Raw genomic sequence first — 56,533 nt, forward strand, 5'->3', positions numbered from 1 at the left:
TTTCGCGGTGTCGAAAGGCTATTACTTCGATCTCGATCCGGTCCGCATCCCGTACGACGCCGATACGAAGAAAGCGCGCTCGCGCAAGCTGTTCGAAGGCAGCAAGTGGCTGGAGATGGGCTACAACCCGAAGGACGTCTGGTCCGTGTCGCGCCTGCACCGCCAGCATGCGGAGCGGGTCGACCATCCGACCCAGAAGCCGCTCGAGATCGTCGAGCGGATGGTGCTCGCGAGTTGCCCGCCTGGCGGCCGCGTGCTCGATCCGTTCATGGGCAGCGGCACGACCGCGGTGGCCTGCGCGCGGCAGCGGCGCGACTTCGTCGGCTACGAGATCAACGAAAGCTATTGCGCGATCGCGCGAGAGCGCGTGACGGCGCTGGTGGCGCCGACCGGCGCTTGAGTAGCGCGGCGTGCGCGATAGCGAACGTTGTGTTGCATGGGACCGGAGTAAGCGCTGAAGCGCTCACTCCGGATCGACAGCTTTGCATGGGACCGGAGTAAGCGCTAAAGCGCTCACTCCGGATCGACAGCTTTGCATGGGACCGGAGTAAGCGCTAAAGCGCTAACTCCGGATCGACAGCTTTGCATGGGACCGGAGTAAGCGCTAAAGCGCTAACTCCGGATCGACATAGGAAACAGTCATGTCCCGTATTCAGAATACGTTTGCCGCACTCGCCGCCCAAGGGCGCAAAGGGCTCGTCCCATTCATCACCGCGGGCGATCCCGATCCGGCGAGGACAGTCGAGCTGATGCACGCGCTCGCCGAAGGCGGCGCAGACGTCATCGAGCTCGGCGTGCCGTTCTCCGATCCGATGGCGGACGGTCCCGTGATCCAGCGCTCGTCCGAGCGCGCGCTCGAGAAGGGCGTGACGCTCCATAGCGTGCTCGACGACGTGAAGCGCTTCCGCGAGCGCGACGCGAAGACGCCCGTCGTGCTGATGGGCTACGCGAACCCGATCGAGCGGATGGGCGAGGATGCGTTCGCGGCAGCCGCGCGCGACGCGGGCGTCGACGGCGTGCTCGTCGTCGACTACCCGCCCGAGGAAGCGCACGATTTTGCCGCGAAGATGCGCGCGGCGGGCATCGATCCGATCTTCCTGCTCGCGCCGACGTCGACCGACGACCGGATCGCCGCAGTCGCCCACGTGGCGAGCGGCTACGTCTACTATGTGTCGCTCAAGGGCGTGACCGGCGCGGGAAATCTGGATGTTTCGAGCATTGCGGGTAAAATCCCCGCCATCAAGGCGCGTGTGCCGCTCCCCGTCGGGGTCGGTTTCGGCATCCGCGACGCCGCGACGGCGCGCGCGGTGGCCGAGGTGGCGGACGCCGTCGTGATCGGCAGCCGCCTCGTGCAATTGCTCGAGCAGGCCGCGCCGGAAAGCGCCGCCGCCGAGCTCAAGGGGTTCGTCGCCGAGCTGCGCGCCGCGATCGACGGCGCACGCAAGCCGGCCGCGTAAGCGACGCGCGAGAAGTCAACACATAGCTGACGGCGGGCCCGGGTGCAGACTGCCCGGCCCGCCACCGAACAGGAAACCATACGATGAGCTGGCTCGACAAACTGTTGCCGCCGAAGATCAAGCAGACCGATCCGAAAAGCCGCAAGGGGATTCCCGAGGGCCTGTGGGTCAAGTGCCCGTCGTGCGAAGCGGTGCTGTACCGCAACGACGTCGACGCGAATCAGCACGTGTGCCCGAAGTGCGATCACCACATGCGGATCGGCGCGCGCGAGCGCCTCGACGCGCTGCTCGATTCGGAAGGCCGCTACGAGATCGGACAGGAGATCGTCCCGGTCGATTCGCTGAAGTTCAAGGACAGCCGCAAGTATCCGGATCGTCTGAAGGAAGCGATGGAGGAGACGGGCGAGACCGACGCGATGGTCGTGATGGGCGGCGCGATCCGCACGCTGCCCGTCGTCGCCGCGTGCTTCGAGTTCTCGTTCATGGGCGGCTCGATGGGCTCGGTCGTCGGCGAGCGCTTCGCGCGCGGCGCGCAGAACGCGCTCGAGCAGCAGGTGCCGTTCATCTGCTTCACCGCCTCGGGCGGCGCGCGGATGCAGGAAAGCCTGCTGTCGCTGATGCAGATGGCGAAGACCACCGCGATGCTGACGAAGCTCTCCGAGGCGAAGCTGCCGTTCATCTCGGTGCTGACCGATCCGACGATGGGCGGCGTGTCGGCGAGCTTCGCGTTCCTCGGCGACGTCGTGATCGCCGAGCCGAAGGCGCTGATCGGCTTCGCCGGCCCGCGCGTGATCGAGCAGACGGTCCGCGAGAAGCTGCCGGAAGGCTTCCAGCGCGCCGAGTTCCTGCTGACGACGGGCGCGATCGACATGATCGTCGACCGCCGCAAGATGCGCGACGAGATCGCGCAGCTGCTCGCGCTGCTGCAGCGCCAGCCGGCCGACGCGCTGGCTTGACGGCCACGCGGGTGATTGCACGACCGCGCGTCGCTCGGCTTGCGCCGAGCGGCGCGTTTGTTTTTTCGGCGTATTCGCTTTGATTCGCTTTGAATTCGATGAGCACTTTTCCCACTCTCGACGCGTGGCTCTCGCACCTCGAAAGCGCGCATCCCGTCGGCATCGACATGGGCCTGACCCGCATCGGCAAGGTGAAGAACGCGCTGAAGCTCCAGTTCGCGTGCCCGGTGATCACGGTCGGCGGCACGAACGGCAAGGGCTCGACCTGCGCGTTCCTCGAGACGATTCTCGTGCGCGCGGGCTATAAGGTCGGCTGCCACACGTCGCCGCACCTGCTGCGCTTCAACGAGCGTGCGCGCGTCGATGGGCGGATCGTCGAAGACGACGAGCTGCTGCCGCACTTCGAGGCGGTCGAGGCGGCGCGCACGAGCCTGCCGGAACCGGTGTCGCTCACGTACTTCGAGTTCACGACGCTCGCGATCATGCACCTGTTCGCGTCGCGCGGGCTCGACGCGGTGATCCTCGAAGTGGGGCTCGGCGGCCGGCTCGACGCGGTCAACGTGATCGATACCGATTGCGCGATCGTGACGAGCATCGACGTCGACCACATCGAATATCTCGGCGACACCCGCGAGAAGATCGCGTTCGAGAAGGCGGGCATCTTCCGTCCGGGCAAGCCCGCGATCTGCGGCGACCCGACGCCGCCGCAGACACTCATCGATCACGCGGCTGCGATCGGCGCGGATCTGTGGCTCGTCGGGCGCGACTTCCGCTTCGCGACGCAGCCGGGCAGCGAGCGCCAGCAGTGGGCCTACGTCGGCCGCGACAAGCGCTATCCGGCGCTCGCGTATCCGGCGCTGCGCGGCGCGAACCAGTTGCTCAACGCGTCGGCCGCGCTCGCCGCACTCGAGGCGCTGCGCGAGAAGCTGCCCGTGTCCGCGCAGGACATCCGGCTCGGGCTTGCGAACGTCGAACTGCCGGGGCGCTTCCAGGTGCTGCCCGGCAAGCCGCTCGTGCTGCTCGACGTCGCGCACAACCCGCACGCGGCCGCGGTGCTCGCACAGAATCTCGACGGCATGGGCTACTACCCGTACACGTACGCGGTGTTCGGCGCGATGGCCGACAAGGATCTCGCCGGGATCGTCGAGCGGCTGAAGGGCTCGATCGACCACTGGCATCTGACCGATCTGCCGCTGCCGCGCGCGGCGTCGGCCGAGGTGCTCGAGCGCGTGCTGCGCGGCGCGGGCGTCGAAAATGGCGCGCAACATAGCGTCGCGCGTCACGCGACGCCGGCCGATGCGTTCCTCGATGCGCTAAAAAGCGCATCCGACAATGATAGAATCGTGGTTTTCGGTAGCTTCTACACGGTAGCGGGCGTGATGCCCGTCGTGGACCGCCGCCATGACCACTGACTGACGAGTAGCTTCGGGTTCAGCCATACATGGGAATTTTTTCGTTCGGCAAGAAAGATGACGACGCGCCGCAAAGGCGCGGGTCGCGGTCCGGCGCCCGGACCGTGCGCACCGAACGCGTGGAGCGCCGGTCGCGCCGCACCGAGCGGCCCGACACCGACGCACTGCTGCTCGATCCGACCCTTCCTGAAAAACAACGCGCGCGTCGGCGCCTCGTCGGCGCGATCGCGCTCGTCGTCGCCGCGGTGATCGTGCTGCCGATGGTGCTCGATTCGCATCCGAAGCCCGTCACCGACGACGTCGCGATCGACATCCCGAGCCGTCCGTCGCACCAGGCGGCCGCCGCGAACGACGAAGACGCATCGGACGTCCAGGCGGGCGTCGCGCACGACGAGCCGCCCGCGTCCGGGGCTGTCGCGGCGGCGAGCGTCGCGCCGGCGCCCGCTGCGGCCGCGAAGTCGGGCGTTCAGGAAGCCAGGAAGACCCAAACCGCCGCCGCGAAGGCGCCGAGCGCCGCGCAGAAGCCGGCCGCGATGCCGCCGCAGGACACTGCCGCGGCTCCTCGCACGCCGGCCGCGACGGCATCGGCCGACGGCGATGCATCGTCGCCCGCATCGCCGCCCGGTGCGCGCTTTGCGCTGCAGCTCGGCTCGTTCCGCGACGACTCGACCGCCCGCACCTGGGCGACGAAGTTGAAAGCGGCGGGGGTGCCCGCCTATGTCGAGCATCGCAAGCAGGCCGACGGCAGTACGGCTACACTGTTGCGCGCGGGGCCGTTCGCCGATCGCGCGGCCGCGTCCGCCGCGATCGCGAAGGTGCGCGAAGCGGGCCTCGCGCAGTAACGGGCGATGCTGACCGCTTTCGACTACGCCGTCCTGCTGGTGATCGGTCTGTCGGCGTTGCGCGGCGCGTGGCGCGGCTTCGTCGGCGAGATCTTCGGCCTGATCGGCTGGATCGCCGCATTTTTGATCGCGTGCCGTTTCGTCGGCGTCGTGCTGCCTTACATTCCGGCGACCTGGCCGGGCGGCGCGCTGACCCAATGGGTGATCGCGTTTGCGTTGATCGTCATCGGCGTCGTGCTCGTCGCGGGCGTCGCGAACGCGCTGTTGTCGCGGATCGCGCAGGCGACGGGCCTGGGCGGCGTCGACCGGTCGCTCGGCATGATGTTCGGCCTCGTGCGCGGCGTGCTGCTCGTGGTGCTGCTCGTCGCTGCGGCCGGCTTGACCGAGCTGCCGAAACAGGATTTCTGGCGCGACGCGTTGCTGCGTCCGTTCGCCGAACAGGGCGTGCGCGAGCTGAAGCCGCTCTTGCCCGACGGGCTCGCCGCGTACATTCACGTCTGATCGCGCGAGCGCACCGACCGAACCGTTTTTTGTATCGTTGAAGGACATGCCATGTGCGGCATCGTAGGCGTTATCTCCCAGTCTCCGGTCAACCAGCTCGTCTATGACAGCTTGCTGCTGCTGCAGCATCGCGGTCAGGATGCAGCGGGCATCGCGACGGCGGACGGCAGCAATTTCCACATGTACAAGGCGAACGGCATGGTGCGCGACGTGTTCCGCACGCGCAACATGCGCAGCCTGCCCGGCACGTCCGGGATCGGCCAGGTCCGCTACCCGACGGCGGGCTCCGCGTCGAGCGAAGCCGAAGCGCAACCGTTCTACGTGAACGCGCCGTTCGGCATCATCCTCGCGCACAACGGCAACCTGACGAACTGGCAGCAGTTGAAGGACGAGATGTTCCGGATCGACCGCCGCCACATCAACACGAACTCCGACAGCGAAGTGCTGCTGAACGTGCTTGCGCACGAGCTGCAGTTGTCGACGACGGGCCTCGAGCTCGATCCGGATTCGCTGTTCAGGGCGGTCGCGGGCGTGCATCGCCGCGCGCACGGCTCGTACGCGATCGTGTCGCTGATCGCGGGCCACGGCCTCCTCGCGTTCCGCGATCCGTTCGGCATCCGCCCGCTTTGCCTCGGCAAGCTCGAAACCGATCACGGCACCGAATGGATGGTCGCGTCGGAGTCGGTCGCGGTCGAAGGCATCGGCTTCGAGTTCGTCCGCGACGTGCAGCCGGGCGAGGCGATCTTCATCGACGTCGACGGCAAGTTCCACAGCCGCCAGTGCGCGGACAAGCCGAGCCTGAATCCGTGCATGTTCGAGTACGTGTACCTCGCGCGTCCGGATTCGTGCCTCGACGGCGTGCCCGTCTACAACGTCCGTCTGCGGATGGGCGATTACCTCGCCGAGAAGATCAAGCGCGAGCTGCCGAACGTGCCGATCGACGTCGTGATGCCGATTCCCGATTCGTCGCGTCCGGCTGCGATGCAGGTCGCGGCGAAGCTCGGCGTCGAGTATCGCGAAGGCTTCTTCAAGAACCGCTACGTCGGCCGCACGTTCATCATGCCGGGCCAGGCGGTGCGCAAGAAGTCGGTGCGCCAGAAGCTCAACGCGATGAGCATCGAGTTCAAGGACAAGCACGTGCTGATCGTCGACGATTCGATCGTGCGCGGTACGACGTCGCACGAAATCGTGCAGATGGCGCGCGACGCGGGCGCGAAGTCGGTGATCTTCGCGTCGGCGGCGCCGCCCGTGAAATTCCCGAACGTCTACGGGATCGACATGCCGACGCGCGGCGAGCTCGTCGCGCACGGCCGCACCGACGAGGAAGTCGCGAAGATCATCGGCGCCGATTACCTGATCTATCAGGATGTCGACGATCTGCGCCGCGCGGTGCGCGACATCAACCCGTCGCTCGAGCGCTTCGAGGCGTCGTGCTTCGACGGCGACTATATTACGGGCGACGTCACGCCCGAGTATCTCGACGCGATCGAGCGCGCGCGTCTCGCGCCCGCGTCGCAGGCGGATCGCGATCCGAGCGGCGAAGGCGCCGCGCGCTCGCAGATGAACCTGCAGCTATCGGTCGAGTGAGCGCCGCGCGCACGCGACCGAAAAGGCGTGATACGATGGCGCCTTGCGTCGATTTGATTTCAGCTTGCGGACGCGGGGCAACCCGAAACAGCTAAAGCGAAGGCCGGCGAGGAGCGCCACGCCGGCCCGAGTCGATAGCTGTTCGTACCGCACACTAAGCCCGCTGATGCCGACGCATGAGCGGGCTTTTTGTTGGTCTGCGCATTCGCCGCGCGGCGCGCATGGCGGCGATGCGCTTGAAAACGGATGAACGGAACATGGACGACTCTCTCAACTTCGACACGCTCGCCGTCCGCTCGGGCACGCTGCGCAGCGAATTCAACGAGCATTCGGAAGCGATCTTCCTGACGTCGAGCTTCTGCTATGCGAGCGCGGCCGAGGCGGCCGAGCGCTTCAAGCATTCGGAAGACTATTACACATACTCGCGCTTCACGAACCCGACCGTCACGATGTTTCAGGATCGCCTCGCGGCGCTCGAAGGCGGCGAGGCGTGCATCGCGACCGCGTCCGGGATGGCGGCGATCATGTCGGTCGTGATGGCCGCGCTGCAGGCGGGCGACCACCTCGTCAGCTCGCGCAGCCTGTTCGGCTCGACGCTCGGCATGTTCGGGCAGATCTTCGCGAAGTTCGGCATCACGACGACGTTCGTCGATCCGGCCGATCTCGACGCGTGGCGCGCCGCCGTGCGTCCCGAGACGAAGATGTTCTTCCTCGAGACGCCGTCGAATCCGATGACCGAGCTCGCCGACATCGAGGCGATCGGCAAGATCGCGAAGGAAGCGAACGCGCTCTTTGTCGTCGACAACTGTTTCTGCAGCCCGGTGCTGCAGCAGCCGCTCAAGCTCGGCGCGGACGTCGTGATGCACTCGGCGACCAAGTTCCTCGACGGCCAGGGCCGCGTGCTGGGCGGCGCGCTCGTTGGCTCGAAGGCGTTCATCATGGAGAAGGTGTTCCCGTTCGTGCGCACTGCGGGGCCGACGCTTTCCGCGTTCAACGCATGGGTGCTGCTGAAAGGGATGGAGACGCTGTCGTTGCGCGTGAACCGGCAGTCGGAGAACGCGCTCGAGATCGCCCGCTGGCTCGAAGCGCATCCGGCCGTCAAGCGCGTGTTCTATCCGGGGCTCGAATCGCATCCGCAATACGCGCTCGCGAAGCGTCAGCAGAAGTCGGGCGGCTCGGTCGTGTCGTTCGAGTTGACGGGCGACACGCCGGAACAGCAGCGCGCGAACGCATGGCGCGTGATCGACGGCACGAAGATCGTGTCGATCACCGCGAACCTCGGCGACACGCGCACGACGATCACGCATCCGGCGACGACGACGCACAGCCGGATCGCGCCGGAAGCGCGCGAGGCGGCGGGAATCACCGAAGGGCTGATCCGGCTCGCCGTCGGGCTCGAGGATCCGGCGGACATCCGCGGCGATCTCGCGCGCGGCCTCGCCGGCTGACGCGGCCGGTTTCGACGCGGCTCGACTCGGCGCATCGTGCTTGATGCGCATCGTGCCGAGCCGCGCGGCACCGCGCCGAGCGGAGCCACCCCGAGCCACCCCGAGCCACCCCGAGCCACCCCGAGCCACCCCGAGCCGCGACAGGCCGGCTTCGGCGCATTCGCGCGGTTGCTGCTAAGCTGGCCGCTCGAATGCATCGACAACGAGCGTCCCCATGTTCCAGGCAGGCACCGGCATCAACTTCGAAGCGGCGTTGCGCGACGTGACCGAATACTGGTCGCCGCGTGTCGTCGGACGCGTGAACGACCAGTACGTGAAGGTCGCGAAGCTGAAGGGCGAATTCACGTGGCACAAGCATGCCGACGAGGACGAAATGTTCTACGTCGTCTACGGCAGCTTGCGGATCCAGTTCGAGGATCGCGACGTCGTGCTGAACGCCGGCGATTTCTGCATCGTGCCGAAGAACACGATGCACAACCCGGTCGCCGAAGACGAGTGCGGGATCGCACTGATCGAGACCGTCACGACGCTGCACACGGGCGACACGCCGTCGCCGTTCGCGAAGAGCATCGACGCTCAGCTCGCCGGCTGACCTTCACGTGCGACGAACGCCGCGCGCATGGCGTCGTACATCCAGCGCAGCGTCTCGTCGAGCGGCGTGCTGCGCACGTCGCCGATCACGCCGCGCAGCTTCTGCCGCGAGCCGACCAGCTTCTTCACTTCGTTCGCGCGCACGAAGCGCGGATCGATGCTGACGTCGATCACGTAGCCCGCGATTCGCGCGAGCATCGCCAGCACTTCCTTCAATGCATGGCCGCGCTCCGCGCACACGTTGAACGTCTCGCCCGCCGGCGCGGCGTCGACGAGCCGCACGTAGGCGTCGGCGACGTCGCGCACGTCGGAGAAATCGCGGCTCACGTCGAGATTGCCGAGCGAGATCCGCGGTTCGCCGCGCGCGTAGTGTGCGACGAGCTTCGGCAACAGGTACGCTTCGCTCTGGCCGACGCCCGTGTAGTTGAACGGCCGCGCGATCACGATCGGCAAGCGGTCGAGCCAGAGCTTCGCCATGTATTCCATCGCGAGCTTGCTGACCGCGTAGTCGTTCGCCGGCTGCGGCGGCGTCGTTTCGTCGAGCACTTCGCTCGGCGCGTTGCCGTAGACGTTCGCGCTGCTCGCAAGCAGCACCGCAGCCGGGCGCGCGTCGAGGCCCGCGAGCGACGCGAGCAGGTTGCGCGTGCCGACCACGTTGACGAGGTAGGTGTCCTGCGGATTGCCGTGCGCGACGTGCGCGCGCGCCGCGAGGTGTACGACCGTGTGCGGGCGCGCGTCGGCGACCGCCGCGTGCAGCGAGTCGACGTCGAGCAAATCCGCCTTCACGCATTGCCAGCGCCGCAGCAGCGGATCGCCGGATATGTCGGTGTCGGACACGTCGATGTCGGGCGCGACCGTGCCCCACACGTCGTAGCCCGCCGCCTCGAGACGCTCGGCGAGGTGGCGTCCGGTGAAGCCCGCGATGCCGGTGACGAGCGCGCGCCGCGCGCCGGATTCAGAAGGTTTCATGGTGATGGTTTCGCGTGATGTCGGCTTCGACCATCATACGGCACAGCGCCTCCAGCGTTGTTTTCGGTGTCCAGCCGAGCTTGTCCTTCGCCTTGTCCGCGCAGCCGATCAGCAGATCGACTTCGGCAGGGCGGTAGAACTTCGGATTCACCGACACGAGCACGTCGCCCGTCGCCGTGTCGATGCCGCGCTCGTCTTCGGCCTTGCCGCTCCATTCGAGCTGGTAGCCGGCCGCCGCGAATGCCATCCGCACGAAATCGCGGACCGTCTCGGTGCGGTTCGTCGCGAGCACGTAGGTGTCGGGCTCGTCCGCCTGCAGCATCCGCCACATCCCTTCGACATACTCGAGCGCGAAACCCCAGTCGCGCTTCGCATCCATGTTGCCGAGCTCGAGCCGGTTCGCCTTGCCGAGCTTGATTTTCGCGATGGTGTCGGTGATCTTGCGCGTGACGAACTCGCGGCCGCGCAGCGGCGATTCGTGATTGAACAGGATTCCGCTCGAACCGAAAATGCCATAAGACTCGCGATAATTGACCGTCGTCCAGTGCGCGAACAGCTTCGCGACGCCGTACGGGCTGCGCGGATAGAACGGCGTGCTCTCGGTCTGCGGGATCGCCTGCACCTTGCCGAACATCTCCGACGTCGACGCCTGGTAATAGCGCGTTTTCGGATTCACGATGCGGATTGCTTCGAGCAGGTTCAGCGCGCCGAGGCCCGTGACGTCGGCCGTCGTCGTCGGCTGATCGAACGATACGCCGACGAAGCTCTGCGCGGCGAGGTTGTACAGCTCGTCCGGCTGCGCGCGTTCGATGAGGCGCAGGCTCGAGCCGAGGTCGGTCAGGTCGTGCTCGACGAGCGTCAGGTTCGGATGCCGGTCGACGCCCAGTTCGGCGATGCGCCAGAAATTCACCGAGCTCGTGCGGCGATACGTGCCGACGATCTCGTAGCCCTTGTCGAGCAACAGCTTCGTCAGATAAGCGCCGTCTTGGCCCGTTATCCCGGTGATGATCGCCTTGCGTGCTTGGGTCATTGCGGTTTCCTAATCGAACGATGGGTGAACCGGATCATGCGGATGCGCGCGCGGCGCCCGCGAGCGCTTGCCGGGGCACGCCGCGCGTCAGGCGCTGCTCGAAGCCGTACCAGCTCGCGGTCGCATACGCGAGCGTGATGCCGAACGCGAGCGCCGCCGTCGGATAGCGGTTCAGGTGCAGCGGCCAGAGCGCATACAGCACGCTCAGGTGGACGAGATAGATCGTGTAGCTGACGGTGCCGATATAGACGAGCGCCGGATTCGTCAGCACGCGCTGCACGAGGCCGCGGCCGCGCAGCGCGATCACGACGATCGATGTGCAGAGCACGAGCGAGATGCTGTAGAGCGTCGCGTTGGAGAGCGGCGTGTTCGCCGCGCGAAAGCGCGGATATGACAGGTGCAGCCACGCGAGCGCCGCGAGCGCCGCGCATGCGAGCGCGATCGCCGCGCCGTAGTACGGCTCGAGCGCGCGCCGGTCGCGGCGCAGCGCGACGGCAAGCAGCGCGCCCGCGGCGAGCAGGTCCATCCGGAACGGCGTCAGGTAGTAGATCGGCCAGAACGAATCGAACCACGGCGTGGCGACCGCGCGCAGCAGCGGCGCCGCGACGATCAGCGCGGCCGCGACCCACGCGAGCGCGCGCTCGGGGATGAGCAGCACGACGAACGGCCAGAAGATGTAGAACTGCTCCTCGACGGCGAGCGACCACAGCACGTTCAGGCTCTCGTGCCCGATGCCGCCGAGCGACAGCCCGATGTTCGTCGAGAAGAACGCGTACCACGGCCAGTGTTTTGCCCATTCGACGCCGAACAGGATCGACGAGACGACGAGCAGCAGCAGATACGGCGGCAGGATGCGGCGCACCCGGCGCGCGTAGAAGTAGCCGAAGTACGACTGGCCGCGCGCCTTGCGTTCGAGCAGGATGCCGGTGATGAGCAGGCCGCTCAGGACGAAGAAGAGATCGACGCCGATCCACAGCGGGGCCTTCAGCGCATGCTGGAAGAACACGGCGAGCACGGCGAACGCACGCAGGCCGTCGAGCTGGACGATGCGGCCGGCATGGGCGGGCGGGGCAACGAGCGTATCGCGAGTCATCGTGCATAGGCGCGGACGATGACGATTCGAGGCCGGTCGCGCGTTGCGCTTTCGTCGTTCCGATCGTCGTGCATCCGCTGAAATAAATGAAAGATCGAGTTGAAATCGATTTTAGGGAAAAGAAATCCGCAAAAAAACGCGTTGTGGTTCGTTCGATTTTTTCTGATGCGGCGCGGCAGCCGCGTCCGCCGGGCGACCGGCGGATGCGATGCGAAATTCGACCCCGATTGTCTTGATCGCGCGCGCGATGCCGCGCGGCATTGTCTACGCGCGTCCGCAGGCGCCGCCGGCCGTTCTCGCCGGCGGAAAGCGGCTCGAAACGATCATTCGATACACGATCGCGCATCGAAATATCCGCAAATATTTCCAAATTTCTTGTGAATATTTTTGCTTGTAACCTGCTTCGCATCGTTTGAAACCTATTTTGCGATGCGTGCATGCGTCGCAAACGCACGAGCGTTTCGTGCGTCCGGCTCGCATTTCGGCCAGGCGCGCGCGGGCGTCTCGTCACGGTCGAAGGGAGAGGCGTTTTGCGACGTTTGATGCGGATGGGAGTGGCGGTGTGCGCGGCGGCGATGCTGACGGGCGCCGCGAGAGCAGAGAACGTGCTGCCCGCGACGACGTCGTGGATCGGCAACACCTATGGCTATGGCGATGGCACGTGGACGCAGATCGACATTCACGCGATCGCGGTCGCGCCCGACGGCAAGGTGTATACGAATGCGCCGTGGGACGAAAGCGGCGCGGAAGCGAGCGTCTATCAGGACGGCAAGATGCTCGGCTTCGCGGGCGGCACGCACGGCTGGGGCAACGCGGGCGGCAATGCGATCGCTGTCAACAGCCGCTATGCGTACGTCGCGATCGCGGTCGGCAACGAAAAAGGCCGGCTCGTCGGACCGGGCCTCTGGCCAGACAAGGGCCGGCAGTGGTATGGGATCTCGCGCCGCGACATCGGCGACGTGAAGCAGGCCGCGCCGTTTCGCAGCGCGAAGGCGTCGGACGCGCGCGCGAAGCTCGCGGCGAGTTTCCTGATGGTCAACGACGTGCCGACCGACACGCGCGCGGAAATCGCGGGCCTCGCGGCGAACGACAGCGTGCTGTACGCGACCGATCCGCTGCACGACACCGTTAACGTGTACGACGCGCAGACGATGCAGAAGAAGGGCGCGTGGAGCGCGCACGAGCCGGGCCGGATCGCGCTCGCGGGCGACGGCACGCTGTGGCTGTTGACCGGCACGGTGAACGGGCCGGCGAAACTCGCGCACGTGCGCCCCGACGGCCGCGCGATCGACGACGCGCCCGCGTTGCCGTCGGGCACCGACGCCGTGGACGTCGCGACCGACGCGAAGGGCCGCGTGCTGATCGCCGACAACGGCCCGCGCCAGCAGGTCCTGATCTTCTCGAAATCCGGCGGAGGCGGCTATGCGATGTCAGGCACGCTCGGCGAGCGCGGCGGCATCTTCTCGGGCTATGCGGGGCGGCCGGGGCCGCAGCGCTTCAACGGGCTGACGGGCGTCGGCGTCGATCGCGCGGGCAACGTCTACGTCGCGACGAACGGCATCGGGCCGCGCCAAGGCCAAGGCACGATCGGCGCGGGGCTCGGCAGCACGCTCGAGAGCTACGCGCCAGACGGCCGGCTGCGCTGGCAGGTGCAGGGCCTGTTGTTCGTCGATGGCGCGTGGATCGATCCGGGCCGGCCGAACAGCGTCTACACGGGCAACAAGCGCTTCGAGCTCGATCTGTCGAAGCCCGTCGGCAAGGAATGGAAATATGCGGGATTCCTGTCGAACCGCTTCAAGTATCCGGACGATCCGGTGTTCAACACCGATCAATGGCCGGGGATGCCGTTCGCGCGCAAGGTCGCGGGCCGCACGTTCCTCTATCTGACTGACATGTACGCGGACCATCTGAAGATCTATCGCTTCGATCCGAAGCGCGACGGCGAGACCGCGATTCCGTCGGGGCTGCTCGCGGGCCGCGCACGGCCCGTCGACAAGGTGCCGAACCGGCCGTCGGGCGGCGACTGGATCTGGCGCGACGCGAACGGCAACGGCCGCATCGACGAAGGCGAGTTCGAGCTGAACACGACCGGCAAGGGCATGGCGGGCGGCTGGGGCTGGTGGGTCGACACGAGCGGCGACATCTGGCGCACGAGCGACACGCGCGGCATCCGGCGCTTCCGCTTCGGCGGCCTCGACAAGGCCGGCAACCCGATCTACGCGTACGGCAAGCTGACGACGTATCCGACGCCCGCGCCGTTCACCGAACTGCGGCGCTCGCTGTACGACGCGTCGACCGACACGCTGTACGTGACGGGCTACACGGCCGGCGCGCCGCGCGTGGGCGGCCTTTCGAAGGAAGTGGGGCGCGTGCTCGTGCGCTTCGACAAGTGGTCGAGCGGTTCGCCCGTCGTGCGTTACCAGGTTTCGCTGCCGTGGCAGCTCGACGCGAAGCCGATCTTCACGCTGATCGGCCTGACGGTCGAAGGCCGCTATCTGTTCGGCGTCGAGCCGGTCGGCACCGTGCACGTGTACGACAAGGAGAACGGCCGCGAGCTCGGCGTGATCAAGCCGGGGCCGGAAGTCGGGCGCGCGTCCGGCTGGGTCGACGTCCCGTTCGGGATTAGCGCGTACAAGCGCGACAACGGCGAGTACCTGATCTTCGTCGAGGAGGACGCGCGCGGCAAAGTGATGATGTATCGATGGAGGCCGCAATGACCGGCGCGTGGACGAGGGCGGGCGTGAACGGGGCGGGGTGGCGTGACCATGGATAAAGGCATTCTGAAGAACGTCGCGATCAATTTCTTCGGCCTGATCCTGCCGACTTTCGTGTCGCTCGTGACGGTGCCCGCGTACATCAAGGCGCTCGGCGTCGAGCGCTACGGCGTCGTGAGCCTCGTGTGGACGCTGATCGGCTATTTCGGAATCCTCGATCTCGGGATGAGCATGGCCGCGCAGAACCACATCTCGAAGGCGCTCGCGAGCGGCGACGCGAAAGAGAGCGCGCGCGTGTTCTGGAGCGCGTTCTGGCTGAACCTCGCGACCGGGATCGCGGGCGGGCTCCTGATCTACTTCGGCGCGTTCATGTACACCGCGTACTTCACGAAGGTGTCGGCCGAACTGCAGCACGAGGTGTATCTCGCGCTGCCGTGGCTCGCGCTCGCGATTCCGCTCGCGAACGTGTCGTGGGTGTTCGCCGGCGCGATCAACGGCGCCGAGCGTTTCGGCGTGTTCAACACGAACCAGACGATCGGCACCTTCCTGTTCCAGCTCATGCCGCTGTTCGCCGCGTGGCTCGTCGCGCCGACGCTGCAGGTCGTGCTCGCCGCCGCGGTCGGCGCGCGCTTCATCGCCGCGGTGATGCTCGGCTCGGCGAGCATGAAGGTGCTCGGCATCCGCAAGATCGAGCCGCCGCAGCTCGGCACCGCGAAGGGACTCTTCAACTTCGGCGGCTGGATGCTGATCGCGAGCACGACGAGCATGATCGCCGACACGCTCGATCGCGTGATGCTGGGCGCGGGGCTCGGCGCGAAGTACGTCACGTATTACACGGTGCCGCAGAACCTCGTCACGCGCCTGAACATGCTGCCGAACGCGCTCGTGCGCACGCTGTTTCCGCGGCTGTCGGCGGTCGGCCGCGATCACGCGGACACGCTCGTCAAGCAGTCGCTCGAATTCCTGAACGGCGTGTTCACGCCGGTCGCGATCGTCGCGGTCTTCGCGCTCGGGCCGTTCCTCACGCTGTGGATCGGCCGGGATCTCGCCGAGCTGTCGGCGCCCGTCGGCCGCGTGCTCGTGATCAGCGTGTGGCTCGTCGGACAGGCAAGCGTCACGCGCATCCTGATCCAGTCGCAGGTCAACCCGGCGCGCGCCGCCGCCGCGGGCCTCGTGCAGATGCCGTTCTTCGTCGGCGCGCTGTGGGTCGGCATCCACCATTTCGGGCTGATCGGCGCGGCGGTCGTCGTCGCCGCGCGCGCGCTCGTCGATTACGGCGTGCTGCTGTATCTGTCCGCGATCCGGATGCGCGCGATCGCGCTCGACATGTTCGCGCACCTCGCATTCCTGCTTGCGAGCCTTTACTTCGCGCACGCGCTGCCCGGCGGCCTCGCCGCCGCGGTCGCCGGGTGCGCGGTCGCGGTCGCGTTGAATGTCGGCTGGTCGATCACGATGACGCCCGGCATGCGCGCGCTCGCGCGCAGCGTGCTCGTGCGCCTGAACCCGAGGAAGAGCGTATGAATCGCGATCTTGCAGAACACCCGTTGCAGCGCGCCGCGACGTTTCAGGACGTCGAGCGCGACGCGCGCGTCGCCGATGCGCCGCCGCTTCCGCAGCGTGCGCGCGACGCGGCGCGGCCGCTGCGCGTTGCGATCGTCCACGACTGGCTCGTCACCTATGCGGGCGCCGAGCGCGTGCTCGAGCAGATCGTCGCGTGCTTTCCGGACGCGGATCTGTTCAGCCTCGTCGATTTCGTCGACGATCGCACGTTCCTGCGCGGCAAGCCGGTCACGACGTCGTTCATCCAGAAGCTGCCGTACGCGCGCACGAAGTACCGCAGCTATCTGCCGCTGATGCCGCTCGCGATCGAGCAGCTCGACGTGTCCGCGTACGATCTCGTCATTTCGAGCAGCCACGCGGTCGCGAAGGGCATTCTCACCGGGCCGGACCAGGTACACGTCAGCTACGTGCATTCGCCGATCCGCTACGCGTGGGATCTCCAGCATCAGTACCTCGAACAATCGCAGTTGACGCGCGGTGTCAAATCGGCGGTCGCGCGGCTGATCCTGCATTACATCCGCAATTGGGACGTGCGCACGTCGAACTCGGTCGACCGCTTCGTCGCGAACTCGGCGTTCATCGCGCGGCGCATCCACAAGGTCTATCAGCGCGACGCCGCGGTCGTGTTTCCGCCCGTCGACGTCGACGCGTTCACGCTGTCGACGCACAAGGAAGACTTCTACCTGACCGCGTCGCGGATGGTGCCGTACAAGAAGATCGACCTGATCGTCGAAGCGTTCGCGCAGATGCCCGAGCGGCGGCTCGTCGTGATCGGCGACGGCCCGGACATGCGGAAGATCCGCGCGAAGGCCGCGCCGAACGTCGAGATCATGGGCTATCAGCCGTTCTCGGTGCTGCAGGACCGGATGCGCCGCGCGAAGGCGTTCGTGTTCGCGGCGGAGGAGGATTTCGGGATTTCGGTCGTCGAGGCGCAGGCGTGCGGCACGCCCGTCATCGCGTTCGGCAAGGGCGGCGCGCTCGAGACGGTGCGCGACGCGGCGTCGCACGAGCGGCCGACCGGCGTGTTCTTCGACGAGCAGAGCGCGCGCGCGATCGTCGAAGCGGTCGACGACTTCGAGCGCGCGCCGGACCGCTTCGAGCCAGAGGACTGCCGCGCGAACGCCGAGCGGTTTTCCGCCGCGCATTTCCGGCGGCGCTTCGTCGCGCAGATCGATGCGCTGCTGCCGAACGCGCAGGCGCGCGCGATGCGCGCGGGCGCCGCGCAGCCGGCCAGCGGCATGTCGCTCGCGGCGAGCGGCCTGAAGGCGCTCGTGCTCGACCAGAGCGGCGTGCTGGGCGGCGCCGAGCTGTCGCTGCTCGAAATCATGAAGCATCTGCGCGATTCGGCCGACGTCGTGCTGTTCGACGACGGTCCGTTCCGCGCGGCGCTCGACGAAGCGGGCGTGCGTGTCGACGTCGTCGGCCAGCGCGCACTCGCGGGCGTTCACAAGCAGGGCGGCGTGTCGCTGCGCGCGGCGGGCAGCCTGCTCGCGCTCGTGCGCGACGTCGCGCGCCGCGCGCGCGACGCCGACGTGATCTACGCGAATACGCAGCGCGCGATGGTGGTCGGCGCGCTCGCCGGGCGGCTCGCGCGCAAGCCGGTCGTCTGGCATCTGCGCGACATCGTCAGCGAAGCGCATTTCGGTTCGAAGCAGCGGCTCGCGATCAAGCATTGCGCGCGGCTCGGCGTCACGCGCGTGATCGCGAACTCGGACGCGTCCGCGCAGGCGTTCCTCGCGCTGACGGACTTCGACCGCCGCGCGGTGCAGGTCGTCTTCAACGGAATCTCGGCCGAGCCGTTCGTCGCGCTGGAACCGGTCCGCCAGGCCGCGCTGCGCATGCGCTTCGGCTTGCCGGCCGACGCGTGGATCGTCGCCTCGTTCAGCCGGCTCGCGCACTGGAAGGGGCAGCACGTGCTGCTCGAGGCGGCGCGGCTCTATCCGGACATGCACGTCGCGCTCGTCGGCGCGCCGCTCTTCGGCGAGGACGAATACGCGGCCGAACTGCGCGGCCACGTCGCGCTGCACGGGCTCGGCGAGCGTGTGCATTTCCTCGGCTTCCAGCGCGACGTCGCCGCGTGCATGAAGGCGGTCGACGTCGTCGCGCACACGTCGATCACGCCGGAGCCGTTCGGCCGCGTGATCGTCGAAGGGATGCTCGCGAAGCGGCCGGTCGTCGCGGCGCGCGCGGGCGGCGTCGTCGAGATCATCGACGACGACGTGAACGGCCTCCTCTGCGAACCCGGCGACGCCCACGCGCTCGCCGACGCGCTCGCCGCGCTGCGGACCGACGCGGTCCTGTACGAGCGGCTCGTCGCGAATGGCTACGACACCGCGGTGAGCCGCTTCGGCACGCAGACTTACGTCGAGCAGGTCGAGCGGATTCTCGTCGGGACCGCGCGGCGGCGGTGAAACCGGTTTGGCGGCGAGCGGGCGGCGCGGCGGCCTGGCGATCACATTGCCGATACCGGGTACCTGAACGCGCTGTCGCGCTCGTCGTCGGCAGACGCCGGGATTCCTTCGCAATCCGCGATATTGCCGAGCAGCCGCTCGGATTGTTGCGTGTCCGTTCAATGCCATGCTGCTGGGCGGCGTGCCTGACGTGCCGCGCGACCGTTCGCAGCGGCGACGTTCGGATCGCTGTCTTCACGCGTCCAAGACCATATAGACCGGCTTTCGACCGACGTATCGAGGGCGACGCGACGAAGACATTCGCCGCGACGTCGCCATGCATGCGCCCGATTTACCGGGCCGCTCGGCGCATGTTGACGGCAAGCGTTTTCGTACCGCCGACACGGGCACGCGTTGGCCGCTTCGATCCTCGCGCGGCGGGCCGCGCCGCCGCCACGGGGCGCCGCAAGCCGCCCGCCCCGTTCGTCAGACGGGCATCCGCTGCTGCGCGGCCGCTGCGATGGCCCGCTTCGGCTTGAGGCTTGCCGACCAGCGCATCGCCGGCAGCTCGAACATCCGGTAGAACAGATACGCGACGGGCACGACGGCCGCGATGAACGCGAACGACGGCCAGATCGACAACTGCAGCCCGGAGCGGTACAGCACCGACGCGACGCACACGAAGAACGGAAGATGGATCAGGTAAAGCGAGTAGCTGAAATCGCCGAACCACGACAGCACCCGCATCGGCGCGCAGGTCGACACGGGCCGCGCGAGCGCCGCGTACAGATAGCACGCGAAGCCGGCCGCCCATAGCTGGAACGCGCCGTATTGGCCGAAGTGGAACGCGACGCAGCCGAGCGCGACGCCGATCGCCGCGGCCACGTACCAGAGCCGCGACGGGGCCGGCGCGACGTGCGCGTCGCGCTGTGCGCGGACGTCGGCGATCCACGCGCCGACCGTCCACGACAGCCAGTACGACGTGAAGAACTGCAGATCGTGCCGCTCGAGCAGCCAGGCCGACGCGACGTTGACGAGTGCGATCGCGACGACGACGGGCAGCATCCCGAAGCGGCGGCGCGCCGCGAAGAGGAGCGGGTAGATCGCGTAGAACTGCACTTCGAGCGACAGAGTCCACAGCGCGCCGTTCGACCCGTACGTGTACCCCGCGACGCCCTGCAGCGACAGCAGGTTGACGGCGAACGGCGTGAGCCCGATGTCGCGGATCTTGTGGCTGACGGGCTCGAGCTGCAGGCTGATCGAGTCGAACGCGAGCGTCGCGACGAGCGCGGCGAGCAGCACCGGATAGATGCGGGCGAAGCGGCGCGCCCAGAAGTTCGGCGCGTTGAGCCGGTACGCCGGATCGGCGGCGAGCTTGAGCGCCGCGCTGCGGTGGATGCAATAGCCGCTGATCACGAAGAAGATGGGCACGCCGGCCGAGCCCCACGCGAACGGAAACGTCAGATAGCCGACGATCACGCTCGGATCGAGCGAATGGCCGTAGGTCCGATGGAAGTTCTGCATCCCGACCCACACGACCTGCCGGCAGTGAAAGTACGCGACGAGCAGCGCGGCGAAGCCGCGCAGCGCGTCGATCAGGTGTTCCTTGTGGTCGGTGGCGGGCGGCCGCGCGCCCAACGTCACGCTCGAAGCATTCATGCGGTCCGGTTCCTTGCAATGAGAAAGACGCGAAAGACGCCATTCGATCGTAATCCGCAAGAAATCCGGGTGGGAGAATAAAAAAATCGCTTATCCAATAAATGTAATTATTCGTATCCATTCGTAACGGTTTTCACGTTGCGGTATGGCGGCAAATTATTTATCGATTTTTTTCTGATAGCTTGAGATCCCATGTCGATTGAAGGAGGGAGCCCACGATGGACATGCATTGGATCGCAAGCGGCGCCGTATTGCTCGTCATGGCCGTGCTGTCGGCTTATCGGGACGCGCTGAAGAACGAGCCGATCAACCGCTTCGGCTTCGGCCGCGGCCGTGCGCCTTATTCGGAGGAATTCGAATAATTGAATGTAACGGATCGAATCGGTAAATTGTCGCGAAGCACCCGGCGGGTCGGCAAGATCGACCGACTCCGCGACGATTATCCGAATGTGATTATATCCGGGCGGTCCTTTCATATTAATGAAAGAAGCGCCGCGTCAAGCAGACGATTTTTTCAGATTGATGTTTTGCCGGCGCGTCGAATGCCGATGCGCATCGCCCGTCGAGCGCAGCCGCGCTTGGCGCGCGATCCCGACATTTGACGCCCGGCCAACCGTCAACACTTTCGGGATGCGATCATGTTGAAAGTCACCAAAGCCGTGTTCCCCGTTGCCGGTCTCGGCACACGGTTTTTGCCCGCCACCAAGGCGAGTCCCAAGGAAATGCTGCCGGTCGTCGACAAGCCGCTGATCCAGTATGCGGTCGAAGAGGCGATCAACGCAGGCCTCACCGAGATGATCTTCGTGACGGGGCGCAGCAAGCGCGCGATCGAAGATCACTTCGACAAGTCGTTCGAAATCGAGTCCGAGCTCGAGGCGCGCGGCAAGGAAAAGCTGCTCGAACTCGTGCGCAGCATCAAGCCGAGTCACGTCGATTGCTTCTACGTGCGGCAGCCGGCCGCGCTCGGCCTGGGTCACGCGGTGCTCTGCGCGGAGAAGCTCGTGCACGGCGAGCCGTTCGCGGTGATCCTCGCCGACGACCTGCTGCACGGCGACCAGCCGGTGCTCAAGCAGCTCGTCGACGTCTTCAACCACTATCACAGCTCGGTGATCGGCGTCGAAACGATCGAGCGCGAGGAAAGCCGCTCGTATGGCGTCGTCGAAGGGCGCGAGTGGGAGGAGGACATCATCAAGCTGTCGGGCATCATCGAGAAGCCGGCGCCCGAGCATGCGCCGTCGAATCTCGGCGTCGTCGGGCGCTACGTGCTGATGCCGAGCATCTTCGATCACCTGCGCAAGACGAAGCCGGGCGCGGGCGGCGAACTGCAACTGACGGATGCGGTGCAGTCGCTGCTGACCGAGGAGCAGGTGCTCGCGTACCGCTATTACGGCACCCGCTTCGACTGCGGCAGCAAGCTCGGCTATTTGAAGGCGACTGTCGAGCTCGCGCTCCAGCATCCGGAAGTCGGCCGCGATTTCGAGGCGTATCTGCGCAACTGTCTGCCCGCGCTTGCCGCAGTCGCTTAGCATCCCTGTCTTCTGACGTCCAAGGTGTGTGGTGGTTGTTCCGTTGGCCCCGGTTCGCATGAGCCGGGGCATTTTTATGTCCGGGGCGGCGCGGCGCGGGGAAGCGCTCCGCATGCAAAATGGCCTGGCCGCGTACCGACTTCCGGCGCTCAAATGACTCTTGCGTGATCAAGTGTCCCGTGTAGCCGCTCGCGAACCCGCGGCGCAATGCGGCTTCGAGCGGTCCAGGCTCTTGTCGTCGAATACACGCGTTTAGCAGCATCGTGCGCGTCACCGCACGGCCGTGCGCTCGCGCGGCGCGAACCGCCGACGCAACGCGCTCTCGAGCGGCTTCTTGTAATCCAGCACGCGCTTTTCCAGGTACTGCCACGACAGATGCGCGAGCAGCACGGACAGCAGAAACTGCAGGATCTCGGGCAGCAATTCCCGTAGCGAATGCGGGACGTGCAGCCGTTCGTAGAGGCCCGGCATCACGCCGAGATGCTCCGGAATCAGGTTATGGAACAGATAGAACCCGTAGCTGATGGCGCCGAGGTACGCGATCGGCGCCCATTCGAGCAGCGCGACGGCTGGATGTTCGGGACGGCTCACGATCCAGAACAGCAGGATGCCGAGCGAGACGCCGAGGGCGACGTCCGCTGGACCGCCGGCCGTGGCGGAAAGCGGCGCGGCCCACATCGCCAGCGTTGCGCAGAACGTCACGCCTGCAGCGCCGGCCCAAAGCATGAGTGTGCCGACAGCGCCTTTCGGCGCGGCCACGCCGCCGCTGTGCAGGATCCCGCCGATGCCGCCGAGCGCGATCAACGCGAAATTCCACGGCGAGAACGCATAAATGAGCACCGGCGATGCGTGTTGCAGATACAGCAGCGCGTGCGCGATCGCGGCGAGCGCGACGGCCGCCGCGCAATACGCGAGATGGCGCGACGCGCGGGTCGCGAGCAGCGCGAGCGGCGCGATCAGGTAGAACTGCTGTTCGACGGCGAGGCTCCAGAAGTGCGATGTGCTGCCGGGCCAGCCGTCCTTGACGGCGCCGATCCAATAGTTCGACAGAAACACCGCGTGCCAGCGCAGCCCGAGGTCGACGCCGTGCTGATAGATGTGGCGATGCGCGATCGCGAGCGCGGCGAGCAGCAGGTAGTAGACGGGCAGGATGCGCAGCGCGCGCTTGCCAGCGAACAGCCAGAACGCGTAGCGGCGGCACGACGTGCCGCGCTCGATCGCGAGCCGGCTGCGGTGCAGTTCGCCGACGATCAGAAAGCCGCTGATGAGGAAGAACGTCCAGACGCCGATCTGGCCGACGTCGACCGCGCCAAAGTGCGCGCGGTGCGATAGGAAGACAAGTGTGACGGCGACGGCGCGCAAACCGTCGAGCCCTCTAACATGCTTGATTGCGCGCATTCCATATCCCAAGCGATGCGATGCCGACGGACAGTATAGGAATGCAAATGTCGAACATAATTCGCCGTTTCGATTCGGCGCGCGACACAAAAAAACGCTGCATACACGGGCCGAAACGACATCCGTAGTCAGCGGCGCGCAACAAAACCTGCGGGAAACCCGCGGATAACGCATAAAAGTGCTGCACGAAGCGGCGCGGCGCTTGTAGAATCCGGCGTTGAAGCTCGCATGTCGCGCGCTTCGTGTATCCAACGACCACACCTGGTAGGAGAAACATGGCGACTTCCGCAAAAAAGGTGGCTAAGAAGGCTGCCGCACCGGCCAAGAAAGTGGCTGCCAAGAAAGCAGCGCCCGCGAAGAAAGTAGTGGCCAAGAAGGCTGTCGCGAAGGCGCCTGCCGCTCCGACGCCGCTCAAGGACTCGTTCACGAAGGCGTCGCTCGCCGCTCACATCGCCGAGCGTGCCGAGGTCGAACTGAAGGCCGTGAAGGCTGTGCTGACGGCACTCGAGAACGCGATCCTCGGTTCGATCCACAAGAAGGGTGCGGGCGAGTTCACGCTGCCGGGCCTTCTGAAGATCTCGGCGCAAGCCGTGCCGGCGAAGAAGAAGCGCTTCGGCAAGGATCCGTTCACGGGCGAAGAACGTTGGTTCCCGGCGAAGCCGGCCAGCGTGCGCGTGAAGGCTCGTGCGCTGAAGAAGCTGAAGGACGCGGCAGCGTAAGGACGGCGTGCGGTTTGCCGGAATCGTCCGGTAGCTGCGATAGTCCGAAAAAGTCCCCGCGTGCGAAAGCGCGCGGGGATTTTTTTGTCTGTGCACGGCGCGGTGCGGCGCAAGGTGTGCGGCGTCCGGCGCGCGGCGAGTCGTGCGCGGGCGTAGTGAATGTGGTTGCGAACGGGGCGCGCGGCGCGGTCGCCGTGACGGCGGAGCGGGCGTTGCAGCGATGCGGCTAGACGTAAGTCTCCTGGTTGTCGGCGAACGATGGATCGACGCGGCGACGATGCGATGTCGCGCGACGCTCGCCGGCGAGCCGGGATGTCCGGGATGTCCGTGCACTTGCAACGCGACGCGGCGCGCGGACGAGCAAGCGGGCTGTCCATGGCGAATGGAAGCGTCGCCGGGCGATTTCAGTGAGGAGTCGTCGACGGTCGAGCAAATCGGCGCAGCACGCGCATGTAGACCGGCGAAGGACGTGTGCGGCGTGGCGGTGTCGGGTACGCGCAGGCGATAGCATGCCGGTTCATTTTGAGATTGCGCGTGGAGCAACCGGTCGGCACGCGCATCGGCATTCGCACGCGCGACGGCAACGATAGCGTGCGGCGCGATCGGGTTGGCGAGGGCAGGGCTCGGTCACGTATGCCGTGCGATGGCGGCGTGGCGGATCGTCGGCGGGCGACTACCGCCGCCGCCGTCATCGTCATCGTCGTTCGGCCCCGCGCGCGTCGAGCGCTAGGCTCAAATGCAGACTGGCGAAGCGAAACGCCGACGGATGATCTGCGTCGGATTGGGCGGCGTTGACGGGCGATGTACGGAGACGCCGCCGGATCCAAGCGCGCGATCGTACTGGGGAAGTGTGGCGCGGGAAAGCGTGCTGTGCCGAGCGCCGAGAAACGGCGACGCGCGTCGCCGGAAAGCGTCGACCGTGCTGCGTTGCTCGTTGCGCGCCGCCCGGCTCGCGACAGCGAAGCCTTTGGCTCGCAGGCGCATCATGCCGGCCTTGCTGGCTCTGCGAGCGAAGTTCGGGGCTCGTTGCCTTATCCGAGATTGCGGAACGCGTATAGCGCTTGCGGCGCGGCATGGCGCGCGCCGATGTCGGGCGAATCGCCAACACTGTCTTCTTGCCGTGGCATGTACGTCCGCACGGCACTGCTAACAAAACAAAAAAGCCAGCCGTCCGCACATGCGTCAGGCTGGCTCTGCGGTCGCGGCCGGCGACGCCCGAGAGCGTCGCCGAACCGTTGCTTGCGGCTGCGCTTAGAACTTGTGGCGCAGGCCCAGAGCGACGATTTCTTGCGACTTCGTGCCGCCGATGCCGTACGAGCCGACCGACGCCTGTGCTTCGCCGCCGCCGGCTTGCGTGCCGCTTGCGTGCTGGTACGCGCCAGCCAGATAGACATCGGTACGCTTCGACAGCGAGTAGTCCGCACCCAGCGAAACCTGGTGGTACTTCGCGTTCGAATCGCCGCTCGACTTCGTGTAGATGTAGCCGAGGCCCAGCAGCAGTGCCGACGTCGCCTGGTACGTGACGAAGCCGCGACCCGTGTTGTACTTCTCGGTCGAGCCGAACGCCGAAGCGTTGTCCGACTTGTATTGCGCATTGCTGTAGCCGAGGCCGAACGTGACCGGACCGATCACGTATTGAGCGCCGACTTGAGCGATGCCGATCGATTTGGCCGTCGCGTAGCCGTTGTTCAGGAACAGCGAGTTGTTCGAACCGTCGAAGATCGCGTCGGACGAGCCACCCCAGCCCGTACGAATGCCGGCGGCGCTGAGCGGTGCCGAGTTCGACGTATGGAAGTAGCCGGCTGCGACGCCGAGCGGGCCGTTGTTGTATGCAGCAGCGGCCGACCACGTCTGGCCGGTGCCCGGTGAGCCCGCGATGCCGCTGAAGCCGTACAGGGCTTCGAACTGGAGGCCGGCGAACACGGGCGACGTGTACTTGACCGTGTTGTTCACGCGCAGGCTGTTGTCGTTGTTGTCGACATCGCCCGGGGTGGCGAACAGGCTGCCGAAGTAGTTGTCTGCTGTGACCGGTTGAACCAGGTCGACGAGCGGATCGTACTGGCGGCCGAGCGTCAGCGTGCCGTATTGATCGCTTTGCAGGCCGACGAACGCCTGACGACCGAACATGCGGCTGCCTTGGCCGAGTTCGCCGTTGGCCGAATTGAAGCCGTTTTCGAGTTGGAAGATCGCCTTCAGGCCGTTGCCCAGATCTTCGGTGCCCTTCAGGCCCCAGCGGCTGCCTTGCAGGTTGCCGCTGCCCATCATCCAGGCGTTGTTGGCCTGGCCGTCGTTGCCGTGGACATAAGTGATCGACGTATCAATCACGCCATACAGCGTGACGCTGCTTTGAGCCTGAGCTGCGCCGGCTGCGCCCAGCAGGGCGAGCGAGAGGGTAGACAGAGCAAGTTTCTTCATCGAGTTATTTCTCCACGCGAGTGAGTCGTTATTTGTTGCGGATTGGAGAATAGCGCACTGCACCAGACGCAAGAAATCCAAAAAAATAAAGTGTCTCGAAAAGGTAACAGTGAGGGAAAGTCGTTTTATATCAATCACATAAACGACTATTTCGGTTCGGGGAACACTGATCGATTGTTGCGTTGCGATTGTTGCGGCAACAAGCATCGTCCGCGGGAGGACGAGCGTTTCGGGGTTGTTCATGCAACAAAATCAGGGTGAGCAAACGTTTGCGCTTGCGGGTCGGGCCATGAGCGCGTTCAACGCGCGGTCCTACGCCGCAAGACGGTACGGCGGAATGCATCCGCGCGACCGCGTTCGGCGCACTTGCGCGCCGAGCCGATCGTTTGCTTAGGCGCAAGACCCGGAAAGGCAGGCGTAAGGAGCGGACTGTCTAGAGTCACATGTCCATCGCGTCAATCGCGCGGGCCGCGACGTACCGCCGCGGCTTCGGCTTCGGCAGCAGCGGCAGCGGTATCGGCGTGGGCTTCGGCGTCGGCAGCGGCAGCGGCGTCGTCCGCCGCGTGCGCGGCGCCGCGCGCCGCCGCGAATTCCGCGCCGAGCAGCAGCACTGCGGCCGAAAAGTACAGCCACATCAGCAGCACCGCGAACGATCCCGCGGCGCCGAACGCGCTCGCGGTGCCCGCGTGCGCGAGGTACAGCGCGAAGAGCTTCTTGCCCGCCGAGAACAGCACGGCGGAGACGATGCCGCCCGTCATCGCGTCGCGGATCGACACGCGCGCGTCCGGCAGGAACTTCATCAACGTGCCGAACGCGAACGCGAGCACCGCGATGCCGATCGAGAACTGCAGCAGGTTGCCGATCACGACATAGGGCGAGTTGCCCCACAGCCAGCGGCCGATGAACGTGATCGCGGTGTCCAGCACCAGCGACACGATCAGCAGGAACGCGACGCCGAGCACGAGTCCGAACGAGACGAGCCGCACCCGCACGAGGCCGAGCACGGACGATGCGCGCGTCCCGGCCGCAGGCCAGATCACGCTGAGCGCCGTGTTGAGCGATGCGAACGTCGCCGATGCGCCGACCGCGAGCATCGCGAACGAGATCAGCGCCGCGATGCCGCCGCGACTGCCGCTGCGGTGTGCGTTCTCGACGATCGTCTGCACGCCGGCCGCCGCCTCGTTGCCGATCAATTCGTGGACGTGACTGAACACCTCGCCGCGCGCGGCGTCGGCGCCGAAGAACCACCCGGCGACCGCGATCACCATCACGAGCATCGGCGCGAGCGAGAACGCCGAATAGAACGCGATGCTCGCCGCCATCGCGGAGCAGCGGTCGGTGGAGAAGCGCTTGAACGCGTTCACCGCCCAGTTGACGTTATGACGGACGAGCTTGTGCGGTTGCTGCGGGATCAGTGATTTCATGGGGTGCGCGAACGGGCGCGGGCGTGGAGCCGCGCCAGGGTTGTTTGCCGTTTTTGCGTCGGACGCCGCGCAATGAGAAAAGTTTATTCAATCCGGAGAAGAAGGGCGACAACGTGGAGCGCCGGGCCGGCTGCGCGTTGCGTCTCCGCGGATTCGCGCCGGCATGCCGTCGTTGCGCTTCGCTACGGCGCCGACGGCGGATGCAGCCGCCGCCCGCACGGTCAATCGGGCTCCGGAAGATCGAGACGGCGAACGTCGCCGTTGTCGGGCGTCGCGCTTTCGTGAAACAGGTCGCCGAGATACTGGCTCAGCTCGTCGGCTTCGAGGAAATCGGGAATGACGAAATGCGCGGGACGGCGCTTGCCGTCCGTGCCGGGATAAAACGGCACCCAGCGATCCTGCATGCGCTCGATCAGGATTTGCCTGCCGAACACGTCGAACCGGTGTGTTGTCATGCGAGGGGCTCCGGAAGGTTGGGGCGCTTGGGCCGCGCGTGCGTCGCGGGACGGATCGCGTGGCGCGCGCTCGAGTCGGTTGCACGCCCGAGCCGGTCACGCGAACGGAGGCGCATTCGCCGGCGGCGCTTGCGTGGAACGAACGCATTCGCAAGGCGACGTTAGCAGAAAACCGTTGTGCGATGCGTTCGGCGGCGACCATGCTGCTGATGCACTATGCAAAGCAGCAAGCGGCGCATTACGATCAGATGCATTCGTCGTTCCCGTCGATGCGGCGGCGCGCTACGATCCTGACGCCCGCGATGCCCGCGATGCCCGCGACGCCCGCAGCGCCCGCGACGCCCGCAGCGCCCGCTGCGCCCGCTGCGCCCGCGAAGCGAGCGACGCTGTTGTTCCGTGAACGTTCAGGACATATGCGGCGGCGCCGTGCCGCGACATTCGCGCCGTCGACATGGCGCACGCCGGCCGCAGCATCGGCGCATCCGCAGTACCGCACCGTCGCAACGGCGTCGCAGAACCGCATGCGTTGCACGCCGCAGCACCCCGAGCGCCCGCCGGCGATTGCCGGTGAGCTTCCACACACAGTCCCGCTACTGCTCAGGCCGTCGCAGGCCGATGCCGACCATGACCGACACCCCCCGCTTCCGAAATCCGATCCGCAGCGAAATCGATCTCGACGCGAACGGCAAGCACGCCGGCTATCTGCGCCTGCCGCACTCGGTCCATCGTTCGGCATACGGATGGATTCCGGTTCCGATCGTGTCGATTCGCAACGGCAGCGGCCCCGTCGTGCTCGTGATGGCCGGCAACCACGGTGACGAGTACGAAGGGCAGATCGTCGTATCGCGCGTCGTGCGGGAGATCGACGCGGAGATGGTCGACGGGCAACTGATTTTCCTGCCGATGGCGAATTTCCCGGCGGCGGACGCGGGCTCGCGCGTATCGCCGATCGACGGCGGCAACCTGAACCGCAGCTTTCCGGGCGACCCGGCCGGCACGCCGACCGACGTGATCGCCGACTACATCGAGCACATGCTGCTGCCGCGCGCGCAGTATCTCGTCGATCTGCATTCGGGCGGCAGCTCGCTCCTCTATCAAGGCGGCAACATGCTCGCGCTCGAGCCGCGCGATGCGGCGGAGCGCGCGCGCGTGCGCGAATTGCTCGCCGCGTTCGGCCTGCCGCGCGCGTTTCTGCACGCGCCGAACCCGGTGCATGCGTCGTCGGCCGCGCGCCGGCAAGGCGCGATCTCGATCCTGACCGAACTGGGCGGCGGCGGGATGTCCGATCCGGCGCTGATTCGCGACGCACGCCGCGGCCTGCTGCATTTCCTCGGCTTCGTCGGCGCGCTGCGCGGCCCGCTCGTGCCGGACAGTCCGCCCGCGCAGACGCGCTTCATGCGGGTGGGCGGCGCGCATCATTACGTGTATGCGTACGACAAGGGGCTCTACGAGCCGCTCGTCGAGCTGGGCGGGCGCGTGCGCGCGGGTCAGCCCGCGGCGCTGATTCATTTTCCCGATACGCCGCTGCGCGAGCCCGTCACGCAGCGCTTCGCGAGCGACGGCGAAGTCGTCTGCAAACGCGTGCCCGCGCAGGTGCAACGCGGCGATTGCCTGTTTCAGCTCGCGGAAGACGACGCATCGGCGTGATGGCGCGCGGTGGTCGTGCGCATTCGACGGCCCGCTGCATCGTCACGCCGATCTCCGTCTGGCTGCGGATTGCGCGGCAATTCGCACGCGGTTTTCAACGAGCGTCGTCGCGTTGTATCGAATCTGCGGCGTTTTCAGATCTTGACGCGGCTGTCGAGGCCGAGTGCGACTCGTCGGCCGGAGGATGCCATGCAACCCGGCGCCGATGAGCGCTCGTCCGCGGCGAAACTGTACGGCGGCCACGGCCCCGACACGTAGATCGGCAAGGCGGTCCGGCGCGCCGTTTGCCGGCATCGGGCGAGGAAGCCGTCGAGCGCGGTTTGCCGGACGAGAAAGCTCAGGCTAGCGAAGCCTTCCACCCGCCCGTCGAACCGCCAGTCGCGATACAGGCCGCGAAGCGTCGCCGCGATGCGTTCCCCCTGCGACAGCGCGACGGCGCTCGGCGCCGCGCGAGCGGCGAGGTAGGCATGGCCGGGACCGCCTGCGTGCGGCCGCGACTGCGCACGCGGTTCGTCGGCGAATTGGAATCGCAGCCCCATTTCGACGCAGCCGTCGATCCGCTGCAGCAGCGCACCATACGTGTCGCATTCGTCGTCCAGCCACGCGCGCACGGCTTGCTTGTCGTCGAGACAGGTGGGAAAGCGCATCGGCACGATGGCGCCGTGCCGGAACAGCGCGGTCACCGCCTGGCCGAAGGCGAGCGCCGCCGGTACCGTCGCCGACGGCGCCTGACGATGTTCCGAGACGACGGTGCAGAGGTGCGCGCCGTCCACGATATCGAGCCGCGCGCCGTCCACGCCGGGCGGCAACGCGATGGCGCGCCTCGGCTTCAGCACGGCGTAGATCAGCCAGACCATGTTGCTTCTTCGGCGAGCGGGACGCAAAAGCTGTACGGCGGCCATGGCCCGGAGAGGTCGAAGCGCAATCCCTGCGTGGCGAGCTCGGCGTTGATGGCGTCCGCCTGTCGGCGAAATGCCGGGACGTCGCGGTTTCGCACGAGGAACGCCCAGTTCGCCACGATTTCGTTCGGCGCATCCGATGTCCGCCACGGCCGGCTACGCATCTCCACCGCGTGGCGCTGCAATCGCGCCGAGACTTGCGGCACGCTCTGCTCGAGCCAGCGGCGCAGATTCTGGCTGGCCCGCGCCAGAAGCTGCCGCTCGCGCAGATAACGGACGCCGGCCGAGCGTGACGCGGGTTCCAGCTCGTCGGCGCGGAGCGACGCGGCCCGCGAGTCGGTGGCTGCCGGTCGATCGAGCCAGCCTTTGACAGCCCACTCCGTCTTGCCCTCGACATGATCGAGGACGCCGCCGATGCGCGGGTGACAGCTTCGCATCAACGCGGCGACCCGGTTGGCGCTGGAAAACAAGGTGCCGAACTGGGCCGGAAAGACGGGCGAATAGCGCATCGCCCACTCGATCACCGCGGCGTGGGTCGCCACTCGACCGGCGATCCAGGCAGGGTCCGCGAGCCGCCGCTCGGCGTCGGCTCCGGCGAACTCGCTGCGCGACGCGTCGCACAGCACCGCGCCCAGATTCCCTTCGCGCAACAGTTGCAGCCGCGGCTCATCGGGCGGTCTCGCGGCCAATGCCGGGTCGAGACTGGCGGCGCGCGCGAAGCAAAACAGATAGAGGGCGTCGTTCATTGCGTTTGCTTGCGCCGCTGCCGGGCCTCCTGGATCGCGTCGTCCAGGTCTGCGCCGCTCAGTTGCACCAGCGCCGGATCGGCGATGCCCGCGGCGACTGCGCGGCGCACAGCGGAGAGCGCCGCGCGGCGGCACACCGACGCGATCTCGGCGGCCGAGAACCCGCCGCTTTCCTCCGCCAGGTGTTCGCTCGCCACGTCGGTCGCGAGCGGCTTGCGGCGCAGATGCACGTCGAAGATCTCGCGGCGGGCGGCCGGGTCGGGCAACGCGATTTCGATGATCTCGTCGAAACGGCCGGGACGCAACACGGCAGGATCGAGCATGTCGATGCGATTCGTGGCGGCGAGCACCATCACGCCTTTCAGATCCTCGATGCCGTCGAATTCGGCCAGAAATTGCGACAGCAGGCGTTCCGGCACGTGCGCGCCGGACGCGCCTTCGCCGCGCCGGGGCGCGAGCGCGTCGATTTCGTCGAAAAACAGCAGGCAGGGCGCCGCATGCCGCGCCTTGCGGAACACGTCGCGCACGCCTTTTTCGGATTCGCCGATGTACTTCGACATCAGCTCGGGACCCTTGACCGGGATGAAATTGACGCCGCACTCGTTGGCCGCGGCCTTCGCGAGCCAGGTCTTGCCGCAACCGGGCGGGCCGACGAGCAGGATTCCCTTGGACGGCTTGGCGCCCGCACGCGTCAGCAGCTCCGGATACTTGAGCGGCCACTCCAGCGCTTCGATCAACTGCGCCTTCGTATTGCCGAGGCCGCCGACGTCTTCCCAGCGCACGTCGGGAATTTCGACGAAGACCTCGCGGATGGCCGATGGATCGATCTCGGCCAGCGCGAACAGGAAGTCGTCCATGTTCACGATGAGGCGATCGAGCTGCTCGAGGGAAATCGAGCGCAGGCCGAGATCGAGTTCCGACAGCAGGCGGCGCAGGCAGAGCATGGCCGCCTCCTTGCACAGCGCCTCGAGATCCGCGCCGACGAAACCGTGAGTAATGTCGGCGAGATGTTCCAGCTCGACGTCGGCCGCGAGCGGCATGCCGCGACTGTGGATTTCGAGCACTTCGAGACGGCCGTTGCGATCGGGGATCGGGATCGCGATCTCGCGATCGAAGCGGCCCGGCCGGCGCAACGCCGGATCGAGCGCGTTGGGCAGATTGGTGGCGGCGATCACGATGACCTGCTGACGGCCGTTGAGGCCGTCCATCAACGCCAGCAGTTGCGCGACCACGCGCTTTTCCACCTCGCCGACGACGGTTTCGCGCTTGGGCGCGATCGCATCCACTTCGTCCAGGAAGACGATGGCGGGCGCCTTGCGCGCGGCTTCCTCGAAAATCTTGCGCAGGTGCGCTTCCGATTCGCCGTAGAACTTGTGTATCACCTCGGGGCCGGACACCGCGAAGAAGGTCGCGTCGCACTCATGGGCGATGGCCCGCGCGATCAGGGTCTTGCCGCAGCCCGGCGGGCCGTACAGCAACACCCCTTTGGGCGCGTCGACGCCGAGCCGTTCGAAGACTTCGGGATAGCGCAGCGGCAGCTCGATCATTTCGCGGATGCGCATCAATTGCGGCTTGAGGCCGCCGATGTCTTCGTACGACAGGGTCGGGGCGGCCACCGCGGGTTCGCCTTTCGCGGGCCGTCCGATCGACAGCTCGGTGTTCGGGCCGATCAGCACCGGTCCGCGCGGCGTGCAGCTCGTCACCTTGAAATCCGCGCTGCGGCTGCCGAACAGCGTCGCGCGGATGCGGTCGCCCTCGATCACCGGCAGGCCGTCGAGCAATCCCGCGATGTAGTCGAGGTCGCTCGGCGCGGGAGCGGCGTTGATGGGCGCCAACTGCACCAGGTTTGCCGGACGCGCGGTCACTTTCTTCAGCGTGACGAGCTCGTCGATGCCGGCGCCGGCGTTGCCGCGCACGACGCCGTCCAGCTGCACCCGCGACTGGGCGCGCAACTCCTTGTGCGCGAGCATGGCCTTGCATACGGTGGTGCGCTTGCCGCGCACTTCGACCAGATCGCCTACCGCCGCGGCCAGCAGTTCGAGATCCTCCGGCCCCATGCGGGCGAGCGCCCGGCCGACGTCGCGGGCGTTCCCTTCGGTCACCCGCAACTGGAGCCCGGTCTGTTCAGCTTTGTCCATGGCCGTTTCAGTCCGTGCACTTGATTTCGAGAATCCCGTTGTTGCAGCCGAATTGCATCTGGTCGCGCGTATACGGGCGAGGCAGCAGCACTTCCTTGATGTATTTCTTGGGCCGGTGCTCCGCGACGATCGTGAGCACGTCGTCCTGGACGTCGAGCCTCACGTCTTCCAGGCTCACGCCCGGCATTTCCGCCACCACGAGCGTATGGTCGGTCTCTTCGAACACGTCCACGATCGGTTCGATCACTTCCTGCACCACCGCGTGGCCGGACTTGTCCTTGCGGATGTTGCCGAACGGCTCGACCGAGACCCTATCCTTGTCCTGCCCCAAACCGACCTTGATGTTGATGCCGTAGACGCCCCGGATACCCGCATCGGTCGTATGCTCTTTCAGCAGCTGAAGTTCATTGCCGGTCTGAGCCAGTTCGTTGAGTTTCTCCACCAGGTTCACGATGCCCGACATGATGCCTTCGAAGCCACTGGCGGCTTCTTTCGCTCCGTCACGCTTGGTCTTCATCGTCGACTCCTCGGAATTCGATGCGGTACTCCTTGACCTTCGAATGGATGGTCTTGTAGTCGACTTGCAAGACTCGTGCCGCTTGGGCCTTGTTGCCATGGGTCGCCTGCAACACCTGTTCGATCACTCGCCGTTCGATGTCGGCGATATTGCGTCGTACCACTTCCTTCAGCGACAGTCCTTCCCAGCCGAATTCCGGCGCCGGCGCCGCATGCTTGCCGGACGAGGCGATATTGAGATGAGCCGGCTGCACGATGTCGCCCGCGACGAGGACGGCTTGCCGGATCGTGTTGCGTAGCTGCCGGACGTTGCCCGGCCACGGGTGATTCAACAAGCGCTCGCAAGTCGCGTCGGAGAACGTGACGGGGGACTTGTCCAATTCCGTGCAGGTTTGCGTGGCGAAGTGCCGCGCCAGGTAAAGGATGTCGTCCCGTCGTTCGCGCAACGCGGGGACGTGGATCACGAATTCGGACAGCCTGAAGAAGAGGTCGCGGCGAAAGCCGCCATCGAGCGCCTTTTGCTCGATGTCTTCGTTGGTGGCGGCGACGATGCGCACGTCCAGCGGCAGCGGTGTGTTGCCGCCCACGCGATACAGCGTGCGCTCCTGGATCACGCGCAGCAGCTTGGCTTGCGACGCGAGCGGCAGATTGGCGATCTCGTCGAGAAACAGCGTACCGTAGTTCGCGGCCGAGAACTTGCCGGACTTGGCGACGGCCGCGCCGGTGAACGCACCTTTCTCGTAGCCGTAAAGTTCCGATTCGAGCAGTTGCTCCGGAATCGCGCCGCAATCGATCGCGACGAAAGGCGCCGCGCGCCGCCCGCTGCTGCGATGGATCGCGCGCGCGACCAGTTCCTTGCCCGCGCCGCTTTCGCCCAGGATCAGGACCGAAAACGTGCTCTTCGCCACGAGCCCGATCCGGGCGACCAGGCGGGCGACGGCTTCGCTCGGCCCCATGCTTTCGCACAGGCTGGCGGCGACCGACGGCTCGCCGCTCCGGCCGCCGCCGCTGGTCAGCGCCGTCCTGACCGCGCGCACCAGCACGTCGTCGTCGACCGACTTCGAGATGTAGTCCTGAACGCCGTCCCGCATCGCGCAGATGGCGCCCTGCACGTCCGGATGGTCGGTGAGCATCACTGCCGGCATCTGCGGCGTCCGTCGCCGGATCGCGTGCAGCAGGTCCAGCCCGCTCATGTCCTGCAGGCGGTCGTCGAGCACCACGGCGTCGGAGCGCTGTTGCTCCAGGGTCCGCAGCGCCGCGTAGCCGGTTTGCGCGGACACGGCGTCGAGGCCCGCGTGGCGTAGCAGCTCGGTCAGCCGCGAGCCGAAAATCGGCTCGTTGACGATCAGCACGCGCGCGGGCATCGGGCTTGGAACCGTATTCATGGCGTTCGCCGCCTCAGATCGTCGGGCTGCCGAGCGGATAGCTCACGGCCAGATCGGCCGGCAAGAGGGGCGCCACCCGGTGCAGCGCGCCGACGAACAGAATGCCGGTGCCGCCGGCCGGCAGCGTCTCGTCGATCCGGCGCGCAATGAACCGGTCGCGTCTTTGCAGCAGGTCGGCCGCGAGCTGGCGTTCGGTGTCGGTTCGTTGCCGGTTCGCGGACGCGGCGTTGAGCAGCCGCCACGCGAGCTCGTATTCCTCCACCAGCAATTCCGGCGCTTCGGTGCCAACCAGCGTCGCGCCTTGCCGACTCAGCGTTTGCAGCAAACGATGATTGCGGCTGCCGGCCTTCGCGAGATCGTCGACGATCTCGAGCTCGCGGCCGCATACCGGCAAGCCGTCCTGATAGATGCGCACGGATTTCAGGTCGAGGCCGAGCCGAGGGATTGCTTCTTCAATGCCGTCCCACATGCGCTCGACGTCGATCATGCGACGTTGCCACGTGTCGGCGCCGAGATGGGCTTGCGCCGCATCGTCGACGAGCGGAGCGAACTGCCCCATGTCGATGCCGGAATGGAGAATCGGAATGCAGATCAATGTGCGGCTGCTGTCGGGCATGGCCGCTCCCCTATGTGTCGCCGTATTTGTATGGTGTCGACCTTATGCTGCAATTCTCAGCATAGGAAATATATGGCCGTCCGCGTCGGCATTTTTACGGCGCATGCTTCGCGCATTGGGGACGGTATGGAAAGCGCTCCATGGAATGCTTTCCATACCGCGACACCGCCTCCATACGCCGGATATGCACGTTTGCGCAAAAGACGTTTCAATCGAATTCGACATTGATCGAAACACGAAAATTGAAAATTGCGACGCCGGTTCATTGTTTCGAGTACGGGATTTCGCGCTGATTTCGCCTGCCTCGGAATCAAAGTCGTTGCATATCGGCGTCGCGTGACCGACGACGGCATCCACGACAACTTTCTCGCACGATGCTCCGTGTTCCGGCATGGGGGTTGCTTGGTGGCCCTAGCCTGCTCCTGCAGCGCAAATGTCTTTTCCCATCAACGTATAGCAAGGAGGCCATCATGGCCAAAGTGCAAAAATCGACCGACTCTTCGAGCCTGGCCGAAGTTGTCGATCGCATCCTCGACAAGGGCATCGTCATCGACGTGTGGGCAAAGGTGTCGCTTGTCGGCATTGAGCTGCTCTCGATCGAGGCCCGCGTCGTCATCGCGTCGGTCGAAACCTATCTCAAGTATGCCGAAGCAATCGGCTTGACCGCGACTGCCGCAGCGCCAGCAGCGTGACCGACGTTGCCGCCGCGTGGCGGGCAACTTGGTTTCCGGCCGCGGCAAAGCGGTCGGCCTCGAAAGGAACAGCCATGAACAGCATGACGCAAGACATGACCCGGTTGCATCAGGAAGTCGTGGCGGGTCACAGGGAGCGGCAGAGACTGCTGCAGAAGCTGGCGGATTCGCGCGAGGATCTGCGAACGGAAGTCGCGCAACTGTTGCGGCAACTGCACTCGGCCAATGCCGACATGTTCAGCCACGCGCTCGACGCCAGAACGGCTTTCGTGACGGACCTGGTCGAGCGCGTGCGTGATCTGCGGCAGGCGTTCGACGCCGATCTGAGGGGAGCCCGCCGCGCTTGGCGAGGCTAGGGCCGTTTGCGACTGGGCGCGGCGGCCCACCGATCGATGCGCTCGACCGACCGCTGCGCCTGGCCGATGCTTTTCCGATAACTGGAGGGAATCATGACCGATCTCGCCCCACCGCCGGAACTGGTTGCAGCGGCGCGCGGCGTGAATAGCGACGGCGCCGCCCGGGACAGGGTGCGGTTGGAAGCGAGTGCCGAATTCGTGCAGACGCCCGCCGTTCGCAATCTCACCGAACGTGCGCTGACCTATCTCGGCGCCGGCTACGGGGTGCATCTTGCGGGGCCGTCGGGCACCGGCAAGACCACGCTCGCATTCCACATCGCCGCTCAGCTCGGTCGGCAAGTCGTGCTGATGCATGGCGACGACGAACTCGGCAGCGCCGATCTCGTCGGTCGCGGCGCCGGATATCGCCGCTCGCGGGTGGTCGACAACTTCATCCATTCGGTGGTCAAGACCGAGGAGGAAATGACCACGACCTGGATCGACAATCGCCTGACGACGGCCTGCCAGCACGGCCTCACGCTCATCTACGACGAATTCAACCGATCCCGGCCGGAAGCGAACAACGCGCTGCTGCCGGTATTGTCGGAAGGCATCCTGAACTTGCCCAATCGCATGACGGGCGCCGGCTATCTGACGGTGCATCCCGGCTTTCGCGCGATCTTCACGTCGAATCCGGAAGAGTACGTGGGCGTGCACAAGACGCAGAACGCGTTGATGGGCCGGCTGATCACGATTCAAGTGGGGCACTACGACCGCGAGACGGAGGTCGAGATCGTCTGGGCCCGATCCGAAATCGAGCGCGTCGACGCCGAGCGGATCGTCGATCTCACCCGCCGGCTGCGCGACACCGGCGGCGACGGCCACCATCCCAGCATCCGGGCGGCCATCGCGCTCGCTCGCGCGCTCGCCTATCGCGGCGGCGATGCGACGCGCGACAACCCCGGCTACGTATGGGCCTGCAGAGACATCCTCGGGGTGGATCTGGAGCAGGAGGCGCAGCCGGCCCGTCAAGCAGGCCGGCGCACGAAAGCGCGGAGATGAATCATGCCGATTCCGAGAAAAGGGCTGCACGACATCCGTGCCCGGCATACGTCCACCTCGGCAGCGATGCCGGTGCATAGCATGTACATGCGGATCTCGTGCATCGAAATGGAAAAAAGCCGGCGGGACATCGAGCGACGGGCCGCGCAGCGCCGCATCGCCAGCGTCGACAGCCGGCTCGCCGATCTGGAGCGCGAGAAGGCCAGGCTGTATGCGGCGATCGAAAGCGAAGCGCCGCAGGCCGGCGACATCGGCGGATCGTTCCGGATTCGATATTGAGAGGGACATCATGAACATCAACTGCATTTCCTGCGGGCACCAGATCGAAGTCGACGACGACTCCTACGCTCGATACCATGGCGCGCTGCGCTGCTGGGTCTGCCATTCGCTGCTGATGGTGGACATCGTCGAAGGCTGCATCGAGTCTGTCCGTCTTCAGGACGCGCCCATGCTCGTGCCTCCCAACGTGAAGCCGACTATCCGCAAGCCGGCGCCGCATGAGGTGCAGCATGACCAGCCATAGCGGCGCGCGCTATCTGTACGCCGTCAAGCATGCGCGAGAGGTGCCGGCCAGCCTTCCGTCGGGCATCGGCGGAACGGCCGTCTACGCGTTGACCGACGGCGACGTCGCGGCGATCGTCAGCGACACGGGTCTCGCGAAAGTCCGTCCCGAGCGGCGCCATCTGCTCGCGCATCACACGGTCATCCAGAGCCTCGCGGCCGAGGGCACCGTGCTGCCGGTGGCGTTCGGCACGATCGCCACCAGCGAAATCGCGCTGCGCAGGATGCTCAAGAAGCACCGGACCATGCTCGGCAGCGAACTCGCGCGGCTCGCGGACCACGTGGAAATGAGCGTGCGACTGAACTGGGACGTGCCCGACGTCTTTCGCTATCTGATCGACGTCCGCCCCGATCTCAAGGCTGCGCGCGACGCCATGCTGGCGCGCGGCGGCGCGGTCACGCGCGACGACAAGATCGAGTTGGGCAGCCGCTTCGAACGCGTGCTGAACGAAGAGCGGGCGCGTCACGCGGCATTGGTGGACGAGGCGCTCGACGCGTGTTGCAAGGAGACCCGGCACGACCCGCCGCGCAGCGAGACGGAAATCCTGCGCTTGACCTGCCTCGTGCGAAACGCCGACCTCGGCCGATTCGAGTCGGGCGTGGCCGCCGCGTCGCAGAAACTCGACGATGCGCTCGTGCTGAAATACAGCGGGCCGTGTCCGCCTCATCATTTCGTCAATCTCAACATGAGTCTCTGAAGGGTGCCATGTTCATTCTCGATAACCTGCTGGCCGCGCCGATCAAGGGCATGTTCTGGATCTTCGAAGAGATCGCGCAGGCCGCCGAGGAAGAGACGATCGCCGACATCGAGATGACCAAGGCGGCGCTCATCGATCTTTATCGCGAACTCGAATCCGGCCAGATCGACGAGGCTGCGTTCGAAGCGCGCGAACAGGCGCTGCTCGATCATCTGGACAGCCTGGAAACGTCGTGACGCCGCCTTGCTCGCCGCCGTCTCGAGCCGTGCGCAGCGCGGACGGCGAACCCGTGCCGGCCGAGCTCGCCGAACGGCTGTCCCTGTGCGAGTCGCTGGACCGGATTCTGAACAAGGGCGCGGTGATTTCCGCCCACGTGGTCGTCTCGGTGGCTGACGTCGATCTGCTCTACTTGCATCTGCGCTTGCTCCTGACCTCGGTGGAAACCGCGTTGGCCGGCCGCGCGATGCCGCTCGAAGAGGAATCCCGATGAATGGGCCGCACGCGGCTGCCGTAACGACCGCCGCCGCACTCGCCGCCGCGCTGGAACAGGCGCTGGCTCAGCAACAGGCGCCGCCGCCGCGCGCGACGCCACGCGTCGACGTCACGGCCGCCTCTGCGGGCAACGGCCTCGCGAAGCTCGTTCTGGCGCTGATCAAGCTGTTGCACGAACTGCTGGAACGGCAGGCGTTGCGGCGAATCGACGCCGGCAGCCTGAACGACGACGAAATCGAGCGGCTGGGGCTCGCGCTGATGCGGCAGGCCGAGGAGATCGAGCGGCTCGCCGGGCAGTTCGGTTTCACCGGCGCCGATCTCAATCTCGATCTCGGCCCGCTCGGCCGTCTTTTTTGAGAACCATCCCATGAGCCAGCCACGCACCGCTTCGCCCCAGCACAGCGTCTCCAGCACGACCGTGGCCGATCTCCTCGAGCGTGTGCTCGACAAGGGCGTCGTCATCACCGGCGATATCCGGATCAACCTGGTCGACGTCGAGCTTCTGACGATCCGCATCCGGCTCTTGATCTGCTCCGTCGATAAGGCGAAGGAACTCGGCATCGATTGGTGGAACGCCGATTCGTTCTTTCTGGGGCCGGACAAAGCCCGATCCGCGCTGCCGGCCCGGGCGGCCGCCGTCGATGTCGCGGCGGGCTCCGCCGTTCACGTCGACGCGGGCGGCCCGTGATTCGTCCGCCGCTTCGTTTGCCGGACGGCGTTCGCGAAATCGGGGCGGATTGGTAAGAGGGCGTGCGCGCTCTCATTTTTTTTGTGACGATGCGCGTGGAGCCGGTTCGTCGGCGCGCATGGCGATTCGACGCGCTCCCGGTTCTCCGTCCAGAGCCGCAAGTCAAATTCTGCGAGCCACTCCTCCATGGCGCGATCGATTCGCGCCGCGCAACGAGCGTTTCGACGAAATCCTTGCTACACCGCCGTCGATATCGATATCGAAATTGCTTGGTTAGTCTTTGCGAGTCGAAACGCTAATGTGACGTGCATGGCAGCGCGATGGCATCGCGACGGGCGTGCGCCGAACGAAGCAGGCGCACATCGAACGCGACGCGGCCGCGCCGCCCACATTCCGTAGAACGAACGGGCGCGCCGCGGCGGCGAGCCGGCGTATCGGCGCATCGTCCGCGCGTGACCGTTCGCCTCCGACGACATCGCCATGACCGACAGCATTATCGACACCGCGCCGCACGACGCGCGCGCGAAGCCTCTGATCGACGCGCTGGTCGACGAATACGCGACGCGCTATCACGCGTACCGGCCCGACAGCCGCGCGTCGGCGGAAGCGGAGCTCGCGCGCTATTCGGCCGAGCTGTTCACGCCGCCCGAAGGCGCGTTCATCCTGCTGATCCGCGACGGCGAGACGATCGGCGGCGGGGCCTTCAAGCGATACGACGCGCAAACGGCGGAGCTCAAGCGGATCTGGACGCGCGCCGATTTGCGACGCCAGGGGCTCGCGCGGCGCGTGGTCCGCGAACTCGAGCTGCGCGCCGCGCGGCAGGGTTATCGGCGCGTCTATCTGACGACGGGATTCCGGCAGCCGGAAGCGTGGGCGCTGTATCTCGACGCCGGCTATGCCGCGCTATTCGATCGCGACGTCGATCCGGAGATCTACGTGCATTTGCCGTTCGGCAAGGATCTGATCGGGCCCGCCCGCGTCGGCACGCTCGACGACCTGCGCGCGCCCGTGCCGGCCGCGCCGGTCGAATGACGCGAGGCGCGGCGGGCGGCGCGCACGTGGCGCGCGTCCCGGCCCGCGCTTCGCATCGAAAACGACGAGACATTCGCAACGCACAGGAATCGCCGATGAAATCGCAATACACGAAATCGATCGCCGGATGGGCCGCACGCGCGGTCGTCGCGGCCGTGTTGGCTGGCGTCGGCGCGGCGGCGTCGGCCGTCACGTTCGACCTGAGCCCCGAGCAGCCCGGACGCGTGCGCGGCGCGCGCGACGAAGCAGTGGTCCGCGCGCTGCCCGCGCGCTTCAAGTTCGCGGAGCCGGACACGCTGACCGTCGGCATCGCGCCGAGCCAGCCGCCGATCAGTTCGTATGCAACCGACGCGCGCACGGTCGTCGGCTTCGACGCCGATCTCGCGCAACTATTGTCCGACAGCCTCGGCCGCAAGCTGAAGATCGTCGCGCTCGCGTGGGCGGACTGGCCGCTCGCGCTCGAATCGGGCCGCGTCGACGCGGTGCTGTCGAACGTGACCGTGACTGAGGAACGCAAGGCGAAGTTCGATTTCTCGACGTATCGCAAGGATCAGGTCGGCTTCTACGTGAAGTCCGACAGCAAGATCGCGTCGATCCGGGAACCGAAGGACGTCGCGGGCCTGCGCGTGATCACCGACGCCGGCACCAATCAGGAAAAGATCCTGCTCGAATGGGACCGCGGGAACGTCGCGCGCGGGCTCAAGGCCGTCACTGTCCAGTATTACGACGATCACGCGGTCAAGAGCGTCGCGCTGCAGTCGGGCCGCGCCGACGCGATCTTCAGCGTGAACGCGGTGCTCGCCTACCAGGCCGCGCAGCAGCACCGGACCAAACTCGTCGGCGCGGTGAGCGGCGGCTGGCCGCGCACCGCGGACATCGCGGTCACGACGCGCAAGGGCAGCGGTCTCGCGGCGCCGTTCACGATCGCAATCAACGACTTCATCAAGAACGGCGCTTACCGGCGCGTGCTCGATCGCTGGAGTCTCGGCTCCGAGGCGATCGACGTATCGCGGACCAATCCGCCGGGCTTGCCGAAGACTTGACGCGCGGCATCGGCGCGCCGGCCGGTCTTCGCGATCGGTGCGTCGCGTCGCAGCCCGCGTGTAGCCGCTCGTAGCCGCGTATAGCCGCTGGAACCGCTGCATGAAGCCGATTGATGAAGCCAATGTGTAGCGCCGCTCAATAACGTGATAGCGCCGGGCAGGCGCGCGGCGCCTCCGCACCGCTTTGCCGCATCGCCCGGCTCTTTCCGATTTCCCGTAGCCTGCATTCGCATCCGCCATGTCATATTCGTTATCGCTGCTGGACAAGAGCCCGATCGCCGAAGGCGCGACGGCGGCCGACGCGCTGCGTTTCACGGTCACGCTCGCGCAGCGCGCCGAGGCGCTCGGCTATCGCCGCTTCTGGATCGCCGAGCATCACGGCGCGCCGGGGCTCGCGAGCTCCGCGCCCGAGATCGTCGTATCGCACGTGCTCGCGCATACGTCGCGGATCCGCGTCGGGTCCGGCGGCGTGATGCTCCAGCATTACAGCCCGTTCAAGGTCGCCGAGACGTTCAAGCTGCTCGCGTCGCTCGCGCCGGGGCGCGTCGATCTCGGCGTCGGCAAGGCGCCGGGCGGCCTGCCGCTGACGACGCGCGCGCTGCAGTCGCTGCACGACAGGCCGCGCAAGCCCGCGTTCGCCGACCAGCTCGCCGAGCTCGACGCGTTCCTGAACTGGGGCGTCGCCGAGGATCATCCGCTCGCCGGCGCGGTCGCGCTGCCGGTGCCGCCCGAGGCGCCCGAGCGCGTGCTGCTCGGCGGCTCGCCGGAGAGCGCCGCGCTCGCGGCCCGGTTCGGCTGGCAGTTCTGCTATGCCGGACACTTCAACGGCGACGAGGCGAACGTTGAGCGCTCGCTCGACGCGTATCGCCGCGCGGCCGGGCGCGCGCCGCTCCTCGCGCTGTACGCGGTCGCGGCGCCGACGAAAGGGGAAGCCGAGCGGCTGATCGGCGCGCTGCGGATCTTCAAGCTGAAGCTCGCGGGCGGCCAGAGCGTCAATCTCGGCAGCGCGCAGGCGGCGGCCGAGTTCGCGCGCCAGAGCGGCGCGACCGACTACCGGATCGACGAGCTGCGCCCGCACGTGATCGCCGGCGCGCCGGACGACGTGCATCGCGAGCTCGACGCGCTCGCGCGCCGCTACGGCGTCGGCGAGTTCGTCGTCGATTCGCCGGTCACGCACTATCCGGCGCGGCTCGCGTCGGTCGAGCTGCTCGCGCGCGAGCAGCAGTCCGTGCAGACCTGAGCAGCCGGGACGGCGCGCCGCGGCTGCGCGCTTTCGTGCGATTCCAACGACACCCACCTTCGCCATGACCCAGTCCACGATCCCCTTCGGCATCATGCTGCAAGGCGCCGGCAGCCACATGAACGCGTGGCGGCATCCGAGCAACCCGCCGGACGCGAGCGTCAACCTCGATTTCATGCTGAGCGTCGCGCGCAAGGCGGAGGCGAACGGCATCGCGTTCGCGTTCGTCGCCGACGGCCTCTACGTCAACGAGAAATCGATCCCGCACTTCCTGAACCGTTTCGAGCCGATCTCGCTCTTGTCCGCGCTCGCGACCGCGACGTCGAAGATCGGCCTCGCCGGCACCGTGTCGACGTCGTACAGCGAGCCGTTCACGGTCGCGCGGCAGTTCGCGTCGCTCGATCTGCTGAGCGGCGGCCGAGCCGGCTGGAACGTCGTGACGACGCCGCTCGAAGGCACCGCGAAGAATTACGGGACGAAGCATCCGGACCACGCGCTGCGCTACGAGATCGCCGACGAATATCTGAGCGTCGCGCAGGGCCTCTGGGATAGCTGGGACGACGATGCCTTCGTGCGCGATCGCGCGAGCGGCCGCTTCTTCGATCGAGACAAACTGCATGCGCTCGATCACGCGGGCCCGTTCTTCCAGGTCGCCGGGCCGCTCAACATCCAGCGTTCGCCGCAGGGGCAGCCGGTGATCTTCCAGGCGGGCTCGTCGGACGCGGGGATCGCGCTCGCGGGCAAGTATGCGGACGCGGTGTTCACGCACGCGCCGTCGCTCGACGAGACGCGCGCGTTCACACAGCGCGTGAAGGACAGCGCGCTCGCGCACGGCCGCCGCGCCGGCGACGTGAAGATCTTCCCCGGCATCGGTCCGATCGTCGGGCGCACGGCCGCCGAGGCGGAGGACAAGTACCGCGCGATCCGCGATCTGCTGACGATCGACGACGCGCTCGCGTACCTCGGCCGCTACTTCGATCACCACGACTTCACGCGGTATCCGCTCGACGCGCCGTTCCCGGAGCTCGGCGACATCGGCCGCAACAGCTTCCGCTCGACGACCGACCGCATCAAGGCCGACGCGCGCGCGAAAGGGCTCACGCTGCGCGAGACGGCGCTTGCCGTCGCGACGCCGCGCCCGCAGTTCATCGGCGCGGCGCAAGACATCGCCGACGCGCTGATCCGCTGGATCGACGCGGGCGCGGGCGACGGCTTCATCCTCGGCTTCGCGGTGCAGGCGCAGGGGCTCGACGATTTCGTCGAGCTCGTGATTCCGGCGCTCGAGGCGCGCGGCCGCTACCGGCGCACGCTCGACGGCAGCACGCTGCGCGAGCACCTCGGCCTGCCGCGCAAGGAAAGCCGCCACGCGGCGGCGGAAGTCGCATGACGGCGCCGGTCGCCGCCACAAGCCGCGTCGCGCATGCCGCGTCGCGCGCGAGCGCGGCGCCGGGCAACCGTGCGGCGCGCCATCGATCCAGCAAGGAAACACGACCATGAGCGACATCACTCACGCCGTCGGCGGCGCGCTGCCGACGCCAGGCATTCCCGCCGCGCGCGGCGACGCGCCGCGTTTTCGGATCGTGCCGGCCCGCTACCGCGCGCGGACGGCCGGCACCGTGCTCGCCGCCGCGCTGGTCGCGCTCGTGCTGAATTCGGTGCTCGGCAATCCGCAGTGGGGCTGGCCGGTATTCGCCGAGTGGTTCCTGTCGGAGCCGGTGCTGTCAGGGCTCGCGCGCACGCTGCTGCTGACCGCGCTCGGCGCGCTGTTCGGCTTCGCGCTCGGCGTGCCGCTCGCGCTCGCGCGCGTGTCCCGCTCGCCGCTCGTCGCCGCGTGCGCGTGGGCGTTCATCTGGCTGTTCCGCTCGATTCCGCTCGTCGTGCTGCTGCTGATTCTCAACAATCTCGGCTATCTGTACGAACACGTGTGGCTCGGCGTGCCGTTCACCGGCGTCACGTTCGCCGAGGTCGCGACGACCGATCTGATCAGCCCGTTCTGCGCGGCCGTGCTCGGCCTCACGCTCAACCACGCGGCGTTCGCGGCCGAAGGAATTCGCGGCGGCATCCTGTCGGTCGACGCGGGGCAGCTCGAGGCGGCCGCCGCGCTCGGCCTGCCGCGTGCGCGGCAGGCGACGCGCATCGTGCTGCCGCAGGCGATGCGCGCGTTTCTGCCCGTCGCGTTCAACGATCTGATCTCGCTCGCGAAGGGGACGTCGATGGTGTACGTGCTCGCGATGCCGGAGCTGTTCTATACGGTGCAGGTGATCTATCGGCGCAATCTCGAGGTGATTCCGCTGCTGATGGTCGCGACCGTCTGGTATCTGATCATCCTGACCGTGCTGTCGATCGTTCAGGCGCAGGTCGAGCGGCGCTACGCGCGCGGCGCGGTGCGCAATCCGGCGCGGTCGCCGCTTGCGGCGATCGTCGGCAAGTTGACCGATGCACTGCCGGCGCGGCGCGGGTGCGTCGAGCGTGCGACGGCGCGGGCGGGCGGCGCGGACGCGGCGAGCGAGGCGAGCAGGACGAGGCGCGGCGCGGGGGACGAGCCGCGCGCGGCGGGCGATGCGTCGGCTTCCGGCGCGGGATTCGCGCGGGTGTCGCGGGTGTCGGCCGGACTGGCGGGCGCAGCACGCGCGACGGGCGCGGCGACGCTTGGCGCACCCGGTGGTTCGGATGTCTCCACCGTGCCCGGCAGCGCCGCATCGCCTGAGTCGTCTGCGTCGGCTGTTTCGGACGTGTTCGCCGCATCGGGCGCATCCGCCGACGCGAGATCGCCGGTCGCCGCCGCGCGCCCGTCGGCGAGCGAGCGCCGCGGCGGCGAGGTCGCTGTCCAGCGCGTGTCGAAGAGCTTCGGCCAGCACAAGGTGCTCGACGACGTGTCGTTCGTCGCGCGGGCGGGCAGCGTCACCGTGATCCTCGGCCAGTCCGGCTCCGGCAAATCGACGCTGCTGCGCACGATCAACCATCTCGAGCGCGTCGACGGCGGCTTCATCGACATCGACGGCGAACTGATCGGCTACCGCCGCGACGGCGACACGCTGTACGAACTGAAGGAGAAGGACGTGCTGCGCCGCCGCGTCGACGTCGGCATGGTGTTCCAGAATTTCAATCTGTTCCCGCATCTGACCGTGCTCGAAAACATCGTCGAGGCGCCTGTCGCGTCGGGCCGCGCGACGCGCGCCGAAGCGCAGCGCGTCGCGCGCGAGCTGCTCGCGCGGGTCGGCCTCGCGGCGAAGGCCGACGCGTATCCGCGCCAACTGTCGGGCGGCCAGCAGCAGCGCGTCGCGATCGCGCGGGCGCTCGCGCTGAAGCCGAAGGTGCTGCTGTTCGACGAGCCGACGTCCGCGCTCGATCCGGAGCTCGTCAACGAGGTGCTCGACGTGATCAAGGAACTCGCGCGCTCGGGGACGACACTCGTCATCGTCACGCACGAGATCGGCTTCGCGCGCGAGGTAGCGGACACGATCCTGTTCATGGAGCACGGCCGGATCATCGAAGCGGGGCCGCCCGCGCAAGTGCTCGGCGCGCCCGCGCATCCGCGCACGCGCGCGTTCCTGTCGAAGGTGCTGTGATGGCGGCGCGGCGAGAGACGGGCATGCGGCTCGGCGGCCGTGGCGGTTGCGGAGGCGGCCGTCGCGACGACGCTGGACGAAGCGGATACGGCGGATACGGCGGATACGGCGGATACGGCGGATACGGCGGATACGGCGGATACGGCGGATACAGCGGATACAGCGGATACAGCGGATACAGCGGATACAGCGGATACAGCGGATACAGCGGATACGGCAGACACGACGGACACGACGGCATCGCGTACGGAGGCGGCGGTGGCCGCGCGCACGTCGACAAGCGCCGGCGGTCCGCGCAATCGAGTGTGCTTGCCTCGTGTCGCGCCGTTTTATCGGAGCCGGAGGCGTCGACGCCATGATTGACAGACGCACTTTCGTCGGCGGCGCCGCGGCGCTCGCAGCCGCCTTCGCAGCAACGCCGCTCGGCGCGCGCGCCGCCGGCGTCGCGGTCGATCTCGATCCGCGCCAGGCGGGCCGCGTGCGCGCGGTGCGCGATCCGGCCGCCGCCGACGCGGCGCGCCGCTGCCGCTGGGTCGACGATGGCGCGTTCATCGTCGCGATCGCGCCGCATGCGCCGCCCGTCGCGACCTACGCGTCCGACGCGCGCACGGTCGTCGGCGCGGATCCCGACTATGCGCAACTGATCGCCGACGCGCTCGGCCGGCGGCTCGCGCTGTTGCCCGTCGCATGGGCCGACTGGCCGCTCGGGCTGAGCTCCGGCAAGTACGACGCGGTGATCTCGAACGTCGGCGTCACCGAGAAGCGGAAGGAGAAGTTCGACTTCACGACGTACCGGCTCGGCCTGCACGGCTTCTACGTGAGGACCGCGAGCCCGATCGCGCGGATCGCCGAGCCGAAGGACATCGCGGGCCTGCGGATCATCACCGCGTCGGGCACGAGCCAGGAGCGCATCCTGCTCGAATGGAACCGTCGCAATGTCGCGCAGGGCCTCAAGCCGGTCGATGTGCTGTATTTCGACGACGACGGCGCATCACGCGTCGCGCTGCTGTCCGGGCGCGCGGATGCCGAACTGAATCCGAACGCGACGCTCGCGTACCAGGCGGCGCGCGACGGCAGGATCCGCAGCGTCGGCAGCGTGAACGCCGGCTGGCCCGTCAAGGCCGACGTCGCGATCGCGACGCGCAAGGGCAGCGGCCTTGCCGATGCGCTGACGCTCGCGACCAACGATCTGATCCGCAGCGGCAAGTATCGGCAGGCGCTCGCGCGATGGGGGCTGCTGTCGGAGGCGGTCGGCAAATCGGAGACGAATCCGCCGGGGTTGCCGTCGTTTTGAGCGGCGACGGCGTGTGCGTTTCCGGAGGCGGCAGATGGGCGGCATGCGGTTCGATCGAGCCGTGCCGCGATGCGTCTTGATGCATCGCTTCAGGCGTGTCGGGACGTTCGTGTGAAAATCTATGCCGGCCCCGGCCCCGGCCCCGGCCCCGGCCCCGGCCCCGGCCCCGGCTTCGACCTCGACCTCGACCTCGACCTCGACACCGCTACGGCGGTCGATACCGACATCGCCGCAGGCTCCATCCGCCCGGCGCTTTCGCCGTCTCCGGCCCAGCCGAACACATGCTGGCCTCGAAGCCCCGCCCGTCGCGTAATCTCCAGCCTCGTTGTCGTTCGACCGCCGCCATGCACCGATCCGCCCGCCCCGCAGCACGAACCGCTCCACCGGTCCGCCCACGCCCGCTCGCAACCGCCGATGCGCCGGCGGCCGTCGCATGACGCTCGCGCTGCTGACCGCCGTGGCGTCGTCGCCGCGCTGCTTTGGATCGCCAAGCGGCGGCACACGAGTCGAGCGACGTTCACCGCATCCGCCTTCCTGTTCTTCGCGATCGGCTGCGGCCCCGTGCCCGCCTGGCTGCTGCGCGATCTGCAGGCGCCGTATGCGGCGCGGCCGGCGGTCGAATGGGGCGAGCGCAACGCGATCGTCATGCCGGGGCTCGTCACCGAGAAGATCGCCGCGACGGGCGCGGTCGAGCCCGGCACGTTCTCCTATTCGCGGATCGTCGAGGCGGCGAGCCTCTACCGCGGCTGCCGAAAGGCGCGCGCGAACGCCGACTGCAAGATCGTCGCGAGCGGCGGCGACGCGCGTCTCAACGGCGTACCGGAAGCGACCGTCCATCGCGATGCGCTGATCGGACTCGGCATCGACGCGGCCGATGTGCTGTCCGAGACGCGCAGCATGAACACGTCGCGGAACGCGCAATTCACGCGCGTCGTCCTGGCTGGCTATCGCGCGGACCGCGTGCTGCTCGTGACGTCGGGCGTCCAATTGCGGCGCAGCGTGCTGTATTTCGCGCATTTCGGCGTCGCGGCGATTCCCGTGCGCGCCGAGTACCTGCAAGCGACGCTGTTCCCGCTGCCGCTTGCATACAATTTCTGGGTCGCCGATCTCGCGCTGCATGAATATCCCGCCATCGATATCCCGGCATCGCGCGCTACCGGCTATACGACGCGCTCGGCTGGAACCAGGCGGGAACGCAGCCGGACGACGCGTGAGGCGCCGCCCGCGCCGTCACGCCGCGCGTCACTTCGGATAAGCGGGCGTGAACGTCAGCTTGATCGAGTCGATCAACAGGTCGTTGTCGCGCTGATCGGCCGTTTCGCGCCACCTCTGCGTTTCCCCCGTATGCGTCGCATTCCGGAAATCGACCGGCTCGACGACGCTCGCCCCGCCCGGAACATTGCTGTTCCTGAGCACGACGCCGCCGTGCGCCTCGCAGTATTCGGGCACCGCGATCGCCAGGTCGGAGCCCGATGGCCGCGTCACGCTCGTCGCGACGGTTTGCGACGTGCAGCGGCGGTCGGTCGTCGACGTCGGGCCGACGTCGGCCGTCGATGACCAGCCGTGGTTGTTCGCCCGGTTGTCCGGATCGTAGCCGATGAAATTCGGATCGTAGCCGGCGTAACCGGCGCCGCGTCCGGCGACGTTATCCCAGACGCGCACCTGCGTCGCGCCGCCTTGCGGAATGTTGTTGACGAAATTGACGCGATACTCGGTCGCCCGGACGATCTGGCGCGGATCGATCGAATGAATCGCCGCCCACTCCTGCTGTCCCGCATATCGCTGCAAATCCGACGTCAATTGATCGGGCAGGTAGATCATGTTTCCGGTCGCGCGGATTTCGTAGACGAATGCGCGGCACGTGAACGTAGTTTGGCCGTCGCTGCTCGCGCCGCACGCCGACGCGAGTTCGAGCCGATTGCTGTTGGCGATTTGCGTCGCGATTTCGCGGCTCGCCGTCGTGCTCACGAATCCGGTATTTTCGAGATTCGCACCGCCGATCACATGATTCCGGATGTTGTATGAATTGCCGCGCGCGCCAAAGCCATATTGGAATATCTGGTCCGGCGTGCGGGTATCGGCGCGATACACGGCTTGCGGCAGCGGCCGCGACAGATTCAGGTCATCGTTCGCGATGACTATCCTGCCGTCCTTCACATCGGCGTACGCGGCCTGGAAAGTTGCCGCGCAAAGGGCGGCCGCCAATAACGAAGAAAGCGCATTCGTATGCAAAAATCCCATCATTACCTCCCAATCTGAATTGAATGGCGAATTGGCTAAAATGCCGATGTCGATTATATGGGACGAACCGGATTGGATAATCTCGAATAATTAAAATATGAATTTATTAAATATTCGAGTGGCTGATTCGTCGTGGGTAGGCGAATCGGTAGACAAGACTTCAATTGGCAAGACTTTCGTCCGGACCGGTTTCGCTCGGTCGTTCGCCCAGGAATCCGCTCAATATTTCGAACCGGATGCCGTAAACGCATCGGCGGCGACGCGCGGACGGGGCGTGCGCGTCATGCCGGCCGAACTCGTCGATGTGTTCGGCCCCGGCGCGGACGGTCGATGCCGATCGTCCGGCGTCCGGGTGGGCCGATCGCGCTGCGGCGGGCGTCAAGCCGGGCCGCCGACCGGCGCGGCGCTGTGCCGGTGCGCGCGAGCCTCGCGTGACACGCCGCGTTTTGGCGCAATCTGATAACCTTGCGCGCTGTAAGAAATGGTTTTCCCTTATTGGTGACGGTTCCGCTATCCGATCCTCTCGTGTTGTCATATAAAGGAAAGACGATAGACGACGCGGCCCGTCACCGCCGCGTCGCGGGCTCCCGCCGGACGCCGCGCCGGGGGGCGGCCGCGAAACCCGCAACCCCGCAACCCAGCAACCCAGCAACCCAGCAACCCAGCAACCCAGCAACCCAGCAACCCAGCAACCCAGCAACCCGGCAACGCAACGACATCCAATCAATCTGTCCCCCTTCAATACAACCCGCCCGAGACCACCATGCTCCAACTGTCCCGGCGCCAGTTCCTGAAGCTGTCCGCGACGACGCTCGCCGGCTCGAGTCTAGCCCTGATGGGCTTCTCACCGGCCGAAGCGCTCGCCGAGGTCCGCCAATACAAGCTGGCGCGCACTGTCGAAACCCGCAACACCTGTCCCTATTGCTCGGTCGGTTGCGGCATCCTGATGTACAGCCTCGGCGACGGCGCGAAGAACGCCACGTCGAGCATCATCCACATCGAGGGCGACCCCGACCATCCGGTCAACCGCGGCACGCTGTGCCCGAAGGGCGCGAGCCTCGTCGACTTCATCCATAGCCCGAGCCGCCTGACGCAGCCCGAGTACCGCGCGGCCGGCTCCGACAAGTGGGAGCCGATCTCGTGGCGCGATGCGCTCGACCGGATCGCGAAGCTGATGAAGGCGGACCGCGACGCGAACTTCGTCGAGACGACGGACGACGGCATGAAGGTCAACCGCTGGCTGACGACGGGCATGCTGGCCGCGTCGGCGGGCAGCAACGAGGTCGGCTATCTGACGCACAAGACCGTGCGCAGCATGGGGATGCTCGCGTTCGACAACCAGGCGCGTGTCTGACATGGCCCGACGGTGGCAGGTCTTGCCCCGACGTTTGGCCGTGGAGCGATGACGAACCATTGGGTCGACATCAAGAACGCGGATGTGATTCTCGTGATGGGCGGCAACGCCGCCGAAGCACACCCGTGCGGCTTCAAATGGGTGACGGAAGCGAAGGCGCATCGCAATGCGCGCCTCGTCGTCGTCGACCCGCGCTTCACGCGCACCGCATCGGTCGCCGATTTCTACGCGCCGATTCGCACCGGTACGGATATCGCATTCCTCGGCGGGATCATCAATTACCTGCTGACGAACGACAAGATCCAGCACGAGTACGTCAAGCACTACACGGATTTCTCGTTCATCGTCCGCGAAGACTTCGCGTTCGACGACGGCATTTTTTCCGGCTACGACGCGGACAAGCACGCGTATCCGGACAAGTCGACGTGGGACTACGAACGCGGCGAAGACGGCTTCGTGAAGGTCGACGAAACGCTCGCACACCCGCGCTGCGTCTACAACCTGCTGAAGCAGCACTATTCGCGCTACACGCCGGAGATGGTCGAGAAGATCTGCGGCACGCCGAAGGACAAGTTCCTGAAGGTGTGCGAGATGCTCGCGACGACGGCCGTGCCCGGCCGCGCCGGCACGATCCTGTACGCGCTCGGCTGGACGCATCACTCGGTCGGCGCGCAGATGATCCGCACGGGCGCGATGGTGCAGCTGCTGCTCGGCAACATCGGCATCGCGGGCGGCGGGATGAATGCGCTGCGCGGCCACTCGAACATCCAGGGTCTCACCGACCTCGGGCTGATGTCGAACCTGCTGCCGGGCTACATGACGCTGCCGATGCAGGCCGAGCAGGACTTCGACGCGTACATCCGGAAACGCGCGCAGCAGCCGCTGCGGCCGAACCAGTTGAGCTACTGGAAGAACTACCGCGCGTTCTACGTGAGCTTCATGAAGGCGTGGTGGGGCGACGCGGTCGGCGCCGGGAACAACTGGGGCTACGACTATCTGCCGAAGCTCGACAAGCAGTACGACCTGCTGCAGACGATCGAGCTGATGCATGCAGGCAAGATGAACGGCTACATCTGCCAGGGCTTCAACCCGCTCGCGGCGGCGCCGTCGAAGGCGAAGACGTCCGAGGCGCTCGCGAAGCTGAAGTGGCTCGTGATCATGGATCCGCTTGCGACCGAGACGTCCGAGTTCTGGAAGAACCACGGCGAATTCAACGACGTCGATGCGTCGAAGATCCAGACCGAAGTGTTCCGTCTGCCGACCTCGTGCTTCGCGGAGGAGCGCGGCTCGCTCGTCAATTCGGGCCGCGTGCTGCAGTGGCATTGGCAGGGCGCGGCGCCGCCGGGCCAGGCGAAGAGCGACCTCGAGATCATGTCGGGGCTGTTCGTGCGGATGCGCGAGATGTACCAGAAGGACGGCGGCAAGTATCCCGATCCGATCGTCAACCTGAGCTGGCCGTACGCGAACCCGGAAAGCCCGACGCCCGAAGAGCTCGCGATGGAGTTCAGCGGCCGCGCGCTCGCCGATCTGCCCGACCCGAAGGACCCGACGAAGACGCTCGTGAAGAAGGGCGAGCAGCTCGCGGGCTTCGCGCAGCTGAAGGACGACGGCACGACCGCGAGCGGCTGCTGGATCTTCTGCGGCGCGTGGACGCAGGCGGGCAACCAGATGGCGCGGCGCGACAACTCGGATCCGACCGGCATCGGCCAGACGCTCGGCTGGGCGTGGGCGTGGCCGGCGAACCGGCGGATCCTGTACAACCGCGCATCGTGCGACGTGAATGGCAAGCCGTTCGACCCGACCCGCAAGCTGATCGCGTGGAACGGCCAGGCGTGGACCGGTCCGGACATCCCGGACTACAAGGTCGACGAGCCGCCCGAGACCGGCATGGGGCCATTCATCATGAACCCGGAAGGCGTCGCACGTTTCTTCGCGCGCGCCGGGATGAACGAAGGCCCGTTCCCCGAGCACTACGAGCCGTTCGAGACGCCGCTCGCCGCGAACCCGCTGCATCCGAACAACCCGCGGGCGCTGAACAACCCGGCCGCCCGCGTGTTCCCGGACGATCGGGCGGCGTTCGGCAAGGTCGACACGTTCCCGCACGTCGCGACGACGTATCGTCTGACCGAGCACTTCCACTACTGGACCAAGCATGCGCGGCTGAACGCGATCATCCAGCCCCAGCAGTTCGTCGAGATCGGCGAGGATCTCGCGAAGGAAGTCGGCGTCGCGCACGGCGAGCTCGTGAAGGTGTCGTCGAACCGCGGGCACATCGTCGCGGTCGCGCTCGTCACGAAGCGGATCAAGCCGCTGACGGTCGACGGCAAGAAGGTGCAGACGGTCGGCATTCCGTTGCATTGGGGCTTCAAGGGGTTGACGAAGCCCGGCTATCTCGCGAATACCCTGACTCCGTCCGTGGGTGACGGCAACTCGTACACACCGGAATTCAAGTCGTTCCTGGTGAAGGTCGAAAAGGCGTAAGGGGGAAGAGATGGCATTGCAATCGCTGGATATCAAGCGCGTCTCCGCCACCACGACGCCGCCGCCCACCGCGCGCGAGCCGTCGACGGGCAGCGTCGCGAAGCTGATCGACGTATCGAAGTGCATCGGCTGCAAGGCGTGTCAGACGGCCTGCATGGAGTGGAACGATTTGCGCGACGAAGTCGGCACGAACGTCGGCGTGTACGACAACCCGGCCGACCTGACCGAGCACTCGTGGACGGTGATGCGCTTCTCCGAATACGAGAACCCGGCGGGCGACCTCGAATGGCTGATCCGCAAGGACGGCTGCATGCACTGCGAGGACCCGGGCTGCCTGAAGGCGTGTCCGTCGCCGGGCGCGATCGTTCAGTACAACAACGGGATCGTCGATTTCCACGAGGAGAACTGCATCGGCTGCGGCTACTGCGTGACCGGCTGCCCGTTCAACATCCCGCGGATCTCGAAGAAGGACAATCGCGCGTACAAGTGCACGCTGTGCTCCGATCGCGTCGCGGTCGGCCAGGAGCCCGCATGCGTGAAGACCTGCCCGACGGGCGCGATCGTGTTCGGCACGAAGGACGACATGAAGCAGCACGCGGCCGAGCGGATCGCCGATCTGAAGGGGCGCGGCTTCGAGCATGCGGGGCTGTACGACCCGGCGGGCGTCGGCGGCACGCACGTGATGTACGTGCTGCACCACGCGGACAAGCCGTCGCTGTATCACGGCCTGCCCGACGACCCGTCGATCAGTCCGATGGTGAAGCTGTGGAAGGGCATCGCGAAGCCGCTCGCGGTCGCGGGCATCGCATTGTCCGCGCTCGCCGGCTTCTTCCACTACACGCGCGTCGGCCCGAACGAAGTGACGGAAGACGACGAGGCCGCCGCCCGCGACGAAGCGCGACGCATCAAGGAGGACGCGAAATGAAGCATGACGACCCCAACCTGATCGTCCGCTACACGGCGAACGAGCGCTCGAACCACTGGATCACCGCGATCTCGTTCGTGCTGCTCGCGCTGTCCGGGCTCGCGCTGTTTCATCCGTCGATGTTCTGGATGACGGCGCTGTTCGGCGGCGGGCAATGGACGCGGATCCTCCATCCGTTCGTCGGCCTCGTGATGTTCGTGTCGTTCGCGGTGATGGTCGTGCGCTACTGGCGCCACAACCTGCTCGACGCGGGCGACCGCCAGTGGCTCACGCAGATCGACGACGTGCTCGCGAACCGCGAGGACAAGCTGCCGGAAGTCGGCCGCTATAACGCGGGGCAGAAGCTGCTATTCTTCGCGATGGTGGCGTGTCTGCTGTTGCTGCTCGTCTCCGGGATCGTGATCTGGCGGCGTTATTTCTCGTTCTACTTCCCGATCGGCGTGATTCGCGCGGCGGCCGTCGTGCATGCGGTCGCGGCGCTCGTGCTGATCGTCGGCATCGTCGTGCACGTGTACGCGGCGCTGTGGGTGAAGGGCTCGATCGGCGCGATGGTGCGCGGCACCGTGACCGTCGGCTGGGCGAGAAAGCACCATCCGAAGTGGTTTCGCGAGAGCGTGAAGTAACGACGCATCGCACGATGCCGACGCAGCGCGCGGACGCGGTCGGTCAGCGCGCTGCCCCGTTTGCCTGGCCGTCCACGCGGCCGGCGGGCGAGCGAACGGCAGACGGAACA

The 56,533-nt window shown here is 66.8% G+C and carries 53 protein-coding genes and 3 pseudogenes (1 of these 56 cut by a window edge); 39 read left to right on the forward strand and 17 right to left on the reverse strand.

Annotation, left to right across the window (positions count from 1 at the left end; translation table 11 throughout):
- The 9 genes from WS69_RS22260 to WS69_RS22300 all read left to right on the forward strand — a co-directional run.
- A protein-coding gene (locus WS69_RS22260; protein WP_059472833.1) for a DNA-methyltransferase crosses the window boundary here: on the forward strand, window positions 1–400 show its end. 449 nt of this gene lie to the left of the window's left edge; 400 of the gene's 849 nt are visible here — the last part of the coding sequence; its start codon lies beyond the left edge, outside the window; the stop codon is at window positions 398–400.
- Between the two features lie 241 nt (window positions 401–641).
- A complete protein-coding gene (gene trpA, locus WS69_RS22265) occupies window positions 642–1,457 on the forward strand; it encodes a tryptophan synthase subunit alpha (RefSeq protein WP_059472834.1) in 816 nt (271 codons plus the stop codon).
- 83 nt (window positions 1,458–1,540) lie between these two features.
- On the forward strand, window positions 1,541–2,413 hold the full coding sequence (accD, locus tag WS69_RS22270; protein ID WP_059472835.1) for an acetyl-CoA carboxylase, carboxyltransferase subunit beta: 873 nt from the start codon (window positions 1,541–1,543) through the stop codon (window positions 2,411–2,413).
- A gap of 98 nt (window positions 2,414–2,511) precedes the next feature.
- Window positions 2,512–3,825 carry a bifunctional tetrahydrofolate synthase/dihydrofolate synthase gene (gene folC, locus WS69_RS22275; RefSeq protein WP_059472935.1) on the forward strand — a complete coding sequence of 438 codons (1,314 nt, stop codon included), beginning with the start codon at window positions 2,512–2,514 and terminating at the stop codon, window positions 3,823–3,825.
- Window positions 3,826–3,854: 29 nt separating this feature from the next.
- Window positions 3,855–4,667, forward strand: coding sequence for an SPOR domain-containing protein (locus tag WS69_RS22280; RefSeq protein WP_059472836.1), 813 nt, complete (start codon window positions 3,855–3,857; stop codon window positions 4,665–4,667).
- Window positions 4,668–4,673: 6 nt separating this feature from the next.
- Window positions 4,674–5,168 carry a CvpA family protein gene (locus WS69_RS22285; RefSeq protein ID WP_010109891.1) on the forward strand — a complete coding sequence of 165 codons (495 nt, stop codon included), beginning with the start codon at window positions 4,674–4,676 and terminating at the stop codon, window positions 5,166–5,168.
- 51 nt (window positions 5,169–5,219) lie between these two features.
- Window positions 5,220–6,755: an amidophosphoribosyltransferase gene (purF, locus tag WS69_RS22290; RefSeq protein ID WP_059472837.1), complete on the forward strand. Its 1,536-nt coding sequence runs from the start codon at window positions 5,220–5,222 to the stop codon at window positions 6,753–6,755.
- A 176-nt stretch (window positions 6,756–6,931) separates the two neighbouring features.
- Window positions 6,932–8,203: an O-succinylhomoserine sulfhydrylase gene (locus WS69_RS22295; RefSeq protein WP_197419294.1), complete on the forward strand. Its 1,272-nt coding sequence runs from the start codon at window positions 6,932–6,934 to the stop codon at window positions 8,201–8,203.
- A gap of 214 nt (window positions 8,204–8,417) precedes the next feature.
- Complete coding sequence (locus WS69_RS22300) at window positions 8,418–8,795, forward strand: cupin domain-containing protein (RefSeq protein WP_059472838.1); 378 nt, start codon at window positions 8,418–8,420, stop codon at window positions 8,793–8,795.
- On the opposite strand, the gene WS69_RS22305 is transcribed toward WS69_RS22300, so the two are convergent.
- The 3 genes from WS69_RS22305 to WS69_RS22315 are packed head-to-tail and all read right to left on the reverse strand — an operon-like array spanning window position 8,780 to window position 11,886.
- Window positions 8,780–9,763 carry a GDP-mannose 4,6-dehydratase gene (locus tag WS69_RS22305; protein WP_059472839.1) on the reverse strand — a complete coding sequence of 328 codons (984 nt, stop codon included), beginning with the start codon at window positions 9,761–9,763 and terminating at the stop codon, window positions 8,780–8,782. The two genes, WS69_RS22300 and WS69_RS22305, sit on opposite strands and share 16 nt — an antisense overlap.
- On the reverse strand, window positions 9,750–10,793 hold the full coding sequence (gene gmd / locus WS69_RS22310; RefSeq protein WP_059472840.1) for a GDP-mannose 4,6-dehydratase: 1,044 nt from the start codon (window positions 10,791–10,793) through the stop codon (window positions 9,750–9,752). Before gmd ends, WS69_RS22305 begins: the two co-directional genes overlap by 14 nt.
- A gap of 34 nt (window positions 10,794–10,827) precedes the next feature.
- Entirely contained in the window at window positions 10,828–11,886 is a 1,059-nt protein-coding gene (locus tag WS69_RS22315; protein WP_059472841.1) for an acyltransferase family protein, read from the reverse strand.
- Window positions 11,887–12,094: 208 nt separating this feature from the next.
- Between WS69_RS22315 and WS69_RS33650 the strand changes: the two genes are divergently transcribed.
- From WS69_RS33650 to WS69_RS22330, 4 genes are all read left to right on the forward strand, one after another.
- Window positions 12,095–12,283: a hypothetical protein gene (locus WS69_RS33650; RefSeq protein WP_156438316.1), complete on the forward strand. Its 189-nt coding sequence runs from the start codon at window positions 12,095–12,097 to the stop codon at window positions 12,281–12,283.
- A gap of 157 nt (window positions 12,284–12,440) precedes the next feature.
- On the forward strand, window positions 12,441–14,603 hold the full coding sequence (locus WS69_RS22320; protein WP_059472842.1) for a hypothetical protein: 2,163 nt from the start codon (window positions 12,441–12,443) through the stop codon (window positions 14,601–14,603).
- Window positions 14,604–14,651: 48 nt separating this feature from the next.
- The gene (locus tag WS69_RS22325) at window positions 14,652–16,121 is read left to right on the forward strand and encodes an oligosaccharide flippase family protein (protein ID WP_059472843.1); all 1,470 of its coding nucleotides are present in this window, start codon (window positions 14,652–14,654) and stop codon (window positions 16,119–16,121) included.
- Window positions 16,118–18,571 (forward strand): glycosyltransferase family 4 protein, encoded by a 2,454-nt coding sequence (locus tag WS69_RS22330; protein WP_059472844.1) that lies wholly within the window; start codon window positions 16,118–16,120, stop codon window positions 18,569–18,571. Before WS69_RS22325 ends, WS69_RS22330 begins: the two co-directional genes overlap by 4 nt.
- Window positions 18,572–19,036: 465 nt before the next feature.
- Here WS69_RS22330 and WS69_RS22335 read toward each other — a convergent pair whose 3' ends face one another.
- Entirely contained in the window at window positions 19,037–20,209 is a 1,173-nt protein-coding gene (locus WS69_RS22335) for an acyltransferase family protein (RefSeq protein ID WP_059472845.1), read from the reverse strand.
- A 218-nt stretch (window positions 20,210–20,427) separates the two neighbouring features.
- Here WS69_RS22335 and WS69_RS34245 point away from each other — a divergent pair, with 218 nt between their 5' ends.
- Together WS69_RS34245 and galU are read left to right on the forward strand one after the other, a co-directional pair.
- A complete protein-coding gene (locus WS69_RS34245; RefSeq protein ID WP_010109866.1) occupies window positions 20,428–20,571 on the forward strand; it encodes a hypothetical protein in 144 nt (47 codons plus the stop codon).
- A gap of 276 nt (window positions 20,572–20,847) precedes the next feature.
- Complete coding sequence (gene galU, locus WS69_RS22340; RefSeq protein WP_059472846.1) at window positions 20,848–21,735, forward strand: UTP--glucose-1-phosphate uridylyltransferase GalU; 888 nt, start codon at window positions 20,848–20,850, stop codon at window positions 21,733–21,735.
- 270 nt (window positions 21,736–22,005) lie between these two features.
- Here the strand turns inward: galU and WS69_RS22345 are convergent.
- A pseudogene (locus WS69_RS22345) lies at window positions 22,006–23,410 on the reverse strand (acyltransferase family protein).
- Between WS69_RS22345 and WS69_RS22350 the strand changes: the two are divergent.
- The gene (locus tag WS69_RS22350; RefSeq protein ID WP_059472848.1) at window positions 23,409–23,852 is read left to right on the forward strand and encodes an HU family DNA-binding protein; all 444 of its coding nucleotides are present in this window, start codon (window positions 23,409–23,411) and stop codon (window positions 23,850–23,852) included. The pseudogene WS69_RS22345 and the gene WS69_RS22350 sit on opposite strands and share 2 nt — an antisense overlap.
- A 1,251-nt stretch (window positions 23,853–25,103) precedes the next feature.
- On the opposite strand, the gene WS69_RS22355 is transcribed toward WS69_RS22350, so the two are convergent.
- The 4 genes from WS69_RS22355 to WS69_RS33655 all read right to left on the reverse strand — a co-directional run bounded on the left by WS69_RS22355 (window position 25,104) and on the right by WS69_RS33655 (window position 28,669).
- Window positions 25,104–26,267, reverse strand: a complete 1,164-nt coding sequence (locus WS69_RS22355; RefSeq protein WP_059472849.1) for a porin — start codon at window positions 26,265–26,267, stop codon at window positions 25,104–25,106.
- Between the two features lie 455 nt (window positions 26,268–26,722).
- Window positions 26,723–27,691, reverse strand: coding sequence for a YihY/virulence factor BrkB family protein (locus tag WS69_RS22360; RefSeq protein ID WP_082716370.1), 969 nt, complete (start codon window positions 27,689–27,691; stop codon window positions 26,723–26,725).
- A 221-nt stretch (window positions 27,692–27,912) separates the two neighbouring features.
- Complete coding sequence (locus tag WS69_RS22365; protein WP_059472850.1) at window positions 27,913–28,146, reverse strand: DUF7661 family protein; 234 nt, start codon at window positions 28,144–28,146, stop codon at window positions 27,913–27,915.
- 244 nt (window positions 28,147–28,390) lie between these two features.
- Window positions 28,391–28,669 (reverse strand): hypothetical protein, encoded by a 279-nt coding sequence (locus WS69_RS33655; protein ID WP_059472851.1) that lies wholly within the window; start codon window positions 28,667–28,669, stop codon window positions 28,391–28,393.
- Window positions 28,670–28,770: 101 nt separating this feature from the next.
- Between WS69_RS33655 and WS69_RS22375 the strand changes: the two genes are divergently transcribed.
- Window positions 28,771–29,793: a succinylglutamate desuccinylase/aspartoacylase family protein gene (locus WS69_RS22375; RefSeq protein WP_059472852.1), complete on the forward strand. Its 1,023-nt coding sequence runs from the start codon at window positions 28,771–28,773 to the stop codon at window positions 29,791–29,793.
- 134 nt (window positions 29,794–29,927) lie between these two features.
- On the opposite strand, the gene WS69_RS22380 is transcribed toward WS69_RS22375, so the two are convergent.
- From WS69_RS22380 to WS69_RS22405, 6 genes are read right to left on the reverse strand one after another with little or no spacing between them, the layout of a single operon-like run.
- A complete protein-coding gene (locus WS69_RS22380) occupies window positions 29,928–30,650 on the reverse strand; it encodes a GvpL/GvpF family gas vesicle protein (protein WP_059472853.1) in 723 nt (240 codons plus the stop codon).
- Window positions 30,638–31,438 carry a GvpL/GvpF family gas vesicle protein gene (locus tag WS69_RS22385; RefSeq protein ID WP_059472854.1) on the reverse strand — a complete coding sequence of 267 codons (801 nt, stop codon included), beginning with the start codon at window positions 31,436–31,438 and terminating at the stop codon, window positions 30,638–30,640. The genes WS69_RS22380 and WS69_RS22385 overlap by 13 nt, the downstream gene beginning before the upstream one ends.
- Entirely contained in the window at window positions 31,435–33,576 is a 2,142-nt protein-coding gene (locus WS69_RS22390; RefSeq protein ID WP_059472855.1) for a CDC48 family AAA ATPase, read from the reverse strand. The genes WS69_RS22385 and WS69_RS22390 overlap by 4 nt, the downstream gene beginning before the upstream one ends.
- A gap of 7 nt (window positions 33,577–33,583) precedes the next feature.
- Window positions 33,584–34,093: an Hsp20/alpha crystallin family protein gene (locus WS69_RS22395; RefSeq protein WP_059472856.1), complete on the reverse strand. Its 510-nt coding sequence runs from the start codon at window positions 34,091–34,093 to the stop codon at window positions 33,584–33,586.
- Window positions 34,077–35,477: a sigma-54-dependent transcriptional regulator gene (locus WS69_RS22400; RefSeq protein ID WP_059472857.1), complete on the reverse strand. Its 1,401-nt coding sequence runs from the start codon at window positions 35,475–35,477 to the stop codon at window positions 34,077–34,079. The genes WS69_RS22395 and WS69_RS22400 overlap by 17 nt, the downstream gene beginning before the upstream one ends.
- A 13-nt stretch (window positions 35,478–35,490) precedes the next feature.
- Complete coding sequence (locus WS69_RS22405; protein ID WP_059472858.1) at window positions 35,491–36,093, reverse strand: hypothetical protein; 603 nt, start codon at window positions 36,091–36,093, stop codon at window positions 35,491–35,493.
- 470 nt (window positions 36,094–36,563) lie between these two features.
- Here WS69_RS22405 and gvpA point away from each other — a divergent pair, with 470 nt between their 5' ends.
- The 10 genes from gvpA to WS69_RS22455 all read left to right on the forward strand — a co-directional run bounded on the left by gvpA (window position 36,564) and on the right by WS69_RS22455 (window position 40,621).
- On the forward strand, window positions 36,564–36,785 hold the full coding sequence (gene gvpA, locus WS69_RS22410) for a gas vesicle structural protein GvpA (RefSeq protein ID WP_010109838.1): 222 nt from the start codon (window positions 36,564–36,566) through the stop codon (window positions 36,783–36,785).
- 74 nt (window positions 36,786–36,859) lie between these two features.
- Window positions 36,860–37,141, forward strand: a complete 282-nt coding sequence (locus WS69_RS22415) for a hypothetical protein (RefSeq protein WP_059472859.1) — start codon at window positions 36,860–36,862, stop codon at window positions 37,139–37,141.
- Window positions 37,142–37,234: 93 nt separating this feature from the next.
- Complete coding sequence (gene gvpN, locus WS69_RS22420) at window positions 37,235–38,182, forward strand: gas vesicle protein GvpN (RefSeq protein ID WP_226382875.1); 948 nt, start codon at window positions 37,235–37,237, stop codon at window positions 38,180–38,182.
- Between the two features lie 3 nt (window positions 38,183–38,185).
- Complete coding sequence (locus WS69_RS22425) at window positions 38,186–38,461, forward strand: hypothetical protein (RefSeq protein WP_059472861.1); 276 nt, start codon at window positions 38,186–38,188, stop codon at window positions 38,459–38,461.
- Between the two features lie 10 nt (window positions 38,462–38,471).
- Window positions 38,472–38,705, forward strand: coding sequence for a hypothetical protein (locus tag WS69_RS22430; RefSeq protein ID WP_059472862.1), 234 nt, complete (start codon window positions 38,472–38,474; stop codon window positions 38,703–38,705).
- Entirely contained in the window at window positions 38,692–39,441 is a 750-nt protein-coding gene (locus tag WS69_RS22435) for a GvpL/GvpF family gas vesicle protein (protein ID WP_059472863.1), read from the forward strand. Before WS69_RS22430 ends, WS69_RS22435 begins: the two co-directional genes overlap by 14 nt.
- A gap of 8 nt (window positions 39,442–39,449) precedes the next feature.
- Entirely contained in the window at window positions 39,450–39,677 is a 228-nt protein-coding gene (locus tag WS69_RS22440; protein ID WP_059472864.1) for a gas vesicle protein GvpG, read from the forward strand.
- A 53-nt stretch (window positions 39,678–39,730) separates the two neighbouring features.
- Entirely contained in the window at window positions 39,731–39,931 is a 201-nt protein-coding gene (locus WS69_RS22445) for a gas vesicle protein (RefSeq protein ID WP_226382874.1), read from the forward strand.
- Complete coding sequence (locus WS69_RS22450; protein ID WP_059472866.1) at window positions 39,928–40,290, forward strand: gas vesicle protein K; 363 nt, start codon at window positions 39,928–39,930, stop codon at window positions 40,288–40,290. Before WS69_RS22445 ends, WS69_RS22450 begins: the two co-directional genes overlap by 4 nt.
- 10 nt (window positions 40,291–40,300) lie before the next feature.
- Window positions 40,301–40,621, forward strand: a complete 321-nt coding sequence (locus WS69_RS22455; RefSeq protein ID WP_231747191.1) for a gas vesicle protein — start codon at window positions 40,301–40,303, stop codon at window positions 40,619–40,621.
- Window positions 40,622–40,857: 236 nt separating this feature from the next.
- Here WS69_RS22455 and WS69_RS35715 read toward each other — a convergent pair.
- A pseudogene (locus WS69_RS35715) lies at window positions 40,858–41,103 on the reverse strand (hypothetical protein).
- Here WS69_RS35715 and WS69_RS22465 point away from each other — a divergent pair.
- The 7 genes and pseudogenes from WS69_RS22465 (at window position 41,102) to WS69_RS31890 (ending at window position 50,013) form a co-directional block, all read left to right on the forward strand.
- Complete coding sequence (locus WS69_RS22465) at window positions 41,102–41,653, forward strand: GNAT family N-acetyltransferase (RefSeq protein ID WP_059472869.1); 552 nt, start codon at window positions 41,102–41,104, stop codon at window positions 41,651–41,653. The pseudogene WS69_RS35715 and the gene WS69_RS22465 overlap by 2 nt on opposite strands.
- A 95-nt stretch (window positions 41,654–41,748) precedes the next feature.
- A complete protein-coding gene (locus WS69_RS22470; RefSeq protein WP_059472870.1) occupies window positions 41,749–42,696 on the forward strand; it encodes an ABC transporter substrate-binding protein in 948 nt (315 codons plus the stop codon).
- A gap of 238 nt (window positions 42,697–42,934) precedes the next feature.
- Window positions 42,935–43,936 carry an LLM class flavin-dependent oxidoreductase gene (locus tag WS69_RS22475; RefSeq protein ID WP_059472871.1) on the forward strand — a complete coding sequence of 334 codons (1,002 nt, stop codon included), beginning with the start codon at window positions 42,935–42,937 and terminating at the stop codon, window positions 43,934–43,936.
- 64 nt (window positions 43,937–44,000) lie between these two features.
- Window positions 44,001–45,323 (forward strand): LLM class flavin-dependent oxidoreductase, encoded by a 1,323-nt coding sequence (locus WS69_RS22480; RefSeq protein ID WP_059472872.1) that lies wholly within the window; start codon window positions 44,001–44,003, stop codon window positions 45,321–45,323.
- Window positions 45,324–45,429: 106 nt separating this feature from the next.
- The gene (locus tag WS69_RS35335; protein WP_082716371.1) at window positions 45,430–47,505 is read left to right on the forward strand and encodes an amino acid ABC transporter permease/ATP-binding protein; all 2,076 of its coding nucleotides are present in this window, start codon (window positions 45,430–45,432) and stop codon (window positions 47,503–47,505) included.
- Between the two features lie 355 nt (window positions 47,506–47,860).
- Complete coding sequence (locus tag WS69_RS22495; RefSeq protein ID WP_059472873.1) at window positions 47,861–48,799, forward strand: ABC transporter substrate-binding protein; 939 nt, start codon at window positions 47,861–47,863, stop codon at window positions 48,797–48,799.
- A 433-nt stretch (window positions 48,800–49,232) separates the two neighbouring features.
- A pseudogene (locus WS69_RS31890) lies at window positions 49,233–50,013 on the forward strand (YdcF family protein).
- A gap of 28 nt (window positions 50,014–50,041) precedes the next feature.
- Here WS69_RS31890 and WS69_RS33660 read toward each other — a convergent pair.
- Window positions 50,042–50,890, reverse strand: a complete 849-nt coding sequence (locus WS69_RS33660; RefSeq protein ID WP_226382978.1) for an enterotoxin A family protein — start codon at window positions 50,888–50,890, stop codon at window positions 50,042–50,044.
- Here WS69_RS33660 and WS69_RS35025 point away from each other — a divergent pair.
- The 5 genes from WS69_RS35025 (at window position 50,814) to WS69_RS22530 (ending at window position 56,423) form a co-directional block, all read left to right on the forward strand.
- The gene (locus tag WS69_RS35025; RefSeq protein WP_162498988.1) at window positions 50,814–51,134 is read left to right on the forward strand and encodes a DUF4170 domain-containing protein; all 321 of its coding nucleotides are present in this window, start codon (window positions 50,814–50,816) and stop codon (window positions 51,132–51,134) included. The two genes, WS69_RS33660 and WS69_RS35025, sit on opposite strands and share 77 nt — an antisense overlap.
- A 3-nt stretch (window positions 51,135–51,137) precedes the next feature.
- Window positions 51,138–51,500, forward strand: a complete 363-nt coding sequence (locus WS69_RS33665) for a hypothetical protein (RefSeq protein WP_156438321.1) — start codon at window positions 51,138–51,140, stop codon at window positions 51,498–51,500.
- A 303-nt stretch (window positions 51,501–51,803) separates the two neighbouring features.
- Window positions 51,804–54,875, forward strand: a complete 3,072-nt coding sequence (gene fdnG, locus WS69_RS22520; RefSeq protein ID WP_156438323.1) for a formate dehydrogenase-N subunit alpha — start codon at window positions 51,804–51,806, stop codon at window positions 54,873–54,875.
- A gap of 10 nt (window positions 54,876–54,885) precedes the next feature.
- Complete coding sequence (gene fdxH, locus WS69_RS22525) at window positions 54,886–55,800, forward strand: formate dehydrogenase subunit beta (protein ID WP_059472877.1); 915 nt, start codon at window positions 54,886–54,888, stop codon at window positions 55,798–55,800.
- Entirely contained in the window at window positions 55,797–56,423 is a 627-nt protein-coding gene (locus WS69_RS22530; RefSeq protein WP_059472878.1) for a formate dehydrogenase subunit gamma, read from the forward strand. The genes fdxH and WS69_RS22530 overlap by 4 nt, the downstream gene beginning before the upstream one ends.
- The last annotated feature ends 110 nt before the right edge of the window (window positions 56,424–56,533 follow it).

Origin of the sequence: Burkholderia sp. BDU5 (genome assembly GCF_001522845.1) — a bacterium.
GTDB classification, from domain to species: Bacteria; Pseudomonadota; Gammaproteobacteria; order Burkholderiales; family Burkholderiaceae; genus Burkholderia; species Burkholderia mayonis.

Coding starts and splice junctions, on each gene's coding strand:
- gvpA (WP_010109838.1), top strand. CDS start 36,564: ATGGCCAAAGTGCAAAAATCGACCGACTCTTCGAGCCTGGCCGAAGTT.
- WS69_RS22315 (WP_059472841.1), bottom strand. CDS start 11,886: ATGACTCGCGATACGCTCGTTGCCCCGCCCGCCCATGCCGGCCGCATC.
- WS69_RS22360 (WP_082716370.1), bottom strand. CDS start 27,691: ATGAAATCACTGATCCCGCAGCAACCGCACAAGCTCGTCCGTCATAAC.
- WS69_RS22380 (WP_059472853.1), bottom strand. CDS start 30,650: ATGGTCTGGCTGATCTACGCCGTGCTGAAGCCGAGGCGCGCCATCGCG.
- WS69_RS22385 (WP_059472854.1), bottom strand. CDS start 31,438: ATGAACGACGCCCTCTATCTGTTTTGCTTCGCGCGCGCCGCCAGTCTC.
- WS69_RS22375 (WP_059472852.1), top strand. CDS start 28,771: ATGACCGACACCCCCCGCTTCCGAAATCCGATCCGCAGCGAAATCGAT.
- gvpN (WP_226382875.1), top strand. CDS start 37,235: ATGACCGATCTCGCCCCACCGCCGGAACTGGTTGCAGCGGCGCGCGGC.
- WS69_RS22470 (WP_059472870.1), top strand. CDS start 41,749: ATGAAATCGCAATACACGAAATCGATCGCCGGATGGGCCGCACGCGCG.
- WS69_RS22405 (WP_059472858.1), bottom strand. CDS start 36,093: ATGCCCGACAGCAGCCGCACATTGATCTGCATTCCGATTCTCCATTCC.
- WS69_RS22365 (WP_059472850.1), bottom strand. CDS start 28,146: ATGACAACACACCGGTTCGACGTGTTCGGCAGGCAAATCCTGATCGAG.
- WS69_RS22480 (WP_059472872.1), top strand. CDS start 44,001: ATGACCCAGTCCACGATCCCCTTCGGCATCATGCTGCAAGGCGCCGGC.
- WS69_RS33650 (WP_156438316.1), top strand. CDS start 12,095: ATGCGAAATTCGACCCCGATTGTCTTGATCGCGCGCGCGATGCCGCGC.
- WS69_RS22390 (WP_059472855.1), bottom strand. CDS start 33,576: ATGGACAAAGCTGAACAGACCGGGCTCCAGTTGCGGGTGACCGAAGGG.
- WS69_RS22475 (WP_059472871.1), top strand. CDS start 42,935: ATGTCATATTCGTTATCGCTGCTGGACAAGAGCCCGATCGCCGAAGGC.
- WS69_RS22335 (WP_059472845.1), bottom strand. CDS start 20,209: ATGAATGCTTCGAGCGTGACGTTGGGCGCGCGGCCGCCCGCCACCGAC.
- WS69_RS22415 (WP_059472859.1), top strand. CDS start 36,860: ATGAACAGCATGACGCAAGACATGACCCGGTTGCATCAGGAAGTCGTG.
- gmd (WP_059472840.1), bottom strand. CDS start 10,793: ATGACCCAAGCACGCAAGGCGATCATCACCGGGATAACGGGCCAAGAC.
- folC (WP_059472935.1), top strand. CDS start 2,512: ATGAGCACTTTTCCCACTCTCGACGCGTGGCTCTCGCACCTCGAAAGC.
- WS69_RS33665 (WP_156438321.1), top strand. CDS start 51,138: ATGAATTTATTAAATATTCGAGTGGCTGATTCGTCGTGGGTAGGCGAA.
- trpA (WP_059472834.1), top strand. CDS start 642: ATGTCCCGTATTCAGAATACGTTTGCCGCACTCGCCGCCCAAGGGCGC.
- fdxH (WP_059472877.1), top strand. CDS start 54,886: ATGGCATTGCAATCGCTGGATATCAAGCGCGTCTCCGCCACCACGACG.
- WS69_RS22400 (WP_059472857.1), bottom strand. CDS start 35,477: ATGAATACGGTTCCAAGCCCGATGCCCGCGCGCGTGCTGATCGTCAAC.
- WS69_RS35335 (WP_082716371.1), top strand. CDS start 45,430: ATGAGCGACATCACTCACGCCGTCGGCGGCGCGCTGCCGACGCCAGGC.
- WS69_RS22395 (WP_059472856.1), bottom strand. CDS start 34,093: ATGAAGACCAAGCGTGACGGAGCGAAAGAAGCCGCCAGTGGCTTCGAA.
- WS69_RS22450 (WP_059472866.1), top strand. CDS start 39,928: ATGAATGGGCCGCACGCGGCTGCCGTAACGACCGCCGCCGCACTCGCC.
- WS69_RS22435 (WP_059472863.1), top strand. CDS start 38,692: ATGACCAGCCATAGCGGCGCGCGCTATCTGTACGCCGTCAAGCATGCG.
- WS69_RS33655 (WP_059472851.1), bottom strand. CDS start 28,669: ATGCGGTTCTGCGACGCCGTTGCGACGGTGCGGTACTGCGGATGCGCC.
- WS69_RS22465 (WP_059472869.1), top strand. CDS start 41,102: ATGACCGACAGCATTATCGACACCGCGCCGCACGACGCGCGCGCGAAG.
- WS69_RS22440 (WP_059472864.1), top strand. CDS start 39,450: ATGTTCATTCTCGATAACCTGCTGGCCGCGCCGATCAAGGGCATGTTC.
- WS69_RS22285 (WP_010109891.1), top strand. CDS start 4,674: ATGCTGACCGCTTTCGACTACGCCGTCCTGCTGGTGATCGGTCTGTCG.
- WS69_RS22350 (WP_059472848.1), top strand. CDS start 23,409: ATGGCGACTTCCGCAAAAAAGGTGGCTAAGAAGGCTGCCGCACCGGCC.
- WS69_RS22425 (WP_059472861.1), top strand. CDS start 38,186: ATGCCGATTCCGAGAAAAGGGCTGCACGACATCCGTGCCCGGCATACG.
- WS69_RS22300 (WP_059472838.1), top strand. CDS start 8,418: ATGTTCCAGGCAGGCACCGGCATCAACTTCGAAGCGGCGTTGCGCGAC.
- WS69_RS22355 (WP_059472849.1), bottom strand. CDS start 26,267: ATGAAGAAACTTGCTCTGTCTACCCTCTCGCTCGCCCTGCTGGGCGCA.
- WS69_RS22280 (WP_059472836.1), top strand. CDS start 3,855: ATGGGAATTTTTTCGTTCGGCAAGAAAGATGACGACGCGCCGCAAAGG.
- WS69_RS22295 (WP_197419294.1), top strand. CDS start 6,932: ATGAGCGGGCTTTTTGTTGGTCTGCGCATTCGCCGCGCGGCGCGCATG.
- WS69_RS22330 (WP_059472844.1), top strand. CDS start 16,118: ATGAATCGCGATCTTGCAGAACACCCGTTGCAGCGCGCCGCGACGTTT.
- WS69_RS34245 (WP_010109866.1), top strand. CDS start 20,428: ATGGACATGCATTGGATCGCAAGCGGCGCCGTATTGCTCGTCATGGCC.
- WS69_RS22305 (WP_059472839.1), bottom strand. CDS start 9,763: ATGAAACCTTCTGAATCCGGCGCGCGGCGCGCGCTCGTCACCGGCATC.
- WS69_RS22455 (WP_231747191.1), top strand. CDS start 40,301: ATGAGCCAGCCACGCACCGCTTCGCCCCAGCACAGCGTCTCCAGCACG.
- WS69_RS22430 (WP_059472862.1), top strand. CDS start 38,472: ATGAACATCAACTGCATTTCCTGCGGGCACCAGATCGAAGTCGACGAC.
- WS69_RS22495 (WP_059472873.1), top strand. CDS start 47,861: ATGATTGACAGACGCACTTTCGTCGGCGGCGCCGCGGCGCTCGCAGCC.
- WS69_RS22530 (WP_059472878.1), top strand. CDS start 55,797: ATGAAGCATGACGACCCCAACCTGATCGTCCGCTACACGGCGAACGAG.
- WS69_RS35025 (WP_162498988.1), top strand. CDS start 50,814: ATGTTGTATGAATTGCCGCGCGCGCCAAAGCCATATTGGAATATCTGG.
- accD (WP_059472835.1), top strand. CDS start 1,541: ATGAGCTGGCTCGACAAACTGTTGCCGCCGAAGATCAAGCAGACCGAT.
- purF (WP_059472837.1), top strand. CDS start 5,220: ATGTGCGGCATCGTAGGCGTTATCTCCCAGTCTCCGGTCAACCAGCTC.
- WS69_RS22325 (WP_059472843.1), top strand. CDS start 14,652: ATGGATAAAGGCATTCTGAAGAACGTCGCGATCAATTTCTTCGGCCTG.
- galU (WP_059472846.1), top strand. CDS start 20,848: ATGTTGAAAGTCACCAAAGCCGTGTTCCCCGTTGCCGGTCTCGGCACA.